Source organism: Acerihabitans sp., assembly GCF_036398755.1.
Taxonomy (GTDB): domain Bacteria; phylum Pseudomonadota; class Gammaproteobacteria; order Enterobacterales; family Enterobacteriaceae; genus Acerihabitans.
The window spans coordinates 57,672-115,342 of record NZ_DASWOM010000092.1 but is presented as its reverse complement, the minus strand read 5'-3'; the positions used below and the strand labels follow the sequence as shown (position 1 = coordinate 115,342).

The following is a 57,671-nucleotide window of genomic DNA, read 5'->3' as shown; positions in this document are numbered from 1 at the left end:
GTCAGTGGTGGAAGGCTGTACGCTGGTTATCCTGACGGGTATCGCGGTGCCGTTAAAACATCTCGCGGGTTTGCCGCAGGTAAGCGCAATAATGGGGCCGATCCACGGACTGGCCTTTTTGTTTTACGCCTGGATGGTGATTAATACCGCCTCCGGCGGCATGTGGCGCAAAGCCCAGGTGGCGCGGCTGCTGCTGCTGGCGTTTATCCCGTTCGGGACGTTTTTCAATATGGGAATGATCACCCGGCGTGCGGCCGGGCCGGGTGTGGACGACGCACCGGTTAAGGAGAAACGGGTATAATGAGCTTTATGCTGATAAAGTCGCTGCATCTGGTGGCGTTTACGCTATGGATCGGCGGTATGCTGCTGCTGGCGGTGGCGATGACCGCCTGGAAAAAAACACCCGCCGCCGAGCGCGCGCCCGGCCTGCGGATATTCAGCGCCGTCCAGCGCTTTAACCAGACCCTGACGCTGCCGGCCATGATCCTCACCTGGATTTCCGGCGTGGCGCTGACGCTGATGGGCAATTGGCCGCCGTCCGCGTCGCTTATCGTCAAGGTCATTTTTGTCCTGGCGTTATCGGCGCTGCACGGCATGCAGTCGGGATCTTTTCGCCGCAGCCTGGGGCGCGGCGAGCTCAAGGCCCCTTCCTTGCTGCGCCATGCCGTCACCTTTATTCTGGTGGCGCTGATTGCCTGCGTACTGCTGATCGTGCTTGAACCGCTATAGGCGCGGGTAACGCTTCGCATCCTGGCGGCGAGGGCGAATCAACCTGCCCGGCGTTCAGCAACGCGCATCGAACGCGGGCTTTGTCGACTAGCCTGCTTTCAGCACGGCGGCCACCGTCTCACCGATAGGGGTGGTGGCGCGCCCGATCAGCCGGCTTAACTGGCGGCCATCATCAAACAAACCGCCCTGCGACGCGCCGGCATCCGAATCCGCCAGCAGCGCGGCCACCGGCTCGGGCAATCCGGCCTGGACAAGCAACGCCTGGTATTCGTCCCGCGGCAGGTCGACATACTTCACCGCCGTACCGGACTGGCGGGTAATTTCCGCCGCCAGTTCGGGCAGGGTATAGGCGCTGTCGCCCGCCAGTTCATAAACGTTGCCCGCCTGGCCGTCCAGGGTTAATACCGCCGCCGCCGCCGCCGCATAGTCGGCGCGCGCGGCCGAGGCTATCCGTCCCTCGCCGGCGCTGCCCGCCAGGGCATGGTGGGCCAGGGCGGCGGGAATGCCGGCGGCGTGGTTTTCGTTATACCAGCCGTTGCGCAACAGCACGACCGGCAGGCCGGAATCACGCAGCAGCGCTTCCGTGGCGCGGTGTTCCGCCCCCAGTCCCAGCGGGCTGGTATCGGCGTGCAGCAAGCTGGTGTACGCCAGCAATGTTACCCCGGCGCGTCTGGCGGCATCGATCACCGCCCCGTGCTGGCGCGTGCGCTGGCCAAGGTCATTTGACGAGATCAGCAGCAGTTTCGTCGCCCCCCGCAATGCGCTGTCCAGCGTCTCGGGCCGATCATAATCGGCCTGGCGGATCTGCACGCCCAATGCCGCCAGATCCTGCGCGTTTTGCGGCGAGCGCACGGCGGCCACCAATTCCGCCGCCGGATGGGATTTCATGAGTTCAGCGATGACTAAACGGCCCAGTTGGCCGGTCGCTCCGGTAATCACAATCATATTTTTCTCCGATGTGGGTGCACAAAATTCATCATAGCCTCTATACTTACTTAAAGTAAGTACTAACAAAAAGGTGCGTATATGAATTCTCCGACCGGGCCGAAATCCGCCCTGGCGCGGCAAATGCAGCGCGGTGAGCTGCTTGACGCCAATTGCCCTTCCCGTGAAGTGCTGAAACATCTGACCAGCCGTTGGGGGGTGCTGGTGCTCATTGCCCTGGCGCAGGGGACTCATCGCTTTAGCGAGCTGCGCCGTAAAATCGGCGGCGTCAGTGAAAAGATGCTCGCGCAAACCCTTGCCTGCCTTGAGAACGACGGCCTGGTGGTCCGCAAATCACTGCCGGTGATGCCGCCCCATGTGGAATATAGCCTGAGTGAACTTGGCCTGGAGGTCGGCGGCATCGTCGAGGATCTGGCCGACTGGATTGAAACCCATTTGCCGTTGATTATGCAAACGCGTCGGGAAAAAGCCGAGGCTTAGTAAGACATTTCACCGTATTTTTCCCGGTAGTCCTTTGGGGTAATGTCGAACCCTTTTTTAAATACCGAATAAAAATACTGTAATGAGGGGTAGCCGCACATTTGCGACACCTCGTTGATGGTGAGCGAGGTGGAGATCAATAAATTGCGCGCGCTTTCCAGCTTCTCTTCATGAATGACGTTATGGATGGTTTTGCTGGTCTCGTCCTTGAACCGTTTTTCCAGGTTGGAGCGGGACATGCCCACCACGTCCAGCACCTGTTCGACCTTGATGCCTTTGCAGGCGTGATAGCGGATATAATGCATCGCCTGGATCACCGCCGGATCGCGCAGCGAGCGAAAGTCGGTCGAGCGGCGCTCCATGACTTTCAGCGGCGGCACCAGGATCCGTTGCAGCGGCAAACGTGATTTATTCAGCAACTGGTGCAGCAGCTTGGCGGCCTGGTAACCCATCTGGCGGGTGCCCTGGGCCACGGAGGACAAGGCGACCCGCGACAGGCAGCGGGCCAGCTCTTCATTGTCGATGCCGATAACGCACAGTTTTTCCGGCACGGCGATATTGAGGTGTTCGCATACCTGGAGCAGATGGCGCGCGCGCGCATCGGTCACCGCGATAATGCCGGTTTGCGGCGGCAGCGATTGCAGCCAGTCGGCCAGCCGGTTTTGCGCATGCTGCCAATTGTCCACCGCGGTTTCCACGCCCTGGTAGACGATGGGCTGGTAATATTCATCCGCCGTCAGTTTACGAAACGCCTGCTCGCGCTCCTGTGACCAGCGCTTGCCGCTGCTGGCCGGCAGGCCGTAGAAAGCAAACCGGTTGAGGCCTTTTTCCTTTAGATGCAAAAAGGCGCTGGCCACCAACGCATGGTTATCGGTGGCGATATAATGCACCGGCGGATATTCCTCGGCGTGCTGGTAAGAGCCGCCGACGCCGACCACCGGCACCCTGGCTTCGCTGAGCAGCTGTTCAATCTCGTTATCGTCGTAATCGGCGATAACGCCGTCGCCCAGCCACTCCTCGATACGGTTTATACGGCAACGAAAATCATCCTCGATAAAAATATCCCAATCGCACTGCGACGCCTGCAAATACTCGCCGACACCCTCGATAACCTGGCGGTCGTACACTTTATTGGCATTGAATAATAGAGTGATACGATAACGTTTTTCAAACATACGGTGGGTTCTCACGAAAATCTGTCGAAGGCCAGCATATACCTTTGAACTATCAGAAAGAATTGACCGGATGTGCGCCAGCTAACAAATTCATTATAAAATGCCGGCCGAGAGTCTACTCCCTCAAATGCGCCACCTGCCGATAGAACCGGCGGAATACCTTGCGCCGCTCGGCGTAGGCCTCGTGCCGCTCCCTGTCCGGCGTATAGCGGGCCTCAAGCGTAAGCGCGGGCAGCATATCCGCCCAGGACGCGCCGGGGTGGCAGCTGAGCCGCGCCAGACGGGCCGCGCCCAGCGCCGGGCCGATATCGCCGCCGGTGCGGTAATCCAGCGCCTCGCCGCTGACATCGGCCAGCAGTTGGCGCCAGTACTCGCTGCGCGCCCCGCCGCCAATCAGCGTAATGCTGTCCGGCCGCAGGCCTGTGCGGTGCAGGGCGTCCATACCGTCCGCCAGGCCGAAGCTGACGCCTTCCACCACCGCGCGCGCCAGATCGGCCGGGCCGTGTTCATGGGTGAGTCCCCAGAATGCCCCGGTGGCGTTGGGATTGTTGTGCGGCGTGCGCTCGCCGGACAGATAGGGTAAAAACCATACCGGCGCGGCGTCGGGACGGCGCTGCGCGGCGGCCTCAAGCAGCGCGGGTACGCTGCCGATACCGGTCAGCCGCGCGGCCCAGTCCAGACAGGACGCGGCGCTGAGCATCACCGACATCAGATGCCAGGTGCCCGGCAGCGCATGGCAAAAGCTGTGTACCGCCTGTTCGGGATTGCTGAGAAAACCGTCGCTGACGGCAAAATAGACCCCCGAGGTTCCAAGCGACAGCATGGCCTGACCCCGGCGGTACAGGCCGACGCCGATGGCCCCGGCCGCATTGTCGCCGCCGCCGGCCACCACCGGCACCGGGGACATGCCCCAGCCCGCCGCCACTTCAGGCAACAGGGTGCCGGTAACCTGGTCGCCCTCGTACAAGCGCGGCATCTGCGCCCGGGACAGTCCGCAGGCGTCCAGCAGTTCATCGCTCCAGTCACGGCGGCCGACATCCAGCCACAGGGTTCCCGCCGCATCGGACATATCGGTGGCGAAATCCCCGGTCATACGCAGCCTGAGGTAATCCTTCGGCAGCAAAACCTTATCCACGCGCGCGAAAACCTGCGGTTCATGTTCGCGCACCCAGCGCAGCTTGGGGGCGGTAAAGCCGGGCATCATCAGGTTGCCGGTAATGTCCCGGCAATGGGGAACCTCGTCTTCCAGCGCGCGGCACTGGGCAAAACTGCGTCCGTCGTTCCACAAAATGGCCGGGCGCAATACCCGCCGCCGCTTATCGAGCAGCGTCGCGCCGTGCATCTGGCCGGTCAGCCCAAGGGCGCGAACCGCGCTCAGGTCATGCCCGGCGGCAAGGGCGCGCATGGCGCGGTCGCAAGCCAGCCACCAGTGCTCAGGATCCTGTTCGGACCACAGCGGCCGCGGCCGGGACACCGTCAGCGGCTCGGTATGGCTGCCCAGGATATGCTGCGCCTCATCCAGTAAGATGGCCTTGACACCCGAGGTGCCCAAATCTATGCCGATATACATACGCTATCCTTACCGCCGGGGTTGTTAGCTGAACAGCACCTGGTTGACGATATTTTCCAGCAGTTCCTGCTGACCGCTGCGATGCTCCGGCGCCAGGGCGTTTTTGCCGGCGTACTGGGCCAGTTCGGCAAGCGACAGGTTGCCCTGCAAAATCCGCTGCCCCAGATCGCCGTTCCAGCCGGCGTAGCGGGCCTTGATCATCTGATCCAGGCGACCGTCCTCAATGAGCTTCGCCGCTACTTTCAGCGCCAGCGCCATGGTATCCATGCCGCCGATATGGCCGTGGAACAGATCGTATTTATCGGTGCTTTGACGGCGCACCTTGGCGTCGAAATTCAGCCCGCCGGTGGTAAAGCCGCCGGCCTTGAGGATTTCATACATCACCAGCGCATTTTCCTCCACGCTGTTGGGGAACTGGTCGGTATCCCAGCCGGACTGCGGGTCGCCGCGATTGGCATCCACCGAACCAAAGATCCCGAGCGCGATGGCGGTGGCGATTTCATGATGGAAGGTATGGCCGGCAAGCGTCGCGTGATTCGCCTCGACGTTAACCCGGATCTCTTTTTCCAAACCGAATTGTTTTAAAAAGCCATAGACCGTGGCGACGTCGTAGTCGTACTGATGTTTGGTCGGCTCCTGGGGCTTGGGTTCAATCAGCAGCGCGCCCTGGAACCCGGTTTTATGTTTATGTTCCACCACCATTTGCATAAAACGGCCGATTTGTTCGCGCTCCTGGCGCAAATCGGTGTTCAGCAGCGTTTCATAGCCTTCGCGTCCGCCCCACAGCACGTAATTTTCCCCACCGAGTTTATGGGTGGCGTCCATGGCGCTGTTGACCTGGGTGGCGGCCCAGGCAAAGATTTCCGGGTCGGGATTGGTGGCCGCGCCGGCGCCGTAACGTGGGTGGCTAAAGCAATTCGCCGTGCCCCACAGCAGCTTGACGCCGGTCTGCTGCTGCTTTTGCGCCAGCACGTCGGTCAATATGGCGAAGTTATTCAGATAATCTTTAATGGTCGGGCTGTCCGGCAGGATATCAATATCATGGAAGCAATAATACGGCGCGCCCAGCTTGCTGAAAAACTCAAAGGCCACATCGGTTTTCAACCGCGCCTGGGCAAGCGCCTCCCCCGCGTGCTGCCAGGGACGGTCGAAGGAACCCACGCCGAACATATCGGTCCCGCCCCAGCAGAAGGTATGCCAGTAACACACGGCGAAACGTAAATGGTCCTCCATGCGTTTACCCAGTATCTTTTCGTCGGCGTTATAGTGATGAAACGCCAGCGGATTGATGCTTTCCTTACCTTCAAAACGGATTTTTTCAACTTGATCAAAGAATTGAGACATAATGACTCCTTGGGAACACCGGGTCCGTTCTGAAGCGGACAGGATTTACCGGGCCGGCGGGTAAATCCGCCGGCGCAATAAACAAATCTGTGCTTGATTCTGGTAATTCCCACCGGCGCGATCAATTACGTTATTTCACAACGCCATTCATGGAATTATTAATTGTGCACTCGATCACAGAGAACGGCGGATAAAAGCGGTTTTTGGGCGGGAAAAAATATTGGCGACAATGATTAGCCGGCTGCTAGCTAGCCGATAAAATAAGGCGCTGCTCACAGAATACACATTTGTGCAAAATATCGTAACGCCGTTGTGAGAATTTGCAATTGCCGCTACTGATTTTCAACACTAATACTACAAGGGTTAACGCTGTCGCCTTTTAGGTGTCCCTACGCAACATCATTTGTAGAGGTTTGATTCTTACCCGTTGCTCGGCAAATTTCCTTGCTGAATAAATACTTATAAAAGTAACATAAGGAATTAACATGAAACTGAAAACCCTACTGCTTTCCGCCTGCGCGGCGCTGGTATTGTTAAGCCAGCCGGGCATGGCCAAACAAATCAAGATCGGCATGGCGGTTGACGACCTGCGCCTGGAACGCTGGCAAAAAGACCGCGATATTTTTGTCGACAAGGCCAAATCCCTCGGTGCCGATGTTTTTGTCCAATCTTCCAACGGCAATGAAGAAACGCAAATGTCACAAATAGAGAATATGATCAATCGCGGCGTCGACGTGTTGGTGATTATTCCTTATAACGGGCAAGTATTAAGCAACGTTATCGCCGAAGCGAAACGGGAAGGCATAAAAGTCCTCGCCTATGATCGAATGATAAATAATGCTGATGTGGATTTCTATATTTCCTTCGATAATGAAAAAGTCGGGCAGCTCCAGGCGCAAAGCCTGGTCAAACGGGTGCCGCAGGGTAATTATTTCCTGATGGGCGGATCCCCGGTGGATAATAACGCTAAAATGTTTCGCGCCGGGCAGATGGCGGTGCTTAAACCGCTGATTGACAGCGGCAAGATAAAAATCGTCGGCGATCAATGGGCCGACGGCTGGTTGCCGGAAAATGCCCTGAAAATCATGGAGAATGCCCTGACCGCCAATAACAATAAAATCGACGCGGTGGTGGCGTCCAACGACGCCACCGCCGGCGGCGCCATCCAGGCGCTTGCCGCCCAGGGACTGGCCGGCAAGGTAGCCATCTCGGGCCAGGATGCGGATCTGGCCGGCATCCAGCGTATCAACCAGGGCACCCAGACCATGACGGTGTATAAGCCTATCAAGCAACTGGCGTCCACCGCCGCCGAGATAGCGGTACAACTGGGCAATGGCGAAAAACCCAAGTCCAATGCCTCGCTTAATAACGGCCTCAAGGATGTCCCGTCCTATTTGCTGACGCCGATTTCGGTGGATAAAAGCAATATAGAAAGTACGGTTATCGCCGATGGATTCCACAAGAAGTCCGATCTGAACTAATCCGCCTGAACGCCGGCTGTCGTCTGTGACGTGTAATGAACCGGGCCGCGCTGTGTGGCCGCCCGGTTGCGGAGGTTGATTATCGTGGCATCATATTTGCTGGAAATGAAAAACATCACCAAGCGGTTCGGCCAGGTCAAGGCGGTGGATAATGTCTCGCTGGCCATCGAGGCCGGCCAGGTGCTATCGCTGTGCGGCGAAAACGGCTCGGGCAAATCGACGCTGATGAAAGTACTGTCGGCGGTGTATCCCCACGGTACTTTCGAGGGCGAAATCCTGTTTGGCGGCGAGCCGCTGGTGGCGCACGGGGTGCGCGATACTGAACATAAAGGCATTGCCATCATTCATCAGGAACTGGCGCTGGTAAAACAGATGACGGTGCTGGAGAACATTTTTCTCGGCGCCGAATGGGCGAAATACGGCGTCATGGATTATGACAATATGTACCTGCGCTGCCAGCGGATGCTGGCGCAGGTCAAGCTCGATATCGATCCCGATACCCGGGTCGGCGAACTGGGGCTGGGCCAACAGCAGTTGGTGGAAATCGCCAAGGCGCTTAACAAGCAGGTCCGCCTGCTGATCCTGGACGAACCCACCGCGTCGCTCACCGAAAGTGAAACCGCCATCCTGCTCGATATCGTCGACGATCTGCGCAATCACGATATCGCCTGTATTTATATTTCCCATAAGCTCAATGAAGTCAGGGCCATTTCGGACATGATCTGCGTCATCCGCGACGGCAGGCATATCGCTACCCGCGCCGCGGCCGGACTGAGCGAGGAGGCGCTGATTACCATGATGGTGGGCCGCGAGCTGACGGAGCTTTACCCGCACGAACCCCATGAGATTGGCGAGGAGATCCTGCGGGTGGAGGGCCTGACGGCCTGGCATCCGGTCAACCAGCATATCCGTCGCGTCAATAACGCCGCCTTTGTCCTGCATAAAGGCGAAATCCTCGGCATCGCCGGGCTGGTGGGATCGGGGAGAACCGAACTGGTGCAGTGCCTGTTCGGCAGTTATCCAGGACGCTGGGAGGGCACGATTATGCTCAAGGGCATGCCGGTGCGTTTCGCCAACTGCCGCCAGGCGATGCGACGAGGCATCGCCATGGTGCCCGAGGACCGCAAAAAAGACGGCATCGTGCCGCTGATGAGCGTGGGATCGAATATCACCCTGGCGGCGCTGAGGCAATTTACCGGCGCGTCGGGCATGGTGGACGAGGCCGGCGAGCAGGCCGCGGTACGCGACGCCATCGCGCGGCTGAAGGTGAAAACCGCCTCGCCGGAGCAGCCTATCGGCCGGCTTAGCGGCGGCAACCAGCAAAAAGCCATCCTGGCCAAATGTCTGCTGCTCGGCCCGGAGATATTGATTCTTGACGAGCCGACCCGGGGCATCGACATCGGCGCCAAACAGGAAATCTACCTGCTGATTAATCAATTGGTGCGCCAGGGCATCGCCGTTATCGTGGTGTCCTCGGAGCTGCCCGAGGTGCTGGGCATCAGCGATCGGGTGCTGGCGATGCACCAGGGCGTCATCAAAGCCTCGCTTATCAACCGCGGCCTGACCCAGGAACAGGTCATGGAAGCAGCCCTCAGGAGTGACTCCCATGTCTAAAATTATTCGCGCCGACGGTTCGGCGGTTGCCGCTCCCGCCATCGGCGTCAGACTGAAATCCATGAACCTGCAGGTCTTCGTCATGCTGGCCGCCATCGTGGTCATCATGCTGTTTTTTACCTTTACCACCGAAGGCTCCTATCTCAGCGCGCGCAATATCTCCAACCTGCTGCGCCAAACCGCCATTACCGGCATCCTGGCGGTGGGCATGGTGTTTGTCATCATCTCGGCGGAGATCGATCTGTCGGTCGGCTCCATGATGGGGCTGTTGGGCGGGGCGGCGGCGATTTTCGACGTCTGGCTGGGCTGGCCGCTGCCGCTGACCATTGCGGTGACGCTGGTGCTTGGGCTGCTGCTCGGCGCCTGGAACGGCTGGTGGGTGGCGTACCGCAAGGTGCCTTCGTTTATTGTTACCCTGGCGGGCATGTTGGCGTTTCGCGGCATCTTGATCGGCATCACCAACGGCACCACCGTTTCCCCCACCTCGCCCGCCATGTCGCAGATTGGCCAAAGCTATCTGCCGGGCGGCGCCGGTTTCGGCATCGGCTGTATCAGCCTGGCGGTATTTATCGCCTGGCAATGGCGCCGGCGCGGCAATCGCCGGCGGCTGGGATTATCCGTGCCGGCCAAGACCTGGGATATGACGCGCCAGGCGATTACCGCCATCGTGGTGTTGGGCGCCATCTATTTGCTCAATGACTACCGTGGCGTGCCGACGCCGGTACTGGTGCTGGTGGCGCTGATGCTGGCCGGCCTGTTTATGGCGTCTCGCACCGCGTTCGGCCGGCGCGTCTACGCCATCGGCGGCAATATTGACGCCGCGCGGCTTTCCGGCGTGAATGTCGAGCGCACCAAGCTGGCGGTATTCGCCATCAACGGCCTGATGGTGGCGATTGCCGGGCTTATCCTCAGCTCCCGGCTGGGCGCCGGGTCGCCGTCGGCGGGCAATATCGCCGAACTCGACGCCATCGCCGCCTGCGTTATCGGCGGCACCAGCCTGGCGGGCGGCGTCGGCAGCGTGGCCGGCGCGGTAATGGGGGCGTTTATCATGGCCTCGCTGGATAACGGCATGAGCATGCTGGACGTCCCCACATTTTGGCAATACATTGTCAAAGGGGCCATCCTGCTGCTGGCGGTATGGATGGATACCGCCACCAAAAAACGGGCGTAAAGCGAATGCCAACCGCCTAAGGGCCGCCGGCGGGCGGCCTTTTTTTTCATCAAAGCTAAACGCGGGTTAGATCAGGTTAAAAACAAGCAATATATATTGGCGAAATTATCAATAGCATCTCTAATTAAGAAGCGAATAATATTTTTTTATCATTGTAAGGTGCGTTATAAAATTATCTTGAATAACTATTTTTATTTAATTACTTAAGAAATTAATTGTTATCAAAATAAACTAAATAATAAATAGCTAGGCATTGTGGTTTTTTACTCCCCACACCGAGATAATCCGCTGATGATCCTGAATGAATTTTTCAATGATATAAAAGCCCATCCTATTGCCTCCCCCTTGGCGATTGTTATTGCCGTCATGGGATTTGTCGCCACTTTTTTGATCCTGCTGATGTTCATCGACGACTATAACATGGACCGCTTTTATCCCGACCATCAGCGACTCTACCGTCTTGAAAGCCTGTTTTCCCCGCCCAACGGCGATAAGGTACGCTCCGCCCAGGTACCGCTGCCGTTAATCGACGCGCTAAAAAAACAGCCGGCAATTGAACGCGTCGCCTACGCCCTGCGGCTATACACCTCGATACGCAGCGAGGGGCGGCTTGCCCACCGCGTACCGGTGTTTGCGGTAAGTCCCGGCTTTCTGGCCGAGCTCAACCCCTACCGGCGGGCACCCACCGCGCTGGGGGCGAACGAAATCTATATTACCCCGGCGTTTAACCGGCGCTATCTCGGGCTGGCGTCGCCCCGGGGCAAGACCATCGAACTGGGCGACAAAGGCCGGTTCGTGATCAAGGACATACTTGAGCCGCGTCCCGACGGCAGTGTGGATATGCCGGCAATCATCGCCTTTTCCCCCGCGGTAATGGACGGCTACCATGACAAGCGGGCCGATTGGTATCACGTTCATACATTTGTTTTTATCAAGACCGCCTCGGCCGCGCCGTTCGACCGTCGGCTGCTGGATAACCTGGTGGGGCGGTATGCGCCGCAGCTGCCCGGCGCGCCCTATGCGCCCGGCGAATTTATGCATTTCAGCGCCAAAAATATCCGGCAAATGCATTACGACGCTGGTTACGCCGATGATCTGTCTAAAGGCATCGCCAAACCGTTACTGCATACCCTGTACGGCGCCGCTTTTTTTGTGCTGCTGACCACGGCGGTAAATTATTTTAACGTCAACGCCGTCGTCAATGCCGCCAAACGGCGCGCCCTGTATATCAAGCGTGCCCTCGGCGCGTCGGATAAACAACTGCTGGCCGAGGCGGCGACGGTTATCGCGCCGCAGTTTGCCGTCATCTGCGCGCTGGCGCTGCTGGTTCTGTGTGGCCTGTGCGCCGTTTCGGCTAATGTCATGGCGCTGGTATCACATCATGGCCCCATGCTGCTGACAGCGGTGTCGCTGGTGGTAATGCTTGTTATCGGCTGCGTGGTGATGGCGTCGCATCTGCTTTATCACTATTTTTTTGCGTTGTCCGCAGACCGGGAGGGCGCGGATAACCGGCACGATACCATGGCGGCGTATTATCTCAACCGGCTAACGCTTATGACGCAACTGCTTATTTCCGGCGCGATGGTCTATGTCTGGGCCGGTGCGGCGGCGCAGCATCGTTATGCTATGGATGCCGATTTCGGCTACCAAAAAAACCTGCTGACGTTTGAACCCAATGAGCGGCTTAACTCGCTTGAAAGCTTGCGCGCGCTGCAAAACCGCCTGAAGGAGGATGCCGGCGGCTCGAATATCGCCTTGAGCAGCTGGCGTCCCTTTGACCGCGCGCGCACCCTGATTACCGTGCAGCACGCGCGCCAGCGGGCCGGTGAGCAGTTCGTCACCGCCAGCGCAATCGACATCGACCGAAATTTCCCCCGGGTCTGGGGGCTTGAAACCCTGGGCGGCGGGGAGAATGCCATTGCGGTAAGCGAAGACCCGGCCGTCCGCCACGTGATTGTTACCCGCTCCTTTATGGCGCGGATGGGGTTATCCTCCTATGACGAAACGCTTAATACCCCGTTTTATGCCGAGGTGGACGGCGCGAAGCGCAGGCTGCGCGTGCTGCGCGTCGTCGATAATTTCTACCTGGGGGAACGCACCCGGCAGCCGCCGCCGCTGATGCTGTTTATTAACGATCGGGTGGAAAAATATGCCGTCATCCGTTTTTCCACCGCGGCGCAGCGGGCCCGCATCATCTCGCTGCTCAGCGGATATGGGCTGGCGGACATGACTATGCGCACGGTGGAGGAGCTGCATGCCGATCAGGTTGAAAACAGCCTGATGATCCTGAGGGTGATAAGGCTTGCCGCCGTGCTCTCCCTGTTCCTGATGCTGGCGAGCGCAATGGCTGTCGGGCTGTCGGAAGCCCGCCGGCTCAAGCAAACCCTGTTGATAATGGCGGCGGTGGGCGGCTCCGTCTATACCGGTACGGCATTTTTTCTGCGGCAAAACCTGCCGCCGCTGGCGGCGGCGCTGCTGTTTTCCTTTGCCGTCGGTTTTGTTTTCCTCCGGCGGTGGCTGCGCCAGTATGAAGTCATCTCCGGCCTGACCTATGCCTATGCCTTTGCCGCGCTGATGATCATGGCGCTGGCCGTGATGGCGGTAATGGTCATGGCCCTGCTGGCCGGATCGCGCCCGAGTCACAGGGAAGCGCCATGGATGTAAAGCTGGATAAAAAACCTGGCGTCCATTTGCGCGCCGGCTGGATCGCCTGGTGCGCCGCCGCGCTGTTTATGCTGCTGTGCGGGTGGCTGTATAAACTGGCCACCACCGATGATTACCTGCGGATGCCGCTGGCAAACGTAACCCTTCATCCGGTAACGCGCGGCGCCTATACCGATACCCTGATCACCCGCGCCATCGCCATCCCTAACGAAAGCGTCATCGTGTCCACCGAACGCGGGGGAAAGGTGGTGGAAATCAACAAGGCTTCTTCCGATTATGTCAAAAAAGGCGAGATTATCGCCCGCCTGTCCAATTATGATTTTGTCCTGCAGGTCACGTCGCGCATCGCCGACGCCACCGAGCAGATCAACAACTTGCGCAATATGCGCATGCTTTTAGAGCGAAACAGCCGCGACACCAAAGTGGAGCTGCAAAAATCCCATTACAACCGGCAAAAGCTGGTCAAGGATATCCGGCGCAATAAAAAGCTTTTCGAAAACGCCATCATTGAAAAGGCCAGGTATGAGGATCTGCTGGACGAATTGGCGCATTGGGAAAAAACCTGCGCCATTTTGTCCGGGCACGATCGCCAGCAGGATCAAATCCTGCCGCAGCAATTCCAGGAGATCGACAGGTCCATTAAACGCCTGGTCAAATTGGTGGATTTGATTAAGGGCGGGCTGGAGCAGTTGATCATCGTATCGCCCATAGAAGGCACGCTCTCGTCGCTGGATATTAAAATCGGCCAGCAGATCAAACCCGGCGATAAAGTCACCGTGGTCGACAACCTGCATTCTTACTATTTTGAAGCCGATTTCAGCGAATATTATCTGGATAAAATCCAGCCGCGGATCAATGTCGTGGCGCAGGCCGGCGGCGGCGAAATTCCCCTGACCGTGGAATCGGTCTCGTCCGTCGTGGACAACGGCAAATTCAAAGCCCGGCTACGGCCGTCCCGGCCGCTGCAAATTGTTCTCAAACGCGGGCAGTCCATCGATCTGCATGTTTTCCTGAGTTCGCGGCGGGACGCGCTGCTCACCCCGGCCGAAGCGGTATTTTTCAACCAAGGCCAGGCGCTGGTCTATGTGTTTGATGAAAACAACCGCCGGGCGGTGAAAACACCGGTGCGGGTAAAGCGCCAGGGGGCGGCGCAGGCGGAAATCATCAGCGGCCTGACCGAAGGGCAACAGGTGGTGACCTTTGCCGATAACGACTACGAAAAATCCAATATCATAGAGTTTGACTAATATGATAAAACTGGAAAAAGGCGGCAAATTCTATACCACCAGGACCATCAGGACCCTGGCGCTAAACCAGGCGGATCTTAGCGTGGTCGCCGGGGACTTTCTCGCCATCATGGGGCCGTCCGGCTCCGGCAAATCCACCCTGCTGAATGTGCTGGGCATGTTTGAATCCCTCGATGAAGGCCGGCTGTTCCTGGCCGGGGAAAATGTGGCGGCCTTGGGGTATGCGCGGAGGATCGCGTTGAGACGCCGGCTTATCGGCTATATTTTCCAATCGTTTAACCTGATTTCCTCCATGTCGGTTTATGACAATGTGGCCTTGCCGCTGCAATACCGCGGCGTGCCGAAGCCGGAACGCCGGCAAAGGGTCGACCAGATCCTGGCGGTGTTCGGCCTGACGCATCGCGCCGGGCATCATCCGGCGCAGCTCTCCGGCGGCCAGCAGCAGCGGGTGGCCATCGCCAGGGCGATGGTATCCCGTCCGGGGCTGATACTGGCGGACGAGCCCACCGGCAATCTGGACAGTAAAAACAGCCGCGACGTACTGGAACAGTTGAAGAAAATCAACCGGGAAGGCACGACCGTGGTGATGGTGACGCATTCACAGGAAGCGTCTGGATACGCCAACCGGGTGCTGACCATGTGTGACGGGCGTCTTGCGTAATGTTGGCGCGGGCATGGAGAGACGGGTGCCGCCGGAAGCGGTAGCAACGGCTTGGCGACGCGGTGAACGTCGTTATGGGTACCGGCGGGGAGTGTTTGCGCTTATTTTGTCTTACCCGGAAGCGCCAGAATGCCCCAGGTGATAATACCCCCCGCCAGTCCCCAAAAGGCGCTGCCGATGCCGAAAAAACCGACGCCGGACGCGGTCAGTAAAAAGGTGACGATGGCGGCGTCCCGGTGCGTGTCCTCAAGCAAAGCGCGATGCAGGCTGCCGGCAATGGTGCCCAGCAGCGCCAGTCCGGCGATGGTATGGATAAGCGCCGCGGGCAGGGCGCTGAATACCATGCCGATGGAGCCGCCGAACAGGCCGGCCAGCAGATAGGCCCCTCCCGCGGCGGCGGCGGCCATATACCGGCGCGCCGGGTCGGGATGGGCCTCCGGGCTCATGCAAATCGCGGCGGTAATCGCGGCGATGCATACCGAAAACCCGCCAAAGGGCGCCAGGACCAGCGATGCCAGCCCGGTCCAGGCGATCAGCGGCGAGGTCGGCACGCGATAGCCGGCGGCTTTCAGGGTGGCGATGCCCGGGGCATTTTGCGAGGCCATGGTGACAAGAAAAAAAGGCATGCCGACGCCCATCAGCGAGGAGAGGGTAAAATGTGGCATGATAAAATGCGGGGCGGCGAAGGTCAGAGGCTTACCGGCGAAGGTCATCTGGCCCTGCAGGCCGGCAACGGCCAGGCCGACGCCAAGCGCCGCCACGACGGCATAGCGCGGCGCCAGACGCCGCGTCAGGAAAAAGGCCAGGCACATCCCCGCCGCCAGCGCAAAATGACTTTGCAGCGCAATAAACGCATCCAGTCCGAAACGCAGCAGTATTCCCGCCAGCATCGCCGCCGAAATCGCCTGGGGAATCCGCTGCATCAGCCGGGCGAACAGCCCGGTAACGCCGCATAGCAAAATCAGTCCGGAGGCAAAGATAAACACGCCGACGGCTTCGTTAACCGAGTAGCCCGGCAGACTGGTGACCAGCAGCGCCGCGCCGGGCGTCGACCAGGCGGTAAGGATCGGCGCGCGATAATAGAGCGACAGGCCAAGCGAGGTCATGCCCATCCCCAGGCCCAGCATCGTCAGCCAGCCGCCGATCTGCTCCGTGCCGGCTCCCGCCGCCTGGAGCGCCTGAAACACGATGGCCGCCGAGCTGGCGTAGCCCACCAGTACGGCGATAAAACCGGCGATGACGGCGGAAAACGATAGGTCGCGCAATGCGGAGCGAGGCGTCATGTTGCTAATACCCTATTGCCGATGGAATGATTATCAATCACCGGGGCCATCACGGCCCTTGTTTTGAGTTATGATTTAAATCGATGACTTAAAACTTAACATTATGCGTGGCAACACACAATCCGCTAGCGACATGCTTATTGGGGCCTTCGTCAATACTGCGCAGGTGATTTATCGCGAATGTAAAGTTGATGTTATTTAATGAGGGTTTAATCTGAGTCCGATACACTTCTTTTTTGGTACTGAATACTTTTCTACAGTTAAATCCTTTACTGATTGCCATCATATTATTATGGCGATGCAATTTAAACTATATATGGAAAATGATTAATGAACATCAATGGGTCTTTTACAGTTATTACGGGCGCACATCCAAGCATAAGTTTCACAAGCAATAACGAGCAAGCAGTTAATCTTGTTAATACATGCCTTGATTCGGACGTTAATAGAATTAATAGCGATATAACGTTGGAGAACTGTTATACCCAGGCGGGCGCGTCCCGCAAAACCATCAAAAATGTGAGTGGCCACATTGCTTTGAAAGGAGGAAAGATTGACTGTGATGCAAGTAATGTAAGTGGGGGTATTCAGTGTGAAAAGGTTCATGTAAATAATGTTATTAATATCTCAGGACACATAAACCTCTCCCATAAAGCGGTGGGTAATCATATTTCATCGACGTCGGGTGCCATAAAAATGTATGATTCAACCGCAACATCGCTAAAGGTTATTTCAGGAAATATTACGCTAAACAACAGTCTTGTCACGGGCAGCGTCACCCTCATTACAGGGCATTTATCTATAGAAAACTCTACAATAAATGAGACACTTGAAATAAACTCAAGTGATTTACATATTGGCGCGGGATCGAATATTGGCACTATAAAATTGAAAGATAATGATAATTCTAATGTGAATACAATTTCTAGCGGCGTGATTATGGTGGGGGGCAAAAAAAATATATTTTGTAGCCCCTACGTGCAAGTTGGCGGTTGTAATAATATTATCATGATAAATGGTGTAAGATACGAACCCGGGAATCCTACACACAATCTCGCTACAGGCCAGTACGCCGCCCCCGCGCAAGAAAAAGTTATCACGCTCGGGAAAGGCACGGTCGTGAAAGCGCTTCAGTTCGACGGTGCTACTTGCACGTTGATCCTCAAAGAGGGCGCGCGTTTCGACGGCGACCACAGCATGCCTGGGCTGACTATCCAAAAAGCATAATCCAGGACCCATTGCCCTACACGGATAGCATAATGTTGATCGTATCATGCGGCCATCAACGCCACAATTCCCTCTTCAGCCATTGCAAATCCCGCCGTTGCCGCCAGTCTTCAAGCGTCAGGCTGGCCAGGCGCGCCAGGCCCCGATAGAACGGATGCTCCGTGCCTTGTTCCAGCAATTCCAGGTAGCGTCCCGACCAGGGTAATATATGCTGCTCCAGCAGGGCGTCCAGCACGCTTTCATTATTTTCCGCCAGCCAGGCGGCAAGCATCAGCAGCAGGCCGATATGGTCCTCCGGCTCGCCGTCCTGCCGTAGGGAGGCGATGCCTTCCTGCGCCAGCCAGCGGCGCAGCGCCACGGTGGATTCGCCAAACAACACGCTCTCCTTGTCGAGATAAACCGATCCCCAGGGCGGAGCGGGCAGGGCATAGGGGCCGATAAACAGGTTTTGAAAGGTCTCCTCCAAAGCGTCATGCCAAGGCGCGGCCAGGCCCTGGCGAATAAGCGCCGCCGCGTCTTTTACGCCGCCCCCGACCGGCCATTCCCGCTCCCATGCCGGCGCCGCCAGCGCTGTCAACAGCCCGGCGTTTTGCGCCGACAGGGGCGGGTAATACAGCAAGGCCCCCAGCGTGCGCCCGGTAAGGGCCATATTCATCTCACTCATCTCGTCGCCCCTAACCGGCAATCGCCATGCCCACCGTCATATGCAGGCCGTAGAATACCGCCCGGCCGATAAGCTCGCCGCCGAGCACCAGCGCCAGCCCCAGCGTCAGGCCCGCCAACGGCGGCGTATTGCCGCGCGCCACCGGCCATAGCCAGCAGGCCAGTCCGAGCGCCAGCAGCAGCACCCGGCCGGCCATCAGCAAGCCGTAATCGGGTACCAGCGTCGAGGCCTGCTGCACCGAACTGTGGATGGCGGCCAGTCCGGCGGCCTGCATCATTACCGCCGCCACGCTTATCACCACCGCGATAACGCTGACCCAGGGCAGGTAGCGCCAGCCCGGCCCCCGGATGCCGGCCGCCTGCAGCAGCAGGTAGCCCAGCAGCGGACCGCCGATAAACACCGTCAGCACAAAACCGAGCGGGGTATACAGATTGTCCCAGGTGGGGACGGTATCAATCATATACACCCGGCCCATGGCATAAAGAAATACCAGGCCCGACAGCGCGGTCATCACCAGCCAGATCTTGTTAAGCGCCAGCGGCATGCGGTTAAGCACCGCCATCAGCCAGTAGATGCCGCCGAGGGCGAAAAACAGCGAGCCGGTGGCGATTTCATTGCTTAGCGGCGAGGCGCCGAGGCGGTTAAGCGCGTTCATGGCGCGCATCGGCGAGCCCAGGTGCATCATTGAGGCGATAAATCCCAGCCCCATCAGCAGCCACAGGAAAAACATGGCCAGATGTACCCGCCGCGCCTGCTGCACGGTCAGGTTGCCGGCCAGCAGCACCATGGCCATCACCAGATAACCGCCGATTACGCTCTGGCCCGCCACGGTAAAAAACATCAGCGGCCATTCATGCCATCCGTTACCCATATCACACCTCCTTTGGATTGGCGAGGAAGCCGGTGGTGTCGCCCTGCGGGCGACTGTTGGCATTGGCCTTGATCACCAGGTTGGGCATGGTGAAATGCGCCGCCGGCAGCGGCGCCACGTCGGCCAGGTCGCCATATTTGTCGCGCAGTTCGCCGATGGGCGCCAAATCCAGCGCGCGCAGCGGGCAGGATTCCACGCAGATCGGCTTAAGTCCTTCCGCCACGCGCTCATGGCAGCCGTCGCATTTGGTCATATGCCCCTTGGCTTCGTTAAACTGCGGCGCGCCGTAGGGACAGGCCATATGACAGTAGCGGCAGCCGATACAGATATCCTCGTTGACCACCACAAAACCGTCTTCGCCTTTGTGCATGGCGCCGCTCGGGCATACTTTGACGCAGGCGGGATCCTCGCAATGATTACAGGCGATGGACAGGTAATAAGCGAACACATCCTGGCGATAGCCCGCGCCGTCCGCCTGCCAGGTACCGCCGGCATACTCATAGATGCGGCGGAAACTGACATCCGGCCCCAGGTTCTTGTAATCCTTGCAGGCCAGCTCGCAGGTCTTGCAGCCGGTGCAGCGGCTCGAATCAATATAAAAACCGTATTGCGTGCTCATTTACTACACCTTCTCGATCTGTATCAGATTGGTATGCTGCGGGTTGCCCTTGGCCAGCGGCGATGGACGCTGCGTGGTCAGGGTATTGATGCAGCCGCCGTGATCGATTTTATCCCCGGCCATATCGGCCTGATGCCAAGCGCCCTGGCTGACGGCGGTAACGCCGGGCAGGATGCGCGGCGTCACCTTGGCGTCGATCCTGATCTCGCCCCGGTCGTTGAACACCCGTACCTTATCGCCGTTGCGGATGCCCCGGCTTTCGGCATCGAGAGGATTGATCCACACTTCCTGCGGGCAGGCGGCCCGCAGCACGTCGATATTGCCGTAGCTGGAGTGGGTGCGCGCCTTATAGTGGAAACCGGCCATCTGCAGCGGAAAGCGCGCGCGCAAAGGATCGTCCCAGCCCTCGAAGGTGGGCACATAGCGGGGCAGCGGGCTGATGCTTTCATCCGCCTGTAGCTGCCAGGTGGCGGCCAGCTGCGCTAACGCCGCCGAATAGATTTCAATTTTGCCGGACGGGGTTTTCAGCGGATTGGCCGCCGGGTCCTCGCGGAACTTACGGTAGGCGACAAAATGGCCGTCGGGATCCTGGCGTTTATAGATGCCCTGGGCTTTCAACTGTTCATAGGAGGGCAGCAGAGGATCCTTGGCCCGCATTTTGGCATATAAAAATTGCAGCCATTCGGACTGGCTGCGTCCTTCGGTAAATTTCTGCGCCACATCAGCGCCGAGGCGCCGGGCGATATCGCTGGTAATCTGATAAATCGAGCGGCGCTCGAATTTTGCCGTGGTGGCGGGCTGGCCGAAAATCAGATAGCCCATATTGGCGGCATAATCATTGGGGACGATATCCTCCTGTTCGGTGGTCATCAGGTCCGGCAACAGGATATCGGCGTATTTCGCCGATGAGGTCATAAAGTTTTCAATCACCACGATCGTTTCGCAATCGCGTTCGTTTTTCAGGACTTCGTGGGTGCGATTGATATCCGAATGCTGGTTGACCAGGGTATTGCCGGCGTAGTTCCAGATAAATTTAACCGGCACTTCAAGCCGGTCCCTGCCTTTTATGCCATCTTTTAACGCCGTCATTTCCTTGCCGCGTGAGATGGCGTCGGTCCATAAAAATACCGGGATCTGGGTTTTCACCGGATTGGTCAATACCGGCAGCCGTTCGATGGTAATGGTGTAGGTGGACTCGCGGGCGCCGCTGTTGCCGCCGTTGATGCCGACGTTGCCGGTGAGGATCGGCAGCATGGCGATGGCGCGCGCGGTCTGTTCGCCGTTGGCCTGGCGCTGCGGACCCCAGCCCTGGCAGATATAGGCCGGTTTGGTCGAACCGATTTCACGCGCCAGCTTGATAATACGATCGCGGGGGATACTGGTGATCCTCTCGGCCCATTCCGGCGTCTTGGCGATGCCGTCGTCGCCCTGACCGAGGATATAGGCTTTGTAATGGCCGTTGGCCGGCGCGCCGGCCGGCAGGGTTTTTTCGTCATAACCGACGCAGTAGGCGTCCAGAAACGCCTGATCCACCAGGTTTTCCGTGATCAACACCCAGGCAATCGCCGATACCAGCGCCGCGTCGGTGCCGGGACGGATGGGGATCCATTCATCCTCGCGCCCGGCGGCGGTATCGGTATAGCGCGGATCGATGACGATCATCCGCGCGTTGGAGCGTTCGCGCGCCTGTTCAAGATGGTAGGTGATGCCGGCGCCGCTCATGCGGGTCTCCGCCGGATTGTTGCCGAACATCACCACCAGCTTGCTATTGGCGATGTCCGAAGTACTGTTGCCGTCGTTGCTGCCGTAGGTGTAGGGCATGGCGGCGTTGATCTGGGCGGTGCTGTAGGTGCCGTACTGATTGAGGTAGCCGCCGTAGCAGTTCATCAAACGGGTAATGAGCGAGCCCGAGGGCGAGGAGCGGGCGAAATTGGCGCCGGTGACGCCGGAGGAATAATTGATATACACCGCTTCGTTGCCGTAATCCTTGACGATACGCTTGAGATTATCGGCAATGGTGTCCAGGGCTTCATCCCAGCTGATGCGCTGGAATTTGCCTTCGCCGCGTTCGCCCACCCGTTTCATCGGATATTTCAGCCGTTCCGGGTGGTTCATGCGGCGGCGCATGGAGCGGCCGCGCAGGCAGGCGCGCACCTGATGATCGCCGTATTCATCGCGGCCGGTGTTATCGGTTTCCACCCAATAGACTTCATCGTCGCGCACGTGCAGCCTGAGCGCGCAGCGGCTGCCGCAATTGACCGAACACATGCTCCAGACCACTTTGTCGGCGCTTCCCGCGGGCATGGCCGGAGTTTCGGCCGCGCGGGCAAACAGGAAAGGAAGCTGCAGCGCGCTGCTGGCCAACAGCAATCCCCCGGTCGCCACGCCGCCTTTTACCAGGCTGCGCCGGCTGATGGCGGCTTCGCCAAGCAGAGTTAATGTTTTGTTTTTCATTTCTCACCCGTCACATTGCGCTCATAAAGCGTTGCACCCACATTGCCATAAGGTCTGATGATGACTGTGGTTACAATTCATTGGACCATAGTGCGCGAAAAACAGGCGGAAAATGTTGTTCCCGAACAAAGTCGCATAATAAAAAGGGTTTTTAAGAACCAAAAGTATGATCTTGCTCTCGTTTTATCATACAAATCATCGCTCAGGGCTTGCGTCCGCCGACATTAAGCGGGTGATTTTTAAATGCCATGGTTATCAGCCGCTTGCCTTGGCGGCGCTGATTCCGGCTTCCCATAAGTACTTGCATACTCTTATACTGTATAAAAATACAGTATCTGGAGTGCTCATGATGATAATCTATTCCACGGCGCAGGATAGCGATGCCGTCCCGCTGCCGTTTTTTGGCGATCGGGTGGCCGCGGGTTTTCCCAGCCCGGCGCAGGATTATGTGGAAAACCGGCTGGATATCAACGCCATCTGCGTACGCCATCCCGCCAGCACCTATTTTGTCCGCGCCACCGGCGAATCGATGATTGAGGGTAATATCCATGAAGGGGATATCCTGGTGGTGGACAGTTCCCTCAAACCCGGCCACGACAATATCGTTATCGCCTCCGTCGACGGCGGTTTTACCGTCAAGCGCCTGCAGCTTCATCCCCGCGCGCGGCTGATGCCGATGAACCCCGCCTTCGCCCCCATTGCCATCACCGAAGACAGCCAGGTGGACATCTTCGGGGTGGTGACGTTCATCATCTATGCGGCGCTATAGCCATGTACGCGCTGGTGGATATCAATGCGTTTTACGCCTCGTGCGAGACGGTATTCCGACCGGAACTGCGCGGCCGGCCGGTGGTGGTGTTGAGCAATAACGACGGCTGCGTCATCGCCCGCTCCGCCGCCGCCAAACGGCTCGGCATAGATATGGCCGCGCCCTATTTCAAGATAAGCCGGCTGCTTGAACAACACGGCGTGACGGTGTTTTCCAGCAATTACGGCCTGTATGCCGATATGTCGCACCGGGTGATGACGCTGCTGGAGGAGATGGCGCCGTCGGTTGAAATCTACAGTATCGATGAAGCTTTTCTTAATCTTACCGGCGTTGGCCACTGCATGTCGCTGGAGCGGTTCGGCCGCAAGGTGCAGCAAACCCTTCGGCAGTGCACCCAGCTGAATTCCGGGGTGGGGATCGCCCCCAGCAAAACGCTGGCCAAGCTTGCCAACCATGCGGCCAAGCAGTGGAGTAAAACCGGCGGCGTGGTGGATCTTTCCTCGCCGCTGCGCCAGCGTAAGCTTATGGCGCTGATGCCGGTGGAGGAAGTGTGGGGCGTCGGGCGGCGGCTGGGTAAAACGCTGCGCACGATGGGCATCGGCACGGCGCTGCAGTTGGCGGATGCCCATCCGGCGTTTATCCGCAAGAATTTCAGCGTGGTGCTGGAGCGCACGGTGCGGGAACTGTGTGGCGAGCCCTGTCTGGAGGTGGAGGAAATGCCGGCGGTGAAGCAGCAGATTATCTGTAGCCGCAGTTTTAGCTCCCGCGTCACCCGCTACCAGGATATGCGCGAGGCGGTATGCAGCTATGCCGCGCGCGCGGCGGAAAAACTGCGCGCGGAACAGCAGTTTTGCCGGCAGGTATCGGTTTTTATCCGCACCAGCCCGCACGCGGCCGGGGAAATCCATTACGCCAACCAGGCCACCGGCCGCATTCCCGTCCCGACCAACGATTCACGGGATATCATCGCCCAGGCGCTGCGGTGCCTGGATGGCATCTGGCTTGAAGGGCGGCGTTATCTAAAGGCCGGCATCGTGCTGGGCGACTTTTTCGATCGGGGGGTGGCGCAGCTCGGCCTGTTCGACCAATATCAGCCGCGCGTTAACGCCGAAGCGCTGATGGCGACGCTGGATAAGGTCAATCGCGCGGGCAGGGGGCAAATCTGGTTTGCCGGGCAGGGCATCCGCCGGGAGTGGCAAATGAAACGCGCAATGCTGTCGCCGGCCTACACCACCCGGCTAAGCGATCTGCCCCGCGCGGCGCTGTAAGCCTGTTGGCCATGGCTTATGTCCTTAAATCCTCCTGGTGGGCGTTGACCCATGCCGCCAGGGATTGCAGCGGCGCCTTCAGCGTTTTGCCCAGGGCGGTGACCTGGTATTCAACCCGGGGCGGGATCTCGGCAAATGGGGTGCGCCGCACCAGGCCCTTGGTTTCAAACGCGCGCAGCTGGCGCGTCAGCTCCTTTTGCGTGATCGGATAAACCCCGCGCTGCAGTTCGCCAAACCGCACCGGGGCGTCGATAACGATCAGCCGGTACAGGATGGGGATGGCCCATTTACCGGCCACCAGATCGACAAAAGTGATCATCGGGCAGGGCGTTAACGCCGGCGGCGGTACATTTTTTTTCGGTTGCGCAATCGTCCTGCCCGTCATTTCATCCCCCTTGCCTCTTTAGTATCCTATTGGTACCTACTATCATTTTAATACTATCATATAAATAATGGCATTTTTCACCGGCCAGAGGAATAAAAATGCACCGTTTAGCCGATAAATTTGCCTTAATCACCGGCGGCACCAGCGGCATCGGACTGGAAACCGCCCGTCAGTTCCTGGCTGAAGGCGCCACCGTCGCCATTACCGGACGTAACGCCGATGCGCTGGCGCGCGCCGCCGCGGCGTTGGGCGACGGGGTGGTATGCCTGCGAAGCGACGCGGGCGATATGGCCTGTCAGCGTGCCCTGGCGCAGACGCTTTCCGCCCTGTGGCCCCGGCTGGATGTGCTGCTCATCAATGCCGCCGATGTGACCCACCGTCCGTTGGAGGCGTGGGATGAAGCCGGCTGGGACCGCCTGATGGCAACCAACCTGAAAGGACCGTTTTTCCTGGTGCAGGCGCTGTTGCCGCTGCTGCATGCTCAGGCTTCGGTCATTTTATGTGGTTCGGTCAGCGCGCATATCGGCCTGCCGCAAAGCAGCCCGTATGCCGCCAGCAAAGCCGCGCTGCTGTCGCTTTCCCGTACCCTGTCGGGGGAACTGCTGGCGCGCGGCATCCGGGTCAACAGTTTAAGCCCCGGACCGACGCAAACCCCGGCGCTGGAAAAACTGGGTCTGGACGGAGAGGCTTACGCGGCACTGCTGGCGCAAATCAGGCAACTGGTGCCGCTCGGCCGGCTGGGCACGCCGCTGGAGCTGGCCAAGGCGGCGGTCTATCTGGCTTGTGACGAATCGGCGTTTGTCGTGGGCAGCGAATTGATTGTCGACGGCGGGGTAAGCGGTTTATGATTTACCGATAGCCGCGGTCATTTTGCCATGGACCAGGACAGGGCGGCGCGGCAAAGCACCCTAATCGGACGGATAGCGCTATGATTAAATTAAGGAACATGACCGCCGGAGAGTTTATCGATTATCGCCGGCTTTTTATCGGGGAATATGCCCGCGATCTGAGCGCCAACCACGGTTACGGCATCGAGCAGGGCAGGATCAACGCCATCGCCAGCATTGACGGGTATTTACCGCGGGGAATGGCGACGCCGGATAACCAGCTGTTGTGCATCGAGGCGGGCGACGCGGTGGACTCACCGGATGAACCGCCGGTGGCGGGGTATTTATGGATTGGATGTAAAAACAAGACGGCCTATATCCTGGACTTCTTCATCCTGCCGGCCTGGCGCCGCCGGGGCCTGGGTCGCGACGCGCTGGCGCAGCTGGATAGGCAATTGCGCGCTCAGGGCGTGACCGAGCTGGGTCTGCGGGTGGCGGCCGATAATCCCGGCGCCCGGGCGCTGTATGATGAATGCGGTTTCCGGGTCACCGGGGTGAATATGGTGAAACCCCTGTAGCGTTAAACAAGGCTAAACGCCCCGCGCGCCAGGCATTCGCCATTGATAAACACCTCCACGGCATGTTTGCCGGCATAGTGCACGCGGGTGGTAAAGTCGCGTATGGCCTGGCTGCGGCTAATTTCGACGCTGGCGAGCGGCGCCAGCGTCAGGGTTTTCAGTTTAAATACCTTGGCCGATGTGCCGCCGGATTTTTTAACATAATGTATGGCGTAATCAATCACCAGCCGCTGCGGCAGGGGCGAGGTCGAGCGCAGCCTGAACGCGACGGTCACTTTGTCGCCCAGCCGGATGTCCGCGGGGCTTACCCGCATGTCCTCCAGGCTGACCTGCGCCGCCTGCCCGGCGCCAATCAACCCCAGCGCCCGCCGATCCCCTTGCTTGATCAGGCTGCGCAGCGCATGGCGGGCGATCCAGGCGGTGGGCGGATGATGCAGTTCCCATCCCTCCAGCAGATCCATGACCCAATCGGGATGATCCTTGGTGATGTCGTTAAGGTGATTGGCCACGGATTTACGCACATACAGGCTGGGATCGGCGCGCAGGTTATCGAGGATCGCTTTAACCGGCGATGGGTCGGCCCTTAGCGCTTCCAGGCGAAACGACCAGGGCAGGCGCGGTCGGCTGCCTTCGCTGGCCAGCCGGCGGACGTGTTCGTTATCGTCGCGCGACCAGCGCTCCATCAGCGCCAGCCCGCGGGCCAGATCCTGGCGCAGGAACGGGCGTACGGCAAATTCCGCAGAGCCGAAGGGGGTAAAAAAGCGCAGGGCCTCCATCGAGAGATCGAAATCTTCAAGCCCGTACATCGCCACATACTCCGGCAATACCAGGGTGACAAACCGATTGTCCAGGCGGGGCGCCAACCGGCGTAAAATCGCCAGCGCCGGCGCTAAATCCGAAGGCAGTCCGTCGTGCAGGCAAACGCTAACCCGCCGCAGGCGCGCCATCAGCGATAGCGCATCAAGTCCCTCGGCGGTGGCGGCCAGGAAACGGGCGCTGTCAAAACCGGGATGGACGGCGGCGGTTTGCGCCGCGATATCGCGCAACCGGGCATGGTTAAAGATTTCCTTCAGCGCGGGCGCGCTTTGCTCGGACATGTCATCTGATCTTATGGGAGAGGAGCCAGTTCGCAGGCTAAAGAAAATGGCGGGTTTAGGCAAGTCTCACTGTGCTCAAACCCCTTCCCGGCGGTGGAAAATGGCCGGGGTTGACACGCCATGGCGCGCTCCCCGGGTCCATTTCCGCGCTTACCGGGCGGAAGGTATTATTGAATGCCCAGCGCGTCGCGCATGGTATAGAACAAATCGGTCTGGTCGGTCAGACCGGCCACATTGCCCGCGTACGGACCAAAGGCGGCGATGCGCAACTGGGTGCCGGTGTGGCCTTGGGACTCGGGGTCTTCGGAATTGCCGTAGCTGATGGCCATCACCGCGCCGTCTTTGGTGGTCAGCGCCTGGGTCAGGCCGGGAGCCTTGGCGTCCGCTTCGATAATCTGGCTGGAGTGGGCGTGATCGGCGGTCACCACCACCAGCGTGTTGCCGTCGGCGCGGGCGAATTCCAGCGCCTTTTGCACCGCTTCGTCCAGGTCCACCGTCTCGCCGAACTGGCCGCACGGGTTGGCGGCATGATCCTGCTTATCGATGGATGCGCCTTCAACCTGCAGGAAAAAACCGTTCGGATTGACATTGAGCAGCTCGATGGCTTTTTGCGTCATCGCCGCCAGGGTAGGCACCCCGGCGCCGCGCGCGGGATTATCGACGCAGGTTACCGGCGGCTGGTCGATATTGCCGTGATAGACGGCTTTCGGGCCTTGCCAGCGCACCGGCATATTGCCTTCGGCGAACAGGCCCAGCAGCGGTTTATCCTGGTTGGCCAGGGTCACGCCCCGCAGGCCGTCCAGATCGCCCACCAGCTGATAGCCGCGCGCCACGGCTTGTTCCCGCAGGGTTTTACCTTGCCACTCGCCGGCTTTCGCGATTTCGCCGAAGGTTTTGCCGCCGCCGCCCAGGGTAACGTCGGCGCGGGCCGCCAGCAGCTGTTCGGCAATGGAGCCTCGCCCCTGGTTTTCCAGCGCCTGGGCCGGGCAATCCTTACTGGTGACGACCGGGCCGTAGCATTTGCGCGAGCCGACGTGAGCCACCAGCGCCGCCGGGGTGGCGTCTTCCAGCTCGGCGGTGGACACGTTGCCGGTGGCTTTGCCGGCCGTTTTAGCCAGTTCCAGGATGGTCATATGGTCCTTGCCGAACACATCGACCCCCAGCGCGCCGTTATAGGTTTTCACCCCTGTGGACCACGCGGTGGCGGACGCCGCCGAATCGGTGACGTAGCCGGGTTTATGGCTGGTCTTATCCAGCGCGTAGTGGGTGTATTGACCGGTCAGCGGCAGCGCGTCAATGCCGGGGAACGCGTTGCCCGCCCCGAGCGCGTAGTTGCGCGCGGCGGTGATTTCCGAATCCCCCATGCCGTCGCCAATCAACAGGATAACGTTTTTTGCCCGCCGGTTGGTCAGCGCCGCCTTCAGCGCCTCGGTCTGGTCCGCCTGCAGCCGGCGGGCGCCGCCGGGCTGGGTAATATCACCCTGCGCCGCGCGCGGGCTTTCGGCGCCGGCCGCCTCAGGCGCCAACAGGGCGTTGCCGCCCACCAGTGCGAGGGTAAAAACGAGGGAAAGTAAGGGACGTTGCGGATGCGGCATAAATAACACTCCTGTAGCCAGCCGGGGGGACGAATATGTCTGAATTTAATAATCTGTAAGTCTACGTAACCAGGATGGCATTTTTATGACACAGGGAATTAACAAACCCGCTCAATCTTGGCGAGGTTGTTCCGCAGCAGCTAAGATATTAAGCACACTTATTAATAATTACTTCTTACTTACTTAGCCCGCGTTATCACGGGGAGTGGGTTTTTGTCGCTTAATTTTGCAGGGGTTCGCTACCATGCTTCGAACGGAATATCACCACAATAACGATGCGCCGGGCGTGCCGCAGGCGGAGCAGGGATTTTCCTTTAAGGTACTGACCATCAATACCCATAAAGGTTTTGCCGCCTTTAACCGGCGTTTTATCCTGCCGGAGCTGCGCGAGGCGGTGCGTACCGTTGCTCCCGATATCGTCTTTCTCCAGGAAGTCCTGGGCGCGCACGAAAAGCATTCACAGCGTTTCGAAAACTGGCCGGTGGTACCGCAGTATGAATTCCTGGCCGACACCATATGGACCGATTTCGCCTATGGGCGCAATGCGGTCTATCCCGATGGCGATCACGGCAACGCGCTGCTTTCCCGGTTCCCCATCACCAGCCAGAACAATCTGGATGTGTCCATCGACGGCACCGAGAAACGCGGCATGCTGCACTGCGTGCTACAGGTGCCCGGACGTGAACTGCAACTGCATGTGATTTGCGTGCATTTGGGACTGAAGGAAAAGCATCGCCGGGAGCAAATGCTGCGCATGAGCAGGCATATCGCCACGCTGCCGGCGGACGCGCCGCTGGTGGTGGCCGGCGACTTTAACGACTGGCGCCAGCAGGCCAACGCGCTTTTGCGCCGCGAAGCCGGCCTGACCGAGGTATTCACCCAGGCGCGCGGGCGTCCCGCCCGTACCTTTCCCGCCCGTTTCCCCCTGCTGCGCCTGGATCGTATTTATGTCAAAAATGCCGGTATCACCGCGCCGACCTCCCTGGCCAACCAGCCATGGTCGCACTTATCCGATCATGCCCCCCTCGCCGTGGAGATTTGTTTATGAGCATGAATATGGAGTGGCGCGACGGCAACCGCATTACCTTGCTGGAAAACGGCGAAGCGTTTTTCCCTGCCCTATACGAGCGTATCGGCCAGGCGACGAAAGAAGTACTGGTGGAAACGTTTATCCTGTTCGAGGATAAGGTCGGCAAAGCGTTGCAAAAAAACCTGATCGCCGCGGCGGAACGCGGGGTGCGGGTGGAATTAATGGTCGACGGTTACGGCTCGGCGAATTTGTCCGACGCCTATGTCGGCGCCCTGACCTCCGCCGGGGTGCGTTTTCGCTATTACGATCCCCGCCCGGCGTTTATGGGCTTGCGCACCAACATGTTTCGCCGCCTGCATCGCAAAATCGTGGTGGTGGACGGCCTGACGGCCTTTATCGGCGGCATCAATTTTTCCGCCGAGCACCTGAGCGATTACGGCCCGGAGGCCAAACAGGACTATGCGGTGGAAGTGGAAGGGCCGGTGGTGGCGGATATCCATCGCTTCACCCTGCAGGCGGTATATAGCGAAGATCACCACCGCAGCTGGCTGCGCCGCCGCTCCAGGCTGCCGGCCCATAACCGCCAGCCCGGCGAGGCCCAGGCGCTGTTTGTCTATCGGGATAATGATGAGCACGACACGGACATCGAACGCCACTATATCGATATGCTGCGCAGCGCCCAACGCGAAGTGATTATCGCCAATGCCTATTTTTTCCCCGGCTATCGCCTGCTGAAGGAAATGCGCAACGCCGCCCGGCGCGGGGTGAGGGTGGTGCTGATCGTGCAGGGAGAGCCGGATATGCCCATCGTTAAGGTGGGCGCGCGCATGCTATACAACTACCTGGTGCCGGAAGGGGTGAAAATCTATGAATATTGCCGCCGCCCGCTGCACGGGAAAGTCGCGGTCCAGGACGACAGCTGGTCCACCGTCGGTTCCAGCAATCTCGACCCGCTCAGCCTGGCGCTGAACCTGGAGGCCAACCTGGTGATCCATGACAGCGCATTCACCCGGCAATTACGTGACAATCTCAACGGGCTGATACAACGTGACTGCCAACTGATCGACGAAAGCAAGGTGCCGAAACAGACCTACTGGCACGTGGCGAAAAGCGTATTGGTGTTCCATTTCCTGCGCCACTTCCCGGCATGGATCGGCTGGCTCCCCGCCCATACCCCCAAATTGTCGCTGGTGGCGCCGCCGGTCCAGCCGGAAATGGAAACCCAGGATCGGGCCGAGCCGGAAAACGAAGGGGCAAAATCATGACGCGAAAACGCCCGGCGGGTAAACGCCGCAGCGCCTGGTCGATGACTAAAAGAATCCTTACCGGCCTGTTTTTTATCGGCGTCATCATCTTGCTGGTGGTCTATGCGCGCAAGGTGGACTGGGACGATGTGAAACAGGCCATCACCGGCTACCGGCTCAACGCGTTGCTGATGGTGATTGGGCTGGTGGTGTTCAGCTACCTGCTGTATGGCGTATACGATCTTATCGGCCGCGCCTACTGCGGCCATAAGCTGGCGAAAAAGCAGGTCATGCTGGTTTCCTTCATCTGCTATGCCTTTACCCTGACCCTCAGCGCCTGGGTCGGCGGCATCGGCATGCGCTATCGCCTCTATTCCCGCCTCGGTTTGTCCAATAGCGCCATCACGCGCATTTTCAGCCTGAGCCTGGCCACCAACTGGCTGGGGTATATTCTGCTTTCCGGTATGGTCTGCGCGTTCGGGGTGCTGCACCTGCCGGCGAAATGGGGCATCGGCGAACTGGCGCTGCGCCTGACGGGTATCGTCCTGCTGCTGCTGATCGCCGCCTATTTCTGGCTGTGCGCCTTTGCCAAACGCCGCCGCTGGACCATCAAGGGCCAAAAGCTGGTGCTGCCGTCGCTGCGCATGGCCGGCGCCCAGATGGTGGCCTCCTGCGCCAACTGGCTGGCGATGGCCGCGATTATTTATATTTTACTGAACGACAACGTCGATTTCCCGCTGGTGCTCGGCGTCCTGCTGGTCAGCAGCATCGCCGGGGTTATCGTGCATATTCCGGCGGGCATCGGCGTGCTGGAGGGGGTATTTGTCGCCATGCTGGGCAGCGGGCATCTGTCCCATGGCACCATTATCGCCGCCCTGCTGGCCTACCGGGCGATCTATTTTATCGCGCCGCTGCTGCTGGCGATTGTGCTTTACCTTGGCCTTGAGAGCCGCGCCAAGGCGCTGCGGGAAAAAAACCGCCAACGGGAAGCGGCCGACGAGGCGCAAAATGCGCGGCGCGGGCCGCTGGCGGAAGACGGCGGTCATTTACCCGATAAGGGGCCTTTGGCCTGACCGCGGATTTTGCCGCGAAACACCCAAAAACCAAAGGTATTGTAAGCCAGGGTGACGGGGATCAGCACCGCGAAGCCCATCAGCATGAATCCCTGGCTCAGGGGCGGCGAGGACGCCGCGCTTATCGACAGCCGGGGCGGGATCACCGCCGGATAAACCGCCAGCAGCAGCAGGGCGAATACCAGGACCACGCCCGCCAGCGCCAGGCACAGCGGCAGCAGGGCAAACCGGACGGACGCGCGCCAGAATCCGCCGGCAACCGCCAGCAGCAGCAGCCCGGCGGGCAGGCTTAAACGCAGATCGGACAGATGCCGGCGATACTCCTCATGCAGGCCGCAGGTCCACAGCGTTAACAGCGCAACCAGCGCCAGGGCCAACGGGCCAAGCCGGCGGGCGTGGGCACGCGAGCGCGTCTGCAGCAGGCCTTCGGTACGCCAGACCAGCCAGCAGGTCCCCAGCAGCGCGTAACCGGCCATTAGCGCCAGGCCGCAGAACAGCGGAAATATGGCCAGCCACTCCCAGCCGTCGCCGGTATAACGCGCGCCGTCATGGGGAATACCCTGGATAAACGTACCCATAATCACGCCCTGGCTGACGGCGGCCAACGCCGAACCGCCCATGAGCATCAGATCGAATACCCAGCGCTTTCGCGGTTCGGCGCGATCGCGGTATTCAATCGCCGTGCCGCGCGCTATCAGCGCCAGCAGCATCAGGAATACCGGTAGATACAGCGCGCTCAGCATAATGGCGTAGGCGGCGGGGAACAGGGCCAGCAGGCCGCCGCCGCCCAGCACCAGCCAGGTCTCGTTGCCGTCCCAGACAGGCAGCAGCGAAAGCGTCATGACGTGGCGATCGTCTTCGGCGCGGTTAAAAGCATACAGCATGCCGACGCCCAAATCGGTCCCGTCCAGCAAAACGTAGATCAGCACGCTGAAGGCCAGCGCGGCGGCGGATAACTGTTGCAGCACGGCGGCGGAAAAAGTCAGCTCCGGCATGGGCTTAACTCCTGGTTTCGTCGTGTCGCGGCTGTTGCTCCGACGAATGCGGTCCGGTTTCCCGTCCCGCATTCGCCGCGTCATCGCCGGTCTGACGCGCCAGCGAGGGTACCGGACCCTCTTCCCCCGGCCGCGGCGGATGGGCCAGCAGGCGCAGCATATAAATAAGCCCGGTGCCGAATACCAGCAAATAGATCGTCGCCACAGCCACGGCGGAGGTCATGACCTGGGCGGTGGATATCGGCGTGACGCCCTCATCGGTGCGCATCAGGCCGTAGACCATATACGGCTGGCGGCCGGCCTCGGTGACCAGCCAACCGGCCAGCATGGCGATAAATCCCGCCGGCGCCAGGGGTACCATGATGCGTTGCAGCCACCGGGCCCGCCACAGGGCGCCCCGCCAGCGCAACGCCGCGCCCGCGACGCCCGTCAAGGTCATCACCAGCCCCAGGCCCACCATGGCGCGAAAGGCAAAAAACACCAGCGGCACCGGCGGGATATCCTGCGGCGGAAACTCATTCAGGCTTTTAATGGTGCCGGTAAGGTTATGGCGCAGATAGAGCGAGCCGACATGGGGAATCGACACTTCCCAATGGTTGCGCCGCGCCGCACTATCCGGCAGCGCGAACAGCCGCATCGGCTCTCCGGCGCCCGGCGGCGGGCGGTTCCAGTCGCCTTCCATGGCGGCGACTTTTTGCGGCTGGTAACGCAGGGTATTTTCGCCGTGCAAATCGCCGGCGAGAATTTGCAAGGGCGCGGCGACGGCCACGGTCCATAATGCCCAGGAAAACATCACCCGCGCCGCGGGATTGCGGTTGTCGCGCAGAAGATGCCAGGCGCCGGCCGCGGCGACCATAAACGCGGTGCCGAGCACGGCGGCCAGCAGCATATGCGCCAGCCGATAGCCAAATGAAGGATTAAAGATAATCGCCGGCCAGTCCAGCGGATGGAAACGACCGCCATCGTCCAGCAGAAAGCCCGCCGGGGTTTGCATCCAGGAGTTGGCGGAGAGTATCCAGAACGCGCTGAACAGGGATCCCAGCGCGACCATGCAGGTGGTGAAAAAATGCAGTTTCGGCCCGACTTTTTGCATGCCGAACAGCATAATGCCCATAAAACCGGCTTCCAGGAAAAACGCCACCAGCACTTCATAAAACATCAGCGGCCCGATAATCGCGCCCGCCCGCGTGGAAAACGCGCCCCAGTTGGTGCCGAACTCAAACTCCATCACCACCCCGGACACCACGCCGACCGCCACGTTAAGCGCAAAGATCTTCAGCCAATACCGATACAGGTCCAGATAGACCTGTCGCCGCCGCCACAGCCACATTGCCTCCAGCGCCATCAGAAAATGGGCCAGGCCGAGGGTAAACGCGGCCAACACGATATGAAACCCTATGGTGAAGGCAAACTGGGCGCGGGCAATCAGCAGCGGAAAAACATGTTCCATCGGACCCTTGCTTCGGCATCGGCTGCCGTGTTTGACCTCAGGCGTCGCTGGGCTTGCCGGTAAATGAGGAGATGGGTTTATCAACCTCTTCATCCATACGGCGGCTAAAGGCCTTCATACCGTCGATAAACGGCGTAATCCCCTGCCAGAATGCGTCATCGTTAAGCATCTTATACAGCCCCCGCACCCCCGGCGCATCCTGCGGCGCGTCGTTTCCTTCCCGCGCGCGGCTTATCGCATCGACCATATCGCGCACGGCGAACACCATCTTGTAGAATTGGCCGGGAGGAAAGGTGGATAGCGCCATGGCCAACACCGACAGGTTCTGGATAACGTTCAGCGAACCTTCACGGCTCAGTCCGTTGACCAGCACCCGCGCTATCTGGTTATTGGCGGCCGCCAGGTCGTTGGCCAGGCGCAGCACGCCGTGCTCGTGCAGGGTTTGCAGCAGGCGTTCCAGCTCCTCGTGGGCGTCCGGCCCGATTTTCGGGGCTTCCACCGTATAACCGATAGGTTTAGCCATTTAAAATTTCTCCGGATGAGGTTCTTGTTCAGGCGGCGGCTGGTAATCGTCACGTTGCCATTTCTGCTCCACGGGCACCTTGTCGATGGGGGTGCGGGAGCCATAGCGAAAATTATGGCGCGGCAGCGGCGAGACCATCTTCTCCCTGGGCAGCACGGTAAGATTCACCGCCAGCTCTTTATAGGCGGGGGTATTTACATCCGGATCGTGATGCTCCCCGGTCAGGGCGTTGACGCCATCCTTGCCCAGGTGAATGGGAAGAAACAGGGTATTGCCCTGTACCCGATCGGTAATCACCGCCGGCACCTCGACGGCGCCGCGCCGCGACGCCAGGCGCAGCCAGGCGCCTTCCTCGATGCCCCGCTCCGCCGCCAGCGCGGGGCTGACTTCCACAAACCACTCCGGCGACAGGGAAAGGAGACGTCCCCCGCGTCCGGTCTGATTGGTGGACTGGAAATGCTCCAGCATCCGTCCGTTATTCAGCAATAAATCATATTCGCCGTCCTGCGCCTCGGCGGGCGGTTTCCATTCCAGCGGATAAAGAATGGCCTTGCCGTCATCGGTATGGAAACCATCGGTATACAGCAGCGGCGTGTCGGTGCCGTCGGCCTTGACCGGCCAGAGCAGCGATTGCCATCCCTCCAGCCTGCCATAGGTCACGCCGGCGAAGATCTTGGCGATGCCGGCCGCCTCGGCCATGATCTCCGAGGGATGGGCATAACCCCAGGGATGTCCCATTCTCGCCGCCAGATCGGTGAGGATCCGCCAGTCCGGACGGCTGTCGCCGAGCGGCGGCATCACTTCATAAAAACGCTGGATGCGGCGCTCGGTGTTCACGAACGACCCGTCTTTTTCCACGCTCGGACAGCCGGGCAGCACCACGTCGGCGAATTCGGCGGTGCGGCTCATAAACAGGTCCTGCACGACCAGAAAATCCAGATTGGTAAACCCCTCATGCACATTGGCGGCATCGGCGTCCGAGAACGCCGTTTCCTCGCCAATCACATACATCGCCTTGATTTTTCGCTCCTTCGCGTGCTTGACCATGGTGAAATTATCATCGCCGGCCTTATCGGACAGGCTTTCCGGCGCCACGCCCCAGGCTTTGGCCCATTTGGCGCGCACCTGATGATCGGTGACCTTTTCATAACCGGGATAGTAGTCCTTCAGGCAGCCGAAATCGCTCGCCCCCTGCACGTTATTATGGCCACGCATCGGGTACCCGCCGGTGCCGGGCCGGCCGTAGTTGCCGGTCACCAGCAGCAGGTTCGACAGCGCCGTGCTGGTATCCGCCCCGTGGCTGTGCTGGGTAATGCCCATCGCCCACAGTATGCAGACGGAGGATGCCCGGCCAATCATGTCGGCGGCGGCGATCAGCTGCCGGCGCGTAATGCCGGTAACCCGCTCGGCGAACGCCAGGGTAAAAGGCGCCAGGGATTGGCGGTACTCATCCACCTGGTTAACCCGTGCCGCCAGGAAGTCCGTATCCGCATAACCATGATCAAACATATAACGTGCCATGGCGGACGCCCAGACCATATCGGTGCTGGAGTTGATGCGCAGGAAGATATCGGCGCGCTCGGCCATCTCGTGTTTACGCGGATCCACGACCATCAGCCGCTGGCCGTGGTGCTTGCGCGCCGCCTTGATGCGGGCGGCAATCACCGGATGGTTCTCGGCGGTATTGCTGCCGACGATAATAATCAGTTCGGCCCGTTCCAGATCCCTGATGGAACCGGCGTCGCCGCCATATCCCACGGTGCGGAACAGGCCCTGGGTGGCGGGGTTCTGGCAGTAGCGGGACGAATTGTCGACGCTATTGGTGCCGATAATCAGCCGGGCGATTTTTTGCGTCAGGTAGGCTTCTTCATTGCTGGCCTTGCTGGAACCGATAAACCCGATGCTGTCAGCGCCGTGAGTATTACGTGTTTCCAGCAGGCGGCGCGCCACCAGATCCAGCGCTTCATCCCAGCCCGCCTTGCGGAAACGGCCGTTTTCACGAATCAGCGGCGTGGTCAGGCGCGCTTCGCTGTTGACGAAATCCCAGCCGAATTTGCCTTTAACGCAGGTGGAGATGCCGTTGGCCGGCGCATCCACCATCGGCTGCACTTTCAGGATATGCCGATCGCGGGTCCACATTTCAAACGAACAGCCCACGCCGCAATAGGTGCAGACGGTTTTGGTCCGCTTGATTTCCGGCTGGCGCCAGTGCATATCCATCATGGATATGCCGGTAATGATTTCCGCGCCGGTGGTGTTCTCGATGGTTTTGATCATATCGATCAGCGGGCGTTTGAGATCGGGAGACATGGCGGTAAACGGCCCGGCATCCGGCTGCATGGTTTTTTCCATTAAGGCGTTGCAGGGACAGACCGTGACGCAGTGACCGCAGCTGACGCAGCTGGAGCCGGCGATTTTTTCACCACCGTCCCACAGCACGCGCGGGTGATCGGCGCCGTAGTCGATACTCAGCGTCTCGTTGACCTCAACGTTCTGGCAGGCGTCCACGCAGCGGCCGCACAGGATGCACTGATCGGGATCGTAGGTGTAAAACGGATTAGAGTGGTCCTTTGCGTACGGCTTGCGCTCGAACTTATAACGCTGGATGGGGATATGCATATCCGCCATGGTGTTGTGCAGGGTACAGTCGCCGGTATTGTGCTCGCATACCGTGCAGTACAGCTCGTGCTTGGCCAGCAGCCGATCCATGCCCTCAACCTGCGCCGCCTGGGCTTGCGCGCCCCGGCTGTTGAGTATCATGCCGTCACGGGTGCGCAAGGTACAGCCGCGCACCAATTGATGATCCTGTTCCACCCAGCAGACATCGCAGGTTTTCAGCGGGTCCAGCGCCGGGTGATAACAGACATGGGGCAGGTTGACGCCCTGCGCGGCCAGGAAATCCACCAGCGGCGTATCCGCTTTGCCGGTCAACGGCACCCCATCAAACATAATCGTGCAATCTGTCTGGCTCATCAGGCCGCCCTCAAATGACAACCACCACATATCGTGCGCGCATTGGCCATGGCGGCCACGAAGATATTGTTAAAGGTAGTCGGTAATCATTGATGCGCAATAGCCACACAGTTCGCAGATTGTTGCTAATTATTAACAGTAATTATGTATGTTATTAACAATTGCCTGGCGGCTACAGCCTGAAAGTACCGTCGACCACGGTGACCGATTGGCCGGCAATCCACGGCTCGCCGTCGATAAACCGCGCGCAGACCTGGCCGTCGCGCCCCAGGGCGGTACCCTGGCGCACGCGCCACGACTCGGCGAAGGCCGGATTATCAGGAAATCCCTGGGCGTGCAGCAGGCGCGCCAGGCAGGCGTTGGCGCTGCCGGTGACCGGATCTTCCACCAGGGCGCCGCGTTCCACCAAAAAGGCCCGGACCTCGTAATCAGCGGGGCCTTTTGCCTCATGCAGGCCATAAACCGCCAGGCCGTCCGCTTCGCAGCGTTTCAGCAGTCGCTCCAGGGCAAGGGTGTCCGGTTTCATCTGTAAACAGGACAGCGCGTTGTCGGCCCGGGCGATCAGCCAGCGGATCCCCATGTCCACCACCACCGGGGGGGACCAGGTGACCGTGGTCTCACCGCCCACGGCGGCGTTCAGCAGGGGGAAATAGCTTTCGTTCATCGTATAGATCCTGGCCGCCGGCGCCTGGAACGCCAGCCATCCGGCGCGGGAAATATCGATAGGAACCAGGCCCACCCCGCACTCCTGGATTAACCGCCCGGCTGTTTTAGCCTTAAAGCCGCTTTCCAGCATCGCGTGGGCGGTGCCAAGCGTGGGATGGCCGGCAAAAGGCAATTCACCGGCCGGGGAAAAAATGCGCACATGATAATCGGCGCCGGCGGACGAAGGCGGCAGGACAAAGGTGGTTTCGGATAAATGGGTCCAGCGGGCCACGGCCAGCATCTGCCGATCGGATAAGCCGTCGGCGTCAAGAATGACGGCCAGGGGATTGCCCAGTAACGGCGTGGCGGTAAACACATCCACCTGTTTAAAGCGTCGCAGTTCGGTCATCATTCATCCTTTTTAATCGTAAGGCGATTATTGCCGATTCTGGCGTGGTTGAAGGATAACTGCAAGGATGGGCGGCGGGATATTGAGCTTTGAGATAACCGCCAGGCCGGGGGGAGCGGTTAACCGACCGTTCCACCGGACCGGCGGCGAAAAAACTGCGCCGCCAACTGTCAATAACGGCTCCTGACAGTTGGGGCGCAGCTCTCAATGGGTATTATGCCGCGGGGTTAATAAAATCAACCGCGGCCCGGTCCGCCGCCGTGGTGATAACCACCGCCGCCGCCGCCACCGCCGCCACCGCCGCCCCAAGGAGGCGGCCACAGGCAACCGCTGAGCGCGGCGCTAAGAACAATTATTCCGACAAATGCTAAAATGCGACGCATTGTTTTGCTCCATATATTAATAATTACGTTACCGTTGAATCATTATCTATTAGCAGGGAGGGGTCAACGGCGGCAACCGTAAAGATATTTAACACAGATGTTTCTAGTTGCGATAATTGAATAGAAGGGTAAATTCATTGAAAATAGAAAGAGTTGATTAATTTATTCCTATAGGAAAATGCTTATATTTGTATATTATTTATTTTGCTTGTAAGAAATTTAAGATTATTCCCGACACAGGATACCGAGGGAGAAGATAAAAGAAAGCGTTAATTCAGCCAGGCATGAAAAAAGCGTTTGCGGGGTAAAATAACGCAAACGCTTTTTGACGGACATTTAACGGGCAAAGCCCTGGATTGATGGCGCGCTGATAAAGCGCTATTCATAGACCACCGAGGTACTGTGCATGTTATTCGGCCCCGACACCGAGGTCGCCGGATAATCGCGATTATCCACGCGCACGCTCTGATCGCTGCGGTGGCCGGGCAGCGCCGGCACTCCGGTCCTGGCGCCGACGGTGGTCAATACCACCTGGTGCGGTTCATACCGGGCGGTATTGATGGTGTCGGCAGCGGCGGCGCCGAACGAGACGACGCTTGCCAGGGCGATGATAACAAGATTAATTTTGTTCATCATGATACCCATCCCTTATTGGTAGATTACCGCCGTGCCGTGCAGGTTATTCTGGCCGGTGGTGGACGTAATGACAAAAGACTTGGCGCCTTCGGCCGTGGCCTTAGCGGACAGTTGGCTTTCCAGTGAAGACAGGTTGGTGCCGCCGCTGGCGCTGATCACGCCCGCCGGCTGCTGGCCCGCCGGGGCGGACGTCGCGAGTTGCGCGGCGAAACTACCAAAAGAGACGGCGCTCAGGGCGATGGCGGCGATGGCATATTTTACGTTTTTCATGATGTTTCTCTCTATTCGTTATCGGTGCAGGATTTGTCGGTCAACGTTATTTGTTAACGTTCGATAAGTTAATACTAGTCCCCTCGGCGGCGTTGATCAACTAAATCTTTAATGATCGTTAATATAATATATAAGTTTATGTTAAATAACGTAATTTTTTTGATTGATTTGTTGCGCGGCGCCAACAGGCGAGTCCGTCGCGCGTGGCGGCGCCAAGACTTGCCGGAAAATTTAACATTCTTCAGGTAATGTGACATAAGGCGCTTGTAATTTTTGTAATGATCGTTAATTATATAGATGCCGGGAGATATCCACAAGGACGTTGTGCAAACGGCAAGACGTTAGGCAAAAATGCGATAAGAGAGGATGTTATGAATACCGATCATGTTGCGCCCATACGGAAAGGACGCGGACGCCCAAAACAGTTCGATCGTGACCATGCGCTGGATAAAGCGCTGGAACTGTTCTGGCGCCACGGCTACGAAGCGACTTCGCTCAGCGATCTGGTGGAGGCCACCGGCGCCAAGGCGCCGACGCTGTATGGCGAATTCGGCAATAAGGAAGGCTTGTTCCGCGCGGCGGCCGAACGCTACGTGGCCAAATTCGCCGAACGCGGCAAGGCGCTGCTGGCCGATCCGAATTGCACGGTGGCGCAGGCGACCGAAAATTTCATGCGCGATACCGCGGCGCTGTTTACCGATAAAGATCAGCCGTCGGGCTGTTTTATCATCTGTACCTCAGCCGCGCTGTCGTCCTCATCCGACGCGGTGGCGAAACTGCTGCGCGCACGCCATCACTTTCAGGAAAACATGCTGGCGGAGTTTCTGCGCGCGCGCCAGGCCCAGGGAGAATTGCCGGCCGGTACCCATGTGCCCACCCTGGCGAAATACCTGACCTGCATCCTGCAGGGTATGTCGGTGCAGGCGCGCGACGGCGCCACGCGCGAGGATTTGGATACCATCGTCACCACCTTGATGAAGGTATGGCCGAACCTGGCGCGCATTGGCGCGGCCGCCGCCCGGGATATGGCGCGGGTTTAACGATGCCGCGCCGGACCGGCGCGGCCGGAAAGATAGCGGCGCGACGCAGGTAAAGTTGATTCTGCGCAGGGCGCCGGCGTGCTTCGGTACGTAATATGCGTTTATCAGGTCACTTCGTGGCAAGTCCGGACGGGATAAATGAGCCCATTGATTGCCGATACTCCCACCGCTATTCGTTTCTTGCAGGCCTCGCGGCAAAGCGAGATCGCCGCTTTGCGACGTTTGCTGCAAACCGGCGAACTGGTGGGGGCGGTCAGTCAATTGGTGCATATGCTGCAACGCGAGCGCGGCGTCACCACGCTTTACCTGGGTTCGGGCTTGTACGCCGATGCGCTTGAAAAACCGGCGCACGATGCCGTTACCGCCGAGCGCGCCGTACTGCGGCTATTGGGCCGGGCGGAAGACGTCAATCAGCCGGCGTCCGACAGCCGGAGCCTGGGGCGTATTGCCGCGGTATGCTATGCGCTCGGATGCTTACCGGCGTTACGCCGCCGCATCCGGCGGGCCGAAATCGATCAGGCGCAGGCGACGGCGGTATTCAACGCGGTGATCCGCAGTCTGCTGGCGCTGGTATTCGAGGCGGCGGATACGGCGGCGGAGCCGGCTGTTTCCCGGGCGTTGATCGCCATGTTCAGCTTTATGCAGGGCAAAGAGCTGGCGGGGCAGGAACGGGCGCGGGGCGCGGCGGTTTTTGCCGCGCGCGCATTCAGCGACGCCGCCCGCCAACAGCTGCTGGAGCTGATCGACGGTCAGGAACGGTGTTTCGCCACCTTCGGCGATTTCAGCGATCCCCTTAATCTGCAGCGCTGGGGCGAGATGGCGCGTGACGCCGATACCGATGTCGAGCGGCTGCGCCGCATCGTTCTCACGGGTAAAATCGCCGCGGATCACAGCCTGCGTTGGTATGAGGCGACGACCCGCCGTATCGACCTGATGAAAGCGGTCGAGGACGGGCTGGCGGCGGCATTGATGCAATTATGCCGGGCCGGCATCGACGCCGCGCAAGACGCCGCGGGCGACCGGCCGGGGGATGCCGCGCTGGAAGCTCTGCTGGCGCGTCAGATGGACCAACCGGTGGCGTATAGCGTATTCGTTGCCGCCGCCGGGCCGGCGGACGCCGCTGAGCCGCTGGGCGATAACGGCCTCAGTCCGCAGCTGGGACGTTCGGTATTATCTATCGTCGGGCAACAATCGCGCCGGCTGCGGGAGCTGGCCGATGAGCTGGCGCAACTGCGCGCAACGCTTAATGACCGGCGGCAAATCGAAGACGCCAAGCTGCTGTTGATGCGTCATCAGCGGTTAAGCGAGGAAGCGGCCTATAACGCTCTGCGGCGTATGGCCATGAACCAAAACAAAAAGCTGGCGGAAGTGGCCGCGGCCATTCTGGCGGTGGAAGAGATATTGACCGGCCGGCCATAACGATGGGCCGGGGGTAAAAGACATCAGTATATGACGGCGTGTTAAGCCAATGGCGGCGTAGCGCGGGTCAAGGATAAAGGCGTCCAAAAGCATGCGGTAATTGCATGTTTTTGGACGCCTTTTTTTTATGTAAGGACTTTGTTATGAACAAACCCGTATTAGTCGTCATCGGCCACGGCATGGTGGGCCAGTATTTCCTGGAACAGCTGGTGGCGCGCGACCTGCACCGGCGTTACCGCGTCATCGTCTTCGGCGCCGAGCGCCGCCCCGCTTACGATAGAGTGCATTTATCGGAGTATTTTTCCGGGCGCAGCGCGGGATCGCTGTCGCTGGTGCCCGACGGTTTTTTTGCGTCGCATGGCATTGAATTGCGCGGCGCCACCGCCGTTACCGCCATCGATCGTCAGCGGCAATGCCTGACGGATAACCGCGGCGCAGTCACACCCTACGATCGGCTGGTGCTGGCCACCGGATCCTATGCCTTTGTGCCGCCGATTCCCGGCAGCGATCTACCCGGATGCCTGGCGTACCGTACCCTGGACGATCTTGACGCCATCGCCGCGCGGGCGCGCCAGTCACGACGCGGCGCGGTGATCGGCGGCGGCCTGCTGGGGCTGGAAGCCGCCAATGCCCTGCGGCAGCTGGGACTGGAAACCCATGTGGTCGAGTTTGCCCCGCGTCTGATGGCGGTGCAGCTTGATGAAGGCGGCGCGGCCATGCTGCGGCGAAAAATCGAAGATTTGCGGGTAAGCGTGCACACCGGAAAAAATACCCGCCGTATCACTCCTGCCGGACAAGACGGCCTGCGGCTGGAATTTGCCGACGGCGGGTCGCTGGATACCGATCTTATCCTGTTTTCCGCCGGTATCCGTCCCATGGATCGGCTGGGCCATCAGTGCGGACTGACGCTCGGCGCGCACGGGGGACTGGCTATTGACGATCGGTGCGTGACCTCGGATGCCCATATTTTCGCTATCGGCGAATGCGCCGCGTGGCGCGACGCTCTGTATGGGCTGGTGGCGCCCGGTTATCAGATGGCGCGCGCGCTGGCGTCATGTCTTGCCGGGGAAGAAACGGTATTTAGCGGGGCGGATCTCAGTACCCGGCTGAAACTGCTGGGCGTCGAGGTCGGCTCGCTGGGGGACGCCCAGGGCGTCGCCCCAGGCTGCCAAAGCTATATATGGACCGACGGCCCGCGGCAGATTTATAAAAAAATCGTGGTTTCCGCGGACAAAACCCGCCTGCTGGGCGCGGTGCTGGTGGGCGACAGCGCGGAGTTCAGCACCCTGCAGCAGATGATACTTAATGACATGCCCCTGCCGGAGCGGCCGGAAAGCCTGATCCTGCCGGCCGGCTCTGGCGGGGCGCCGAAAACGGCGGGAGCGGCCTCCCTGCCTGACAGCGCCCAGGTCTGTTCCTGCCATAACGTCAGTAAAGGGGATATCCGCGCGGCGGTGGCGGCGGGGGCGGGCGATCTGGCGGCGGTGAAAACCTGCACCCGCGCCGGCACCGGCTGCGGCGGCTGCGTGCCGTTGGTCAGGCAGGTGATGGAATATGAGCTGTCGCGGCGGGGCGTGGTGGTGAAAAAAGACGTGTGCGAACACTTCGCCTATTCACGCCAGGAATTGTATCACCTGATTCGCGTCAACCGCATCCGTACCTTCAGCCAACTGCTGGCGCAATATGGCCACGGCCTGGGATGTGAAATCTGCAAACCGCTGGCCGGTTCCCTCCTGGCTTCCTGCTGGAACGACTATCTATTGCAACCCGAACATCTGCCGTTGCAGGATACCAACGATCGTTTTTTCGCCAATATCCAGAAGGACGGTACCTATTCCGTCGTGCCGCGCATGCCCGCCGGGGAAGTTACCCCGGCGGGGCTGATTGCCGTGGGCCAGGTGGCCGCCCGTTATCATTTATATACCAAGGTGACCGGCGGCCAGCGCATCGCGCTGTTCGGCGCCAGGATGGAACAGCTGCCGGCTATTTGGCGGGAACTGGTGGACGCCGGGTTTGAAACCGGACATGCCTACGGTAAATCGCTACGCACCGTAAAATCCTGCGTCGGCTCAACCTGGTGCCGCTTCGGCGTGCAGGATTCCACTGGGCTGGCCATCAGACTGGAAAACCGCTACAAGGGCCTGCGCGCGCCGCATAAATTCAAGCTGGGCGTTTCCGGCTGTACCCGTGAATGCGCGGAAGCGCAGGGCAAGGATATCGGCGTTATCGCCACCGACAAAGGCTGGAACCTGTATGTTTGCGGCAACGGCGGCATGAAACCGCGCCATGCGGATTTATTTGCCGTCGATCTGGATGCCGACAGCCTTATCGCCATGATTGACCGCCTGCTGATGTTTTATATCCGCACCGCCGATCGGCTGCAGCGCACCAGCGCCTGGCTGGATAATCTGGAAGGCGGCGTGGACTATCTGCGCCGGGTGATCGTCGATGACGCGCTCGGTATCTGCGCCGAGCTTGAACAGGACATGCAGTCGGTGGCGGCAAGTTACCAATGCGAATGGCAAACCACCCTGGCGGACGCCGGCCGGCTGGCGTTATTCCGGGGATTTATCAACAGCGCCCGGCCCGATGAAGCGGTGGTCATGGTGGCGCAACGATCCCAGATCCGGCCCGCCCGGCCGGAAGAAAAACCGCGCGCGGGCGTGAACGCGACCGCGGTCGATGCGCAAGATGGGCTGTCGAGGGGGGCGTTGCCGTCCGTGGCGGGAAACGGCCCTGGGCCGTCTTCCGCCGTTGGGGAAAGCGGCTGGCGGCCGGTCTGCATGCTTGGTGATATCCCGGCCCATGTCGGCATCGCCGCGCGTTTGGGGCAACGGCAGATCGCCCTGTTTTACCTGCCGTCGGCCGCGGGTCCGACCAGCGGGGAAGACCGGGTGTATGCTTTATCCAATCATGAGGCGGGCAGCGGCGCCAACGTGTTGGCGCGCGGCTTGGTGGGCGATGTCGCGGGCGAGCCGGTGGTGATTTCGCCGCTGTATAAAAAGCATTTCCGTCTGCGTGACGGCTGCTGTCTGGAGGATGCCGGCCTGTCGGTCAGCGCCTGGCCGGTGGAAATCCGCCAGGGGCGCGTCTGGGTGGCGACCTGCGCATTGACGGAGCGCGCGCCGGCGGAATAATGGCGACGCCCGTGACGCCCCGCCGCCACGGAGCGTCACGGCCTACCGACGGTCTTCGTCATGCCAGCCGCCGCCGAGGGCGACGATCAGCTGGACGCTGGCCACCCATTGGGTGCTGCGCAGCGACAGCAGGTTTTGCCGCTGCGACAGGCTGGTATTCTGGGTGGTGGCGACATCCAGGTAATCAATCATCCCTGCCCGGTACTGGTTAAGCGTAACGCGGGCCGATTCCTGCGCGGACTCGGCGGCGCGTTGCTGCGCGGCGGTTTCCGCCTCCAGGGTCGACAGCTCCACCAGATAGTTTTCCACTTCCTCGAACGCCGACAGCACGCTCTGGCGATAGCTGGCGACGCTTGCGTCATAAGCCGCCCGCGCCTGCTCAACGGATGCCTTGGTGGCGCCGAAGTCCAGCAGGGTGCCGCTCAGCTCCGGCCCCAGCGACCATACCCGGTTCGGCAGCGAAATCAGGTTATGCAGCGTCGAACTTTGAAAACCGCCGCTGGCGCTCAGGGTCAGATCGGGATAATAGGCGGCCTGAGCCACGCCGACGGCGGCGTTGGCCGCGGCGACGCCGCGCTCGGCATAGGCGATATCCGGCCGGCGCTGCAACAGCTGCGACGGCAGCGCCGCCGGGATAGCGGGCAGGCTGGCGGTGAGCCTGGCGGCGGGCAGGCTGAACTGCGCCGGCGACCGGCCGATAAGCACCGCGATGGCGTGTTCAAGCTGCGCGCGCTGCCATTGCAGGTCCAGCGCGGAGGCGCGGGCGCTTTCCAGTTGGGTCTGCGCCTGCGCCAGGGTACCGCGCGACTCGCTGCCGGCGCGGTATTTATTGTCGATAATGCTCAGGTAGCGCTGGTAGGCCTCGACGCTCTCCTGATAGAGCGCGATCTGCTCATCCATCACCCGCAGCTGGAAATAATCCTGCGCCAGCTCCGATTGGGCGCTCAGGGTGATATTGGCCAGTTCGGCGGCGCTGGCCTGGGCATTGGCCTGGTTTTCCTCCACCGTGCGCCTGAGTTTACCCCAGAGATCCAGCTCCCAGCCTGCGCTGACCTGCGCCGTATGCGCGGTGGTCGTTGACGTCTGGGTGCCGCTGCGCGTGGTGCCGGCGTCGGCGCTGACGGTGGGATACAAATTGGCGCGTGAGCCGGCGGTCAGCGCCCGCGCCTGCCGGTACAGGGCCTCATATTGCGCCACGTTCTGATTGGAAATACGCACCTGGCTTAACAAACCGGAAAGCGTCGGATCCCGGTACACCGCCCACCATTCACCCTTGGCCGCCTGATCCCGCGGCGCGGCCTGGGTCCAGCCTTTCGCCTGCTTATATTCAAGCGGCACCGTCATCGCCGGGCGCCGGTAATCCGGCCCCACCATACAGCCGGCCAGGATCAACGCCAGCGCCAGGGGCATCAGCTTCAAAACGGGCGGTCGGGATATCGTTATCATAAATTCACTGTTGTCTTCGAGGATAGAAGGGGGATCGCCGCCAGGCCCGCTTGCTGGAACGGCTCAGTCGGTCCATATATAGATACACCACCGGCGTGGTAAACAACGTCAGCAGCTGGCTGAGCGCCAGTCCGCCGGCAATCGCCATGCCCAGAGGCCGGCGTAAATCCGCATCGCCGCCGCTGCCCAGCGCCAGCGGCAGGGCGCCAAAAAAGGCCGCCAGCGTGGTCATCATGATCGGCCGGAAACGCATCAGGCAGGCCTGGGTAATCGCCTGCTGCGGGCTGAGTCCCTGGGTCCGCTCCGCCGCCAGGGCGAAATCTATCATCATGATGGCGTTTTTCTTGACGATGCCTATCAATAACAAAATGCCGATAAGCGCGATAACCGTGAGCTGGGTGCCGGTGACAATCAGCAGCAGCAGGGCGCCCAGCCCGGCGGAAGGCAAGGTGGACAGTATGGTAAGCGGGTGGATATAACTCTCGTAAAGCATGCCCAGCACGATATAGACCGCCGCCAGCGCGGCGAGTATCAGCCAGGGCATGCTGGAAGCCAGCGCGGTAAAGGCCTTGGCGGTGCCCTGGAATCCGGCCTGGATGTCGGACGGCAGGCCAATCCGCGCCATGGCCGTTTTGATAAGCTGCTGCGCCTGTTCGAGGGAAACGCCGTCCGCCAGGTTAAACGCCACGGTGCTGGTGGCCGATTGCCCCTGGTGCGCCACCGATAACGAGGCGTTGGCGCCGCTGAAGCTGGCAAAGGCGGAGAGGGGGATTTGCCGGCCCTCGCCGTTGACCACCATCAAATCGTTCAGCACCGCCGGGTCGAGGGTAAAGGCGGCGTCCAGGCTCATCACCACATGATACTGGTTAAGGGTTTTATAGCGCGTGGCGACCTGCCGCTGGCTGAAGGCGTTATTCAGCAGGGTATCGAGCATCTTGACGTTTACGCCCAGCCGGGTGGCCTTATCCCGATCGATATTCAGCATCACCTCCTGCCCGCCGGTCTGGGAATCGGCATCCACCCCGGTGAGCTGCGGGATTTTTTCCAGCGCCGCCTTGACCTTCGGCGTCCAGAGCCGCAGGGTCTCCAGGTCATCGGCCTGCAGGCTGTACTGATAAAGGGCGTTGGCGCTGCGGCCGCCGATATGCAAATCCTGCGCCGGCATCAGGAACAGCTGGATACCGGCCTGGTTCATGCCTTTGGCGGTCAGGCGGTTGGCCACTTCGGCGGCGTTGGCGTCCCGCTGGCCGAAATCCTTGAGATGTACGAAGAAGGTGGCGCTATTGCGCGAACCGAAGCCGCCGCTGCCCATGGAAGAGAGAACGCCGTCCACCGCCGGATCCTGCTGTATGATGCGCGAAAATTCCTGTAGCTTGGGTTTCATGGCCTGGAATGAAACGTTCTGATCGGCGCGCAGCATGCCCATCAGCAGGCCGGTATCCTGGTTGGGGAAAAAGCCTTTCTGCACCACGGTATAAAGAAAAATATTCAGTATCACGGTCAGCACCAGGCTCAACAGCGTCAGGCGCTGATGGCGCATGACCCAGGCCAGGGCAACGGCGTAGGCTGCCAGCAGCCGGGCCAGCCCGTCTTCGATAAGCCGATAAATCCGCGACGGCCGGCGGGTCACCGGCGGCCTGCGCTTGAGCAGCCGCGAACACAGCATCGGGGTGAGGCTCAGCGATACCACCATCGAAATCAGCAGCGAGACGGTGAGCGTTATCGCGAACTCGCGAAACAGCCGGCCGACGATACTGCCCATCAGCAGGATGGGAATAAACACCGCCACCAGCGACAAAGTCATCGCCAGCACGGTAAAACTGACCTCCTGCGCGCCGCGGATTGCCGCGCGCACCGGCCCCAGGCCCTGCTCGATATAACGGGTGATATTTTCCAACACCACGATGGCGTCGTCCACCACGAACCCGGTGCAGATAATCAGCGCCATCAGCGACAGGTTGTCCAGGCTATAGTCCAGCAGGTACATCACCGCGCAGGTGCCGATAAGCGATACCGGCAGCGCCAGGGCCGGGATAATCACCGCCTGCAGGTTGCGCAGGAAGACAAACACCACCGCGATCACCAGCGCCACGGCAATCAACAGCGTTTCCTCGGTATCGCGCAGCGAGGAGCGCACGTTCGGCGAGCGATCCACCACCATATGCAAACCGACGTCGCCGGGCAGGGCGGCGGCAAGCGCCGGCAGCCGCGCCTTGATGGCGTCGATGGTTTCCAGCATATTGGCGCCCGCCTGGCGGGTTACGCCTATCATCACCGACGGAGTCTGGTTGTAGTAACCGACGTTGTATTTGTCCTCCACCGAGTCGTAAACCGTGGCCACGTCCCCCAGCCGCACGGCGGCGCCGTCTTGATAGCTGACGATAAGCGACCGGTAATCGCGCGCCAAATCCAATTGGCCGTTGCCGTCCACCACCCAGGATTGCTTATCACCCTGCAATATCCCCTTGGGCAAATTGCTGGTGCTGTCGGCGATGGCGCTGCGCACGCTATCCAGCGATAAGCCGAAGTGGGTAATCATCTGCGGCCGCAGATCGATGCGAATCGCCGGCAGCGAACTGCCCAGTAGCGACACCTGGCCGACGCCTTCCACCTGGGCGATTTTTTGCTGGATTTCGCTGGAAGCCAAATCGTACAGCTCCCCGCTGGTGCGGGTGGGCGAGGTCAACGCCAGCACGACAATCGGCGCGTCGGACGGATTGGCCTTACGATAGGTGGGCAGCGACGGCATGCTGGAGGGCAGCAGGCTGCGCGCGGCGTTAATCGCCGCCTGCACATCGCGCGCCGCGCCGTTGATATCCCGGTCCAGGTCAAACTGCAAAATGACGTTGGTGGAACCCTGCCCGCTGCTGGAGGTCATTTCGCTGATGCCGGCAATTTGTCCCAGGGCGCGCTCCAGCGGCGTGGCCACCGTCGCGGCCATGGTTTCCGGACTGGCGCCGGGCAGGCTGGCGCTGACCATGATGGTCGGAAAATCCACCTGCGGCAGCGGCGCCACCGGCAGCAGCCGGTAGCCCAGCAGGCCGAGCAGCAAAATAGCCAGCGTCAGCAGCAGCGTCGCCACCGGGCGGAAGATAAAAACGCGCGAGATATTCATCAGCGTTCCTGACTACCGTATCGGCGCCACGCCCGCTGCGCGCGCTGCGACATGCCGTCAAACCACAGGTAGATAACCGGGGTGGAGAACAGCGTCAGCACCTGGCTGAAAATCAGGCCGCCGACGATCACCAGCCCCAATGGGCGACGCAGCTCGGCGCCGGAACCGTGCGCCAGCATCAGCGGCAGCGCGCCGAGCAACGCCGCCATGGTGGTCATCAGTATCGGCCGGAAACGCAGCAGGCAGGCCTGGTGAATGGCCTCGCGCGGGGTAAGATGCTGGTGATGCTCCGCCTCAAGCGCGAAATCGATCATCATGATGGCGTTTTTCTTGACGATGCCTATCAGCAAAATGACGCCGATAAGCGCTATCAGGCTGAACTCGGTATTGGCGAACAGCAGCGTCAGCAGCGCGCCCACCGCCGCCGATGGCAGGGTCGACAAAATCGTCACCGGATGGATAAAGCTCTCATACAGAATGCCCAGCACCACATACATGGTCATCAGCGCCGCCAGGATAAGCCACAGGGTATTATCCGTGGCGCTCTGGAACGCCGACGTCTCGCCCTGGTAGCGCAGGGTAATACTGGACGGCAGCTTCAGCTCATCGGTTACATGGGTAATCGCCCGCTGCGCGTCATCCAGGGAATAGCCGTTTTGCAGGTTAAAAGAGAGGGTGACCGCCGGAAATTGATTGAGCCGGGCGTACAGCAGCGACCCGGTGCGCAGGTGGATTTTGGCGACGGAGGTGAGTTTCACCATGCCCGTCGACGCGGCGGCGGACGAGCTGGCGGAACTACCGGACGAACCGGCGGAACCGGTCGAACTGTCCGCGGTGCCGGTGGTGCCGGCAAGATTGGTCGCCAGGTAGATATCGTCAAACGACGCCGGCGATTGTTGATACTTCGGCAGCACCTCAAGCACCACGCGATACTGATTGGATTGGGTAAATATCGTCGATACCAGGCGCTGGCCGAAGGCGTTATACAACGCGGTGTCCACATCGGCGGCGGTAATGCCGTAGCGCGCCGCCGCGTCGCGGTTCAGTTCCACATAGGCCACCTGGCCCTGATCCTGTAGATTGCTCGCCACCTCGCTGAATTCCGGCCGGCCGGCGAGCGCCGCCACCACTTTCGGCGTCCAGGCGACCAGGTTCTCGCTGTCCGCGTCGTCAAGGGTGAATTGGTACTGGCTGGGCGTCACCTGGTCGTTAACCGTCAGATCCTGGGCGGATTGCAGATACAGCTGGATGCCGGCGATCGTGGCGGTCGCCTGCCTGAGCTGCGCGATAATCGCGTCGGCGCGCAGGTCGCGATCGGCGAAGGGTTTAAGGTTTATCTGCAGCCGGCCGCTGTTCAGGCTGGTATTGTTGCCGTCGATGCCGATGGTCGAGGAGACGCTCGCCACCGACGGATTGCGCAAAACCACGTCCGCCAGTCGTTGCTGGCGCGCCGCCATTTCGCTAAAAGACACATCCTGCGAGGCCACCGTCACCCCCTGGATAAGCCCGGTATCCTGCGGCGGGAAAAAGCCTTTCGGCACCATCAGGTAAAGCAGGGCCGTCAAGACCAGGGTCAATAACGCCACCAGCAGCATCAGGCGTTGATGATCCAGCACCACCGTCAGCCAGCGATCGTAGCCGGCCACCAGCTTGTCGAACAGCTGCCCGCCCTTGCGATTGAAGCGGCTCTGTTTTTCCGGCGGGATATGGCGCAACAGGTAAGCGCACAGCATCGGCGTGAGCGTCAGCGACACCACCATCGACACCAGGATCGCCACCGCCAGGGTAATGGCGAATTCGCGGAACAGGCGTCCGACCACATCGCCCATAAACAGCAGCGGGATCAGGACCGCAATCAGTGAAAAGGTCAGCGAGATGATGGTAAACCCAATCTGCGCCGAGCCGTTAAGCGCCGCCTGCATCGGGGTTTCACCATTTTCCAGGCGGCGCGAGATATTTTCCACCACCACGATGGCGTCGTCGATAACAAAACCGGTGGCCACCGTCAGGGCCATCAGCGACAGGTTGTTCAGGCTGAATCCGGCCAGGTACATCACGCCGAAGGTACCCACCAGCGACAGCGGCACGGCAATGCTTGGGATTAACGTGGCGGCCAGGTTGCGCAGAAACAGAAACGTCACCATCACCACCAGCGCGATGGATAGCAACAGCTCGAACTGCACGTCGCTGATGGACGAGCGGATAGTCTGGGTGCGGTCCGATAAAATCTGTAGCTTGACCCCGTCGGGCAACGCCGCCTGCAGCGTCGGCAACTGCGCCTTGATATTGTCCACCACCGAGATAACGTTGGCGCCCGGCTGGCGCTGCACGCTGATAACGATGGCGGGCATGCGATTGGCCCAGGCGGACTGGAACGCGTTTTCCTCCGCCTCGTCGATTTGCGCGATATCCCGCAGGCGCAGCGCGGCGCCGTCCTGGTAGGTAAGGATCAGGTTGCCGTATTCGGCCGCCGTGCGCAGCTGATCGTTGGCATCGATGGTTATGGAGTGATATTTGCCGTCGAATCCTCCCTTGGACCCGTTGACGTTGCTGTTGCCTATCAGGGTGTTGACATCGGCCAGCGTCAGGTTGTGCGCCGCCAGGGCGCGGGGATCCATGCGCACCCGTATCGCCGGCTGATGGCCGCCGGCCAGGGTCACCATGCCCACCCCGGAAATTTGCGACAGTTTCAGGGCGACGCGGGTATTCACCAAATCCTGCACCTTGATAAGCGGCAGGGTATCGGAGGTGGCGGCCAGGGTGATGACCGCCGTATCGGCGGGATTGACCTTTTTATAGGTCGGCGGGTTGGGCAGGTCGGTGGGCAGCAGGCTGTCGGCGGCGTTAATGGCCGCCTGCACCTCCTGCTCGGCCACGTCCAGCGACAGCTCCAGCGAAAATTTCAGGGTAATAATCGACGCGCCGCCGGAGCTGGTGGAGTACATCTGGCCAAGGCCGGCCATTTGTCCCAATTGGCGCTCGAGCGGGGCGGTAACGGAAGACGCCATCACGCTCGGGCTCGCGCCCGGATACAGCGTGGTGACCTGGATGGTGGGATAATCCACCTGCGGCAGGGCGGAAGTGGACAACATTCGATAGGCGAAAATGCCGGCGACCAGCACGCCTATCATCAGCAAAATCGTGGCAACCGGACGCTGGATAAAAAGCCGTGAAGGGTTCATTGCGCCGTCGCGCTCCCGGCCGGCGCCGCATTCGCCTGCACCACCGAGACCTTGCTGCCGGTATTGAGACGGTCTATGCCTTCGGTCACCACCTGGTCGCCCGGCGCCACGCCGGACAACACGGCCTTCATGTCGTCGCCGAACGCCGGCCCGGTTTTCACCGCTTTACGTTCAACCGTATTGTCGGCCTTGATCACATAGACAAAATCGCCGTCGCTGCTTAACTGCAACGCCTGGGCCGGTATCACGGTCGCGCCCGCGAGCGTCCCGATTTGCAGCCGCACGTTGACAAACTGGTTGGGGTAAAGCTTTTCGTCATCATTAGCAAAAATCGCCTTTAGCTTGATACTGCCTGTATCACTATCGATTTCATTGCTGATAAAATTCAGTTTGCCCTGGCCGAGGGGCGTCACGCCGTCCTGATCGATGGCCGTGGCCGGCAGGGCGTCGCCCTGGCGCAGCGATGTCAGCAGGGTGGGCAAATTGACCTGGGGCAGGCTGAAGGTCACCGCAATCGGCTGGGTTTGGGTAATGGTGACAATGCCGGTGGTATCGCTGCTGTGGACCATATTGCCGGGGTCGACCAGCCGCAGCCCCACCCGGCCGGCGATCGGCGCGGTGACGCGCGCGTAATCCAGATTCAGCCTGGCGGCGTTGATTTGCGCCTGATCGGCTTTTATCGTGCCCAGATACTGGCCGACCGTGGCGGTCTGGGTTTCCAAATCCTGCCGGGCAAGCGAGTCTTGGGCAAACAGCGTCTTATAGCGCGCCAGGGTTAACTGGGCGCTTTTCAGCAACGCCTGGTTCTGCGCCAGTTCGCCCTGGTATTGCTCCAGGGTGGCCTGGTAGCTGCGGGGGTCGATTTGCGCCAGCAACTGGCCTTTGGCCACTTTCTGGCCTTCGACAAAATAAACCTGCATCAACTGGCCGTCCACCCGGCTGGTCACCGTGACGCTGGCATTGGCCACCACGGTGCCGAGCGCGGAAAGATACACCGGCACATCCGCCTGTTTTGCCGTCCCGCCGTGCACCGGCGTGGCGATGCCGCTCATGCCGGGGCCGCCCGCCCTGCCTGGACCGCCCGAACGGGTATCGCTATTCGCGCCGGTGGAATGGCGCGGGAGAACATAGAACAGGGCGGCTGCGATCAACAGCACAGCGATTAACAACAACAGGATGTTGCGCCATTTGATTTTACGTTGTGAACGGATTTTCATGCGATACGGGCGGCCATCAGTGGTCAGGGAAATATCATCGTACTAGGATAAAGTAATCCAGGCGGCGTGATTGTAAAAGTTTCGTCAAAAAGCATGTCACTTATACGGTAAAACAGACATAACGACAAAGATTACCGCATTCATGGCTGACCCTGTAGCCTCGGTTTCAGGGTGTGAAAAGCCAGCGTGGCAAGCCGTAATACATGCACATGGAGATTGATTTAGATGAACATTATGTAATAAGGTGTATTTTATATTCAGGAAAATTGCAAGGTGTCATCCTTCTTTTTGTAAACCTGGCAATATAATTGTCGGGTTTTTGCCGTTTCAGGAAATGATACCGCTAACCGCCGGAAATAGATGCTTTTTTAATCACTCCCAGGTGATTTCGGCTTCATCAGGCGCGGCGCGTGGTGTTGTGATATAGTTAAAAATGTTAATTTTATGTTTTAATTTATGTTGGGAATACCTTCATTCGCCCCTCAATGCCGATATTCACGCGGCTTTTTTGTTTTCCCTCCACCTATAGCTTAGATAACTTTACTTTCCCCCCGCCGGCTTATTTGACAGTAAGCGTGCTCACTATATAATCCGTTTTTATTTAACAGGCTATGTCGGCAAAGAAAATTAGTGATGCTGTTGCATAATTGAATAGGTTAATCATTTAAAGAAAAACCGTTATATCAAAATTGTTTTTTCCAACATAACTATGATAAAGGTCTTGTTAAAAAAAGGATTAATTTATTATTTTTATGATCTAACCTGCAAATACGGATATGGTATGACGGTAAGCTGACGTTAACTGAACGGCGGCTTAACCCAATGGTATAAATCATGGCCTGTGGCAGCCGTTAATATCCGTGTTGACGCGGTGTTTAAACGCAACCGAGGGGCGATGGATGTTTAACAGCAAGGTGCAATAATAGCAATAAAATAAATTCCAAGTAATTCTTTAAATAATGAATTTACTCATTGTTGAAGTTGATCATTACTTTTTCTAAAGCAGTTTGGTTGTGATGATGGTTTCTGCGGCAATAAGATATAGAAAGAAGAAATGATCAGTGTATTGATGAAATGTGAACAGGTAATACCATAGGCTTATCCAGGGGCGATCGGCCATTTTAATCCATTGTCATCCTCGGATAGGGAGAAAATATGAGTAATGTATTTAATAAACCGCGTGATATGAATATTCCGCCGGCTCCGCTTCCGATCAAAGGGGTCAGGAAAGAGGTCGTAAGCCATTTTAAAGTACAGTACACATTTGGTGATTTTATTCTTAACTCTACCCGGGTGCTGTTTCACAAAGACCAGAAAATCAGCATATCGCCCAAAGAGCTGGGGGTGCTTATCCTGCTGTTGGAATCCGCCGGCGAGGTGGTCAGCAAGGACCGGCTTATTAATGAAGTCTGGTGCGGCGGCAACGTGGGCGAGGAATCGCTGACCCGGTGTATTTATGTGTTGCGCCGCATTTTGCAGGAGGGTAAGCATAACCGGTTTATCGATACCGTGTATGGCAAAGGCTATCGTTTTACCCTTCCCGTGACCCGCGTAGCGCCCCGCGAGCGCGTGGCCACCGCCAACTGTATTTTTGCGGTGTTGCCGTTCCATCTGGATACGCATCTGGACGCGCTGGAGCTGCACGACGCCATTGTGCAGGACATGATCGGCCATACGGCCGCCGGGCTGCACGTTTTACCCTCGTCGCTAACGCGTGGCTGCACCACGCTGCAATCAACCCTTGAGCTGATGGACAAGATCAAACCGGATTATTACCTGACCGGATATCAGTTGACCCAGACAAGCGGACCGATGGTGCGCATTGAACTGATGCGCGCGCAGGATCATCTGGTGCTGCATCGGGAGGGGATAACCCTTGACCGCCGGCTGACGGTGGCATGCATCAAACGCCGTATCAAGCCGCTGCTGCTGAAGTATATCCCCTGTCTGCGCGGGGGCGGGCAAAGCGTAAATCCCCCCTCGGTCCCCAACGATCCGCAGGCCATTCACCGCGAGGGGCGCGGCGCCCTGCTGGCCTATACGCCGGCAAGCCTGACCCGTTCCCTGGCGTTGTTGAAACAGGGACGCCAACAGTCACCGGACAATCCAGACCTGCTTTTTCACCTGGCGGAGTGCTATTTCGCCCTCGGCCAAATGGGAATGATGGATTTCGACCATGCGCTGCGCAAGTGCGGCGAGCTGGTCGACCAGGTGCTGGAACACACGGCGGAGCATCCCGGGGCGCTGGCGCTGGGCGGCGTGCTGCGGGGATTGAATTCGACGTTCAGCCAGGCGGCGGATATGTTCCGGCGGGCGCTGGCGGTGGCCGGAGACAATCCTTGGGTTAATTATTACTATGCCTGGCATCTGTTCATTGTCGGGGACATCGGCAGGGCGCTGTATTTTGCGCGCCAGGCGCGCAAAATGCTGCCCGAAATGATTGCGGTACAGGTCTTGATGATGTGGCTGGAATATTGCGACGGCAACGCCCGGGCGGCGCTTGAGATCGCCGCGGACTCTTTATCGGCTGAGCAGGCCCATCCGGTGCTGCTCAGCATGCAGGCGGTGATCCTGTGCGGCGAGGGCCAGTCCGGCCGGGCGGCGGAGCTCATCCCCCCTCTTATGCACGGCGGCGAGCGGGACGGTATTGTCTATTTGAACGCGCTTTATACGCGGATGTTCTCGCAGTCGGCGGCGGTAAACGGCGAGCAGGTCGCCATGCTGATGCGCCGTCCCTCCCATATGATGCCGTCGGCGTTGCTGCCG

43 protein-coding genes and 1 pseudogene (2 of these 44 cut by a window edge) are annotated in these 57,671 nt (G+C 59.6%); 21 read left to right on the top strand and 23 right to left on the bottom strand.

The window, feature by feature from the left end:
- A protein-coding gene (locus VGC33_RS15825) for a DUF3817 domain-containing protein (protein ID WP_331121726.1) crosses the window boundary here: on the top strand, positions 1–301 show its 3' portion. Its footprint begins 74 nt before the window's first position; 301 of the gene's 375 nt are visible here — the last part of the coding sequence; its start codon lies off the left edge, out of view; it ends in the stop codon at positions 299–301.
- Entirely contained in the window at positions 301–729 is a 429-nt protein-coding gene (locus VGC33_RS15820; protein WP_331121725.1) for a CopD family protein, read from the top strand. The genes VGC33_RS15825 and VGC33_RS15820 overlap by 1 nt, the downstream gene beginning before the upstream one ends.
- Positions 730–816: 87 nt before the next feature.
- On the opposite strand, the gene VGC33_RS15815 is transcribed toward VGC33_RS15820, so the two are convergent.
- The gene (locus VGC33_RS15815; protein ID WP_331121724.1) at positions 817–1,674 is read right to left on the bottom strand and encodes an SDR family oxidoreductase; all 858 of its coding nucleotides are present in this window, start codon (positions 1,672–1,674) and stop codon (positions 817–819) included.
- Positions 1,675–1,755: 81 nt separating this feature from the next.
- Here VGC33_RS15815 and VGC33_RS15810 point away from each other — a divergent pair, with 81 nt between their 5' ends.
- Positions 1,756–2,154, top strand: coding sequence for a winged helix-turn-helix transcriptional regulator (locus VGC33_RS15810; protein ID WP_414636942.1), 399 nt, complete (start codon positions 1,756–1,758; stop codon positions 2,152–2,154).
- Here VGC33_RS15810 and xylR read toward each other — a convergent pair.
- The 3 genes from xylR to xylA form a co-directional block, all read right to left on the bottom strand.
- Positions 2,151–3,329, bottom strand: a complete 1,179-nt coding sequence (gene xylR / locus VGC33_RS15805) for a D-xylose utilization transcriptional activator XylR (protein ID WP_331121723.1) — start codon at positions 3,327–3,329, stop codon at positions 2,151–2,153. The two genes, VGC33_RS15810 and xylR, sit on opposite strands and share 4 nt — an antisense overlap.
- 115 nt (positions 3,330–3,444) lie before the next feature.
- A complete protein-coding gene (gene xylB / locus VGC33_RS15800) occupies positions 3,445–4,899 on the bottom strand; it encodes a xylulokinase (RefSeq protein ID WP_331121722.1) in 1,455 nt (484 codons plus the stop codon).
- Between the two features lie 24 nt (positions 4,900–4,923).
- Positions 4,924–6,243, bottom strand: a complete 1,320-nt coding sequence (gene xylA, locus VGC33_RS15795) for a xylose isomerase (protein WP_331121721.1) — start codon at positions 6,241–6,243, stop codon at positions 4,924–4,926.
- A gap of 485 nt (positions 6,244–6,728) precedes the next feature.
- On the opposite strand from xylA, the gene xylF reads away from it, so the two are divergent.
- The 6 genes from xylF (at position 6,729) to VGC33_RS15765 (ending at position 15,081) form a co-directional block, all read left to right on the top strand.
- On the top strand, positions 6,729–7,724 hold the full coding sequence (gene xylF / locus VGC33_RS15790) for a D-xylose ABC transporter substrate-binding protein (protein ID WP_331121720.1): 996 nt from the start codon (positions 6,729–6,731) through the stop codon (positions 7,722–7,724).
- A 105-nt stretch (positions 7,725–7,829) separates the two neighbouring features.
- Positions 7,830–9,338, top strand: coding sequence for a xylose ABC transporter ATP-binding protein (locus tag VGC33_RS15785; protein WP_331121738.1), 1,509 nt, complete (start codon positions 7,830–7,832; stop codon positions 9,336–9,338).
- Entirely contained in the window at positions 9,331–10,509 is a 1,179-nt protein-coding gene (gene xylH / locus VGC33_RS15780; protein ID WP_331121719.1) for a xylose ABC transporter permease XylH, read from the top strand. The genes VGC33_RS15785 and xylH overlap by 8 nt, the downstream gene beginning before the upstream one ends.
- A 291-nt stretch (positions 10,510–10,800) precedes the next feature.
- The gene (darB, locus tag VGC33_RS15775; protein WP_331121718.1) at positions 10,801–13,173 is read left to right on the top strand and encodes a darobactin export ABC transporter permease subunit; all 2,373 of its coding nucleotides are present in this window, start codon (positions 10,801–10,803) and stop codon (positions 13,171–13,173) included.
- Entirely contained in the window at positions 13,164–14,420 is a 1,257-nt protein-coding gene (gene darC, locus VGC33_RS15770; protein WP_331121717.1) for a darobactin export ABC transporter periplasmic adaptor subunit, read from the top strand. Before darB ends, darC begins: the two co-directional genes overlap by 10 nt.
- Position 14,421: 1 nt before the next feature.
- The gene (locus tag VGC33_RS15765) at positions 14,422–15,081 is read left to right on the top strand and encodes an ATP-binding cassette domain-containing protein (protein ID WP_331121716.1); all 660 of its coding nucleotides are present in this window, start codon (positions 14,422–14,424) and stop codon (positions 15,079–15,081) included.
- 101 nt (positions 15,082–15,182) lie between these two features.
- Here VGC33_RS15765 and VGC33_RS15760 read toward each other — a convergent pair whose 3' ends face one another.
- On the bottom strand, positions 15,183–16,364 hold the full coding sequence (locus tag VGC33_RS15760) for a benzoate/H(+) symporter BenE family transporter (RefSeq protein WP_331121715.1): 1,182 nt from the start codon (positions 16,362–16,364) through the stop codon (positions 15,183–15,185).
- Between the two features lie 330 nt (positions 16,365–16,694).
- On the opposite strand from VGC33_RS15760, the gene VGC33_RS15755 reads away from it, so the two are divergent.
- A complete protein-coding gene (locus VGC33_RS15755) occupies positions 16,695–17,591 on the top strand; it encodes a DUF4097 family beta strand repeat-containing protein (RefSeq protein ID WP_331121714.1) in 897 nt (298 codons plus the stop codon).
- A 55-nt stretch (positions 17,592–17,646) separates the two neighbouring features.
- Here the strand turns inward: VGC33_RS15755 and dmsD are convergent, their stop codons facing one another.
- The 4 genes from dmsD to VGC33_RS15735 are packed head-to-tail and all read right to left on the bottom strand — an operon-like array spanning position 17,647 to position 22,199.
- On the bottom strand, positions 17,647–18,255 hold the full coding sequence (gene dmsD, locus VGC33_RS15750) for a Tat proofreading chaperone DmsD (RefSeq protein WP_331121713.1): 609 nt from the start codon (positions 18,253–18,255) through the stop codon (positions 17,647–17,649).
- Between the two features lie 10 nt (positions 18,256–18,265).
- Entirely contained in the window at positions 18,266–19,126 is an 861-nt protein-coding gene (locus tag VGC33_RS15745; RefSeq protein ID WP_331121712.1) for a DmsC/YnfH family molybdoenzyme membrane anchor subunit, read from the bottom strand.
- Between the two features lies 1 nt (position 19,127).
- Positions 19,128–19,745 carry a DMSO/selenate family reductase complex B subunit gene (locus tag VGC33_RS15740; RefSeq protein WP_331121711.1) on the bottom strand — a complete coding sequence of 206 codons (618 nt, stop codon included), beginning with the start codon at positions 19,743–19,745 and terminating at the stop codon, positions 19,128–19,130.
- A gap of 3 nt (positions 19,746–19,748) precedes the next feature.
- The gene (locus VGC33_RS15735; RefSeq protein ID WP_331121710.1) at positions 19,749–22,199 is read right to left on the bottom strand and encodes a DmsA/YnfE/YnfF family dimethyl sulfoxide reductase; all 2,451 of its coding nucleotides are present in this window, start codon (positions 22,197–22,199) and stop codon (positions 19,749–19,751) included.
- A gap of 349 nt (positions 22,200–22,548) precedes the next feature.
- Here VGC33_RS15735 and VGC33_RS15730 point away from each other — a divergent pair, with 349 nt between their 5' ends.
- Together VGC33_RS15730 and VGC33_RS15725 are read left to right on the top strand one after the other, a co-directional pair.
- Complete coding sequence (locus VGC33_RS15730; RefSeq protein ID WP_331121737.1) at positions 22,549–22,968, top strand: translesion error-prone DNA polymerase V autoproteolytic subunit; 420 nt, start codon at positions 22,549–22,551, stop codon at positions 22,966–22,968.
- Between the two features lie 2 nt (positions 22,969–22,970).
- The gene (locus VGC33_RS15725) at positions 22,971–24,236 is read left to right on the top strand and encodes a translesion error-prone DNA polymerase V subunit UmuC (protein ID WP_331121709.1); all 1,266 of its coding nucleotides are present in this window, start codon (positions 22,971–22,973) and stop codon (positions 24,234–24,236) included.
- Between the two features lie 16 nt (positions 24,237–24,252).
- Here VGC33_RS15725 and VGC33_RS15720 read toward each other — a convergent pair whose 3' ends face one another.
- The gene (locus tag VGC33_RS15720; RefSeq protein WP_331121708.1) at positions 24,253–24,621 is read right to left on the bottom strand and encodes a winged helix-turn-helix transcriptional regulator; all 369 of its coding nucleotides are present in this window, start codon (positions 24,619–24,621) and stop codon (positions 24,253–24,255) included.
- A gap of 98 nt (positions 24,622–24,719) precedes the next feature.
- On the opposite strand from VGC33_RS15720, the gene VGC33_RS15715 reads away from it, so the two are divergent.
- The gene (locus VGC33_RS15715) at positions 24,720–25,469 is read left to right on the top strand and encodes an SDR family oxidoreductase (RefSeq protein ID WP_331121707.1); all 750 of its coding nucleotides are present in this window, start codon (positions 24,720–24,722) and stop codon (positions 25,467–25,469) included.
- A gap of 80 nt (positions 25,470–25,549) precedes the next feature.
- The gene (locus VGC33_RS15710; RefSeq protein WP_331121706.1) at positions 25,550–26,026 is read left to right on the top strand and encodes a GNAT family N-acetyltransferase; all 477 of its coding nucleotides are present in this window, start codon (positions 25,550–25,552) and stop codon (positions 26,024–26,026) included.
- 2 nt (positions 26,027–26,028) lie between these two features.
- Here VGC33_RS15710 and VGC33_RS15705 read toward each other — a convergent pair whose 3' ends face one another.
- Together VGC33_RS15705 and phoA are read right to left on the bottom strand one after the other, a co-directional pair.
- Positions 26,029–27,123, bottom strand: coding sequence for a DNA alkylation repair protein (locus VGC33_RS15705; protein ID WP_331121705.1), 1,095 nt, complete (start codon positions 27,121–27,123; stop codon positions 26,029–26,031).
- A 167-nt stretch (positions 27,124–27,290) separates the two neighbouring features.
- Entirely contained in the window at positions 27,291–28,718 is a 1,428-nt protein-coding gene (gene phoA / locus VGC33_RS15700; RefSeq protein WP_331121704.1) for an alkaline phosphatase, read from the bottom strand.
- 286 nt (positions 28,719–29,004) lie between these two features.
- On the opposite strand from phoA, the gene VGC33_RS15695 reads away from it, so the two are divergent.
- Genes VGC33_RS15695 through VGC33_RS15685 form a run of 3 tightly spaced genes read left to right on the top strand, consistent with a single transcriptional unit; the run spans position 29,005 to position 32,065 of the window.
- Entirely contained in the window at positions 29,005–29,766 is a 762-nt protein-coding gene (locus tag VGC33_RS15695; protein WP_414636943.1) for an endonuclease/exonuclease/phosphatase family protein, read from the top strand.
- A gap of 2 nt (positions 29,767–29,768) precedes the next feature.
- Positions 29,769–31,013: a cardiolipin synthase ClsB gene (gene clsB, locus VGC33_RS15690; RefSeq protein WP_331121736.1), complete on the top strand. Its 1,245-nt coding sequence runs from the start codon at positions 29,769–29,771 to the stop codon at positions 31,011–31,013.
- Positions 31,010–32,065, top strand: a complete 1,056-nt coding sequence (locus VGC33_RS15685) for a lysylphosphatidylglycerol synthase domain-containing protein (protein ID WP_331121702.1) — start codon at positions 31,010–31,012, stop codon at positions 32,063–32,065. Before clsB ends, VGC33_RS15685 begins: the two co-directional genes overlap by 4 nt.
- Here VGC33_RS15685 and cydB read toward each other — a convergent pair.
- The 7 genes from cydB to bhsA all read right to left on the bottom strand — a co-directional run bounded on the left by cydB (position 32,035) and on the right by bhsA (position 40,349).
- Entirely contained in the window at positions 32,035–33,060 is a 1,026-nt protein-coding gene (gene cydB / locus VGC33_RS15680; protein ID WP_331121701.1) for a cytochrome d ubiquinol oxidase subunit II, read from the bottom strand. The two genes, VGC33_RS15685 and cydB, sit on opposite strands and share 31 nt — an antisense overlap.
- 4 nt (positions 33,061–33,064) lie before the next feature.
- Entirely contained in the window at positions 33,065–34,510 is a 1,446-nt protein-coding gene (locus VGC33_RS15675; protein WP_331121700.1) for a cytochrome ubiquinol oxidase subunit I, read from the bottom strand.
- A gap of 37 nt (positions 34,511–34,547) precedes the next feature.
- A complete protein-coding gene (locus VGC33_RS15670; RefSeq protein ID WP_331121699.1) occupies positions 34,548–35,033 on the bottom strand; it encodes a helical membrane plugin domain-containing protein in 486 nt (161 codons plus the stop codon).
- The gene (fdhF, locus tag VGC33_RS15665) at positions 35,034–38,006 is read right to left on the bottom strand and encodes a formate dehydrogenase subunit alpha (RefSeq protein ID WP_331121698.1); all 2,973 of its coding nucleotides are present in this window, start codon (positions 38,004–38,006) and stop codon (positions 35,034–35,036) included.
- Positions 38,007–38,178: 172 nt separating this feature from the next.
- On the bottom strand, positions 38,179–39,060 hold the full coding sequence (locus VGC33_RS15660; RefSeq protein WP_331121697.1) for a PhzF family protein: 882 nt from the start codon (positions 39,058–39,060) through the stop codon (positions 38,179–38,181).
- 761 nt (positions 39,061–39,821) lie between these two features.
- Complete coding sequence (locus VGC33_RS15655) at positions 39,822–40,079, bottom strand: hypothetical protein (RefSeq protein ID WP_331121696.1); 258 nt, start codon at positions 40,077–40,079, stop codon at positions 39,822–39,824.
- A gap of 12 nt (positions 40,080–40,091) precedes the next feature.
- Positions 40,092–40,349, bottom strand: a complete 258-nt coding sequence (gene bhsA / locus VGC33_RS15650; RefSeq protein WP_331121695.1) for a multiple stress resistance protein BhsA — start codon at positions 40,347–40,349, stop codon at positions 40,092–40,094.
- A gap of 371 nt (positions 40,350–40,720) precedes the next feature.
- Here bhsA and VGC33_RS15645 point away from each other — a divergent pair, with 371 nt between their 5' ends.
- The 3 genes and pseudogenes from VGC33_RS15645 to nirB all read left to right on the top strand — a co-directional run.
- Entirely contained in the window at positions 40,721–41,389 is a 669-nt protein-coding gene (locus VGC33_RS15645) for a TetR/AcrR family transcriptional regulator (protein WP_331121694.1), read from the top strand.
- 147 nt (positions 41,390–41,536) lie between these two features.
- The gene (locus VGC33_RS15640; protein WP_331121735.1) at positions 41,537–42,808 is read left to right on the top strand and encodes a nitrate- and nitrite sensing domain-containing protein; all 1,272 of its coding nucleotides are present in this window, start codon (positions 41,537–41,539) and stop codon (positions 42,806–42,808) included.
- Between the two features lie 140 nt (positions 42,809–42,948).
- A pseudogene (nirB, locus tag VGC33_RS15635) lies at positions 42,949–45,945 on the top strand (nitrite reductase large subunit NirB); the annotation flags it as partial.
- Positions 45,946–45,987: 42 nt separating this feature from the next.
- Here nirB and VGC33_RS15630 read toward each other — a convergent pair.
- From VGC33_RS15630 to VGC33_RS15615, 4 genes are read right to left on the bottom strand one after another with little or no spacing between them, the layout of a single operon-like run.
- Entirely contained in the window at positions 45,988–47,391 is a 1,404-nt protein-coding gene (locus VGC33_RS15630) for an efflux transporter outer membrane subunit (RefSeq protein WP_331121693.1), read from the bottom strand.
- 4 nt (positions 47,392–47,395) lie between these two features.
- Positions 47,396–50,506 (bottom strand): efflux RND transporter permease subunit, encoded by a 3,111-nt coding sequence (locus tag VGC33_RS15625; RefSeq protein WP_331121692.1) that lies wholly within the window; start codon positions 50,504–50,506, stop codon positions 47,396–47,398.
- On the bottom strand, positions 50,506–53,688 hold the full coding sequence (locus VGC33_RS15620) for an efflux RND transporter permease subunit (protein WP_331121691.1): 3,183 nt from the start codon (positions 53,686–53,688) through the stop codon (positions 50,506–50,508). Before VGC33_RS15620 ends, VGC33_RS15625 begins: the two co-directional genes overlap by 1 nt.
- On the bottom strand, positions 53,685–54,905 hold the full coding sequence (locus VGC33_RS15615) for an MdtA/MuxA family multidrug efflux RND transporter periplasmic adaptor subunit (protein ID WP_331121690.1): 1,221 nt from the start codon (positions 54,903–54,905) through the stop codon (positions 53,685–53,687). The genes VGC33_RS15620 and VGC33_RS15615 overlap by 4 nt, the downstream gene beginning before the upstream one ends.
- A gap of 1,155 nt (positions 54,906–56,060) precedes the next feature.
- Here VGC33_RS15615 and VGC33_RS15610 point away from each other — a divergent pair.
- On the top strand, positions 56,061–57,671 hold the 5' portion of the coding sequence (locus VGC33_RS15610; protein ID WP_331121689.1) for a winged helix-turn-helix domain-containing protein. Its footprint extends 138 nt past the window's final position; only the first 1,611 of its 1,749 coding nucleotides appear in the window; it begins with the start codon at positions 56,061–56,063; its stop codon lies off the right edge, out of view.

What these genes read in the sequence shown, in the direction of transcription:
- VGC33_RS15720 (WP_331121708.1), bottom strand. Translation starts at nt 24,621, where the DNA reads ATGACGGGCAGGACGATTGCGCAACCGAAAAAAAATGTACCGCCGCCG.
- VGC33_RS15675 (WP_331121700.1), bottom strand. Translation starts at nt 34,510, where the DNA reads ATGGAACATGTTTTTCCGCTGCTGATTGCCCGCGCCCAGTTTGCCTTC.
- VGC33_RS15765 (WP_331121716.1), top strand. Translation starts at nt 14,422, where the DNA reads ATGATAAAACTGGAAAAAGGCGGCAAATTCTATACCACCAGGACCATC.
- VGC33_RS15630 (WP_331121693.1), bottom strand. Translation starts at nt 47,391, where the DNA reads ATGATAACGATATCCCGACCGCCCGTTTTGAAGCTGATGCCCCTGGCG.
- VGC33_RS15740 (WP_331121711.1), bottom strand. Translation starts at nt 19,745, where the DNA reads ATGAGCACGCAATACGGTTTTTATATTGATTCGAGCCGCTGCACCGGC.
- VGC33_RS15730 (WP_331121737.1), top strand. Translation starts at nt 22,549, where the DNA reads ATGATAATCTATTCCACGGCGCAGGATAGCGATGCCGTCCCGCTGCCG.
- VGC33_RS15710 (WP_331121706.1), top strand. Translation starts at nt 25,550, where the DNA reads ATGATTAAATTAAGGAACATGACCGCCGGAGAGTTTATCGATTATCGC.
- phoA (WP_331121704.1), bottom strand. Translation starts at nt 28,718, where the DNA reads ATGCCGCATCCGCAACGTCCCTTACTTTCCCTCGTTTTTACCCTCGCA.
- xylH (WP_331121719.1), top strand. Translation starts at nt 9,331, where the DNA reads ATGTCTAAAATTATTCGCGCCGACGGTTCGGCGGTTGCCGCTCCCGCC.
- VGC33_RS15760 (WP_331121715.1), bottom strand. Translation starts at nt 16,364, where the DNA reads ATGACGCCTCGCTCCGCATTGCGCGACCTATCGTTTTCCGCCGTCATC.
- xylF (WP_331121720.1), top strand. Translation starts at nt 6,729, where the DNA reads ATGAAACTGAAAACCCTACTGCTTTCCGCCTGCGCGGCGCTGGTATTG.
- VGC33_RS15620 (WP_331121691.1), bottom strand. Translation starts at nt 53,688, where the DNA reads ATGAACCCTTCACGGCTTTTTATCCAGCGTCCGGTTGCCACGATTTTG.
- VGC33_RS15655 (WP_331121696.1), bottom strand. Translation starts at nt 40,079, where the DNA reads ATGATGAACAAAATTAATCTTGTTATCATCGCCCTGGCAAGCGTCGTC.
- VGC33_RS15685 (WP_331121702.1), top strand. Translation starts at nt 31,010, where the DNA reads ATGACGCGAAAACGCCCGGCGGGTAAACGCCGCAGCGCCTGGTCGATG.
- VGC33_RS15715 (WP_331121707.1), top strand. Translation starts at nt 24,720, where the DNA reads ATGCACCGTTTAGCCGATAAATTTGCCTTAATCACCGGCGGCACCAGC.
- VGC33_RS15755 (WP_331121714.1), top strand. Translation starts at nt 16,695, where the DNA reads ATGAACATCAATGGGTCTTTTACAGTTATTACGGGCGCACATCCAAGC.
- VGC33_RS15625 (WP_331121692.1), bottom strand. Translation starts at nt 50,506, where the DNA reads ATGAATATCTCGCGCGTTTTTATCTTCCGCCCGGTGGCGACGCTGCTG.
- bhsA (WP_331121695.1), bottom strand. Translation starts at nt 40,349, where the DNA reads ATGAAAAACGTAAAATATGCCATCGCCGCCATCGCCCTGAGCGCCGTC.
- xylB (WP_331121722.1), bottom strand. Translation starts at nt 4,899, where the DNA reads ATGTATATCGGCATAGATTTGGGCACCTCGGGTGTCAAGGCCATCTTA.
- VGC33_RS15705 (WP_331121705.1), bottom strand. Translation starts at nt 27,123, where the DNA reads ATGTCCGAGCAAAGCGCGCCCGCGCTGAAGGAAATCTTTAACCATGCC.
- fdhF (WP_331121698.1), bottom strand. Translation starts at nt 38,006, where the DNA reads ATGAGCCAGACAGATTGCACGATTATGTTTGATGGGGTGCCGTTGACC.
- dmsD (WP_331121713.1), bottom strand. Translation starts at nt 18,255, where the DNA reads ATGAGTGAGATGAATATGGCCCTTACCGGGCGCACGCTGGGGGCCTTG.
- xylR (WP_331121723.1), bottom strand. Translation starts at nt 3,329, where the DNA reads ATGTTTGAAAAACGTTATCGTATCACTCTATTATTCAATGCCAATAAA.
- clsB (WP_331121736.1), top strand. Translation starts at nt 29,769, where the DNA reads ATGAATATGGAGTGGCGCGACGGCAACCGCATTACCTTGCTGGAAAAC.
- VGC33_RS15670 (WP_331121699.1), bottom strand. Translation starts at nt 35,033, where the DNA reads ATGGCTAAACCTATCGGTTATACGGTGGAAGCCCCGAAAATCGGGCCG.
- darB (WP_331121718.1), top strand. Translation starts at nt 10,801, where the DNA reads ATGATCCTGAATGAATTTTTCAATGATATAAAAGCCCATCCTATTGCC.
- VGC33_RS15815 (WP_331121724.1), bottom strand. Translation starts at nt 1,674, where the DNA reads ATGATTGTGATTACCGGAGCGACCGGCCAACTGGGCCGTTTAGTCATC.
- cydB (WP_331121701.1), bottom strand. Translation starts at nt 33,060, where the DNA reads ATGCCGGAGCTGACTTTTTCCGCCGCCGTGCTGCAACAGTTATCCGCC.
- VGC33_RS15645 (WP_331121694.1), top strand. Translation starts at nt 40,721, where the DNA reads ATGAATACCGATCATGTTGCGCCCATACGGAAAGGACGCGGACGCCCA.
- VGC33_RS15745 (WP_331121712.1), bottom strand. Translation starts at nt 19,126, where the DNA reads ATGGGTAACGGATGGCATGAATGGCCGCTGATGTTTTTTACCGTGGCG.
- VGC33_RS15820 (WP_331121725.1), top strand. Translation starts at nt 301, where the DNA reads ATGAGCTTTATGCTGATAAAGTCGCTGCATCTGGTGGCGTTTACGCTA.
- VGC33_RS15785 (WP_331121738.1), top strand. Translation starts at nt 7,830, where the DNA reads ATGAAAAACATCACCAAGCGGTTCGGCCAGGTCAAGGCGGTGGATAAT.
- darC (WP_331121717.1), top strand. Translation starts at nt 13,164, where the DNA reads ATGGATGTAAAGCTGGATAAAAAACCTGGCGTCCATTTGCGCGCCGGC.
- VGC33_RS15615 (WP_331121690.1), bottom strand. Translation starts at nt 54,905, where the DNA reads ATGAAAATCCGTTCACAACGTAAAATCAAATGGCGCAACATCCTGTTG.
- VGC33_RS15725 (WP_331121709.1), top strand. Translation starts at nt 22,971, where the DNA reads ATGTACGCGCTGGTGGATATCAATGCGTTTTACGCCTCGTGCGAGACG.
- xylA (WP_331121721.1), bottom strand. Translation starts at nt 6,243, where the DNA reads ATGTCTCAATTCTTTGATCAAGTTGAAAAAATCCGTTTTGAAGGTAAG.
- VGC33_RS15660 (WP_331121697.1), bottom strand. Translation starts at nt 39,060, where the DNA reads ATGACCGAACTGCGACGCTTTAAACAGGTGGATGTGTTTACCGCCACG.
- VGC33_RS15735 (WP_331121710.1), bottom strand. Translation starts at nt 22,199, where the DNA reads ATGAAAAACAAAACATTAACTCTGCTTGGCGAAGCCGCCATCAGCCGG.
- VGC33_RS15810 (WP_414636942.1), top strand. Translation starts at nt 1,756, where the DNA reads ATGAATTCTCCGACCGGGCCGAAATCCGCCCTGGCGCGGCAAATGCAG.